This is a genomic window from Rathayibacter sp. AY1F4, assembly GCF_002931775.1.
Lineage (GTDB): Bacteria > Actinomycetota > Actinomycetes > Actinomycetales > Microbacteriaceae > Rathayibacter.
The window spans coordinates 1-56886 of sequence record NZ_PSVE01000007.1; the positions used below are offsets into that span (position 1 = coordinate 1).

Genomic DNA, 56886 nt, shown 5'->3' on the forward strand with positions numbered 1-56886 from the left:
TCGCCCCCGTGGTGGGCGCGGTCCGCGCGGCCGCGCTCGAGGGAGCATGGCTGGCTCCGACGACGGACGACATCGGCTTGACGGAGGACGGTCGGCCCCCGCTGCCGCCGCGCCCGCCGCCTCCCCGGAGCCCACCGACTCCAACCCCGGCTACGTCACCCCGCTCGTGCGCAAGCTCGCCGGCGAGAACGGCATCGACCTCTCCACCCTCACGGGAACCGGAGTCGGCGGCCGCATCCGCAAGCAGGACGTCCTCGACGCTGTCCAGGCCGCCAAGTCGGCTCCGGCCGCCCCGGTCTCGGCGCCCGCCGCCGCAGCCGCCAAGGCCACGCGCACCCCGCTCGAGACCTCGCCCCTCCGCGGCACCACGCAGCCGATGTCGCGCCTGCGCAAGGTCCTCGCGCAGCGCGCCGTCGAGTCGATGCAGACGAGCGCCCAGCTCACCTCGGTCATCGAGGTCGACGTCACGGCGGTCGCCCGCTTCCGCGACTCGGTCAAGAAGAGCTTCCAGGAGAAGACCGGCGCCAAGCTGTCCTTCCTCCCCTTCTTCGCCCTCGCGGCGGCCGAGGCGCTCAAGGCCTACCCGGTGATCAACTCGACCCTCGACGGCGAGTCGATCGTCTACCCGGACCACGAGAACATCAGCATCGCCGTCGACACCGAGCGCGGCCTGCTGACCCCGGTCCTCAAGAACGCGTCGGAGCTGAACCTCGCGCAGATCGCCTCCACCATCGGAGACCTGGCCGAGCGCACCCGCAACAACAAGCTGAAGCCCGACGAGCTCGCCGGCGGCACCTTCACGCTGACCAACACCGGTTCGCGCGGGGCCCTCTTCGACACTCCCGTCGTGTTCCTGCCGCAGACCGCGATCCTTGGCACCGGCATCGTCACCAAGAAGCCGGCCGTCGTGCAGGTGGACGGTGCTGACGCCATCGCGATCCGCTCGACCGTCTTCCTCGCGCTCTCGTACGACCACCGCACGGTCGACGGAGCCGACGCGGCGCGCTTCCTGGTCGCGATCAAGGAGCGCCTCGAGGAGGGCTCGTTCGAGAACGACCTCGGCATCTGAGACGCCCCCCCCTGAGCGCGCCTCTCACGAGGCCGCTCCGGCGTAGACGTCGCGGATGAGCCAGCCGGCCTCCGTCCTGATGATCAGGACGGAGGCCGCTGTCGTCCCCGGGGCTGTCCGGAGGTGCACGACCGCCGATGCCCCGTTCACGTCGACGAGGACGGCCGACACCTCCCCCGTCGCCGGGACAGCGGAGGCGGGGCCGTCAGCTGCGTCGCCGAGCGGCGAGTCCGCCGTGACGAGCCCGCGGGCGCACTCCCGGTCCCCGCACGCCCGCACCGCGTCGATCAGCACCTCCGCCGCCTGCTCGGCGTCGAGTGAGGCCGCCGCGACCGGAGCCGGCGGTGCCGCGGTCGCCGCCGCCAACGGAGTCGACCGAGCCGGAACGGGCGCGGCTGCGGTCGACGCCCCCGCACCCTGCACCTGCCGACCGGGCCCGCCCGCGAGCGAACCGGCGAGCACCGCTCCCAGCACGATCGCCGTCCCGACGGAGAGCGGTCCCCGACGCCGGACGACGAACGCCCGGAGGCGGTCCTGCCAGCCGTCGAGCGGATGGACCCGCCGGTGCCGGGCAGCCGGAGCAGGCACCGCCTCCCGACCCCGTGCATCCGCACCGGACGTCGGCAGCGCCCGCACCGCCTCGCCTATCCCTTGCGGATCAGCGAGTCCGTAGAGGTTGCCTTCCAGCGCCAGCAGGTCGCGGTGCCGCGCGAGAGCGGCGACCGGCAGCTCCGGGCAGAGCATCCCGAGGCGCTCCAGGACCCGCTGCAGCGCGTCGCGCGCCGCACGCGGGGTGTCGACGGCGGGCGTCGTCAGCAGCAGCAGGGGCCGACCGTCCTCCGTCAAGCCGATGTCGTCCGTCGTCGGAGCCAGCCATGCTCCCTCGAGCGCGGCCGCGCGGACCGCGCCCACCACGGGGGCGAGGAGGGTGACCGCGGCGCCGAGTCCGATCCCCCGCTCGACCCGCAGGAACCTCTCGAGCGTGGCGACGACGGGAGGGGCGGTCGACACAATGCACCTCCTCGGAGACGACTCCACCCGGACGATGCTCTCGCGGTGGCGGTGCTCGGCGAGCCGAGCCACCGGCGACGCCTGCAGCGCCTCGGCCTCCCGCGGCCGCATCGTCCGCTCGGCCGGCGGTGCGGCGTCCGGCGCAGGGGTCCGCCGCCTCCCCGTCCGCACTCCGCCGATCCTCCGACCCTGGACCGTCCCGCTGCTCGTCATGAGGCGAGCCTGACCGCAGGTCGAGGCGGAGGACGCCCGCCGATCCCGATCGGTGGACGGATCGGCGCACGTGCCCTCTGTGGAGGAGCCGGATCCGCGTCCGGGGTCCGCCGCCGCGCTCCCGCTCGGTATCCTTGACGTCATGGCACGCAGCACGGAACCGTCGACGAAGGCGGTCAAGGAACCCGGACGTCTCAAGCAGATGTGGCAGGTGTTCCAGATGACCCGCCGCTACGACAGCAGCGCCGTCTGGATCATCCTCCTCGCGCTCCTGCTCCCGATCCTGCTCGGCGTGCTCCTCGGCATCCTCCTCGGCAACGGCAACGGCTTCGTGATCGCGCTGTGGATCATCGTGGGCGTGATGGCCGGCCTGGTCGCCGGACTCGCCGTGCTCTCGCGTCGCGCCGAGCGCGCCGCCTACGGGCAGATCGCCGGGCAGCCCGGCGCGGTCGGCGCCGTCCTGCGCAGCGGACTTCGCGGCACCTGGACCGGCGGCGAGATGCCCGTCGCCGTCAACGGCAAGACCCAGGACGCCGTCTACCGCGCCGTCGGCCGCGGAGGCGTCGTGCTGATCGCGGAGGGCCCCGCCTCCCGGACCAAGCGCATGCTCGAGGACGAGCGGCGCAAGGTGTCGCGGATCCTGCCGAACGTCCCCGTCACCTTCGTGCACGTCGGCTCCGACGCCGATGCGACTCCGCTGCACAAGGTGCCGAGCCGCCTCTCGAAGACGAAGAAGGTCCTCACCAAGGCCGAGGTCCTCGCGGTGAAGAACCGGCTCTCCTCGCTCAACACGTCGCTGCCCATCCCGAAGGGCGTCGACCCCTTCAAGGTGCGCCCTCAGCGATCGCGCTGACGCACGACGCGACAGGCCGGTCGGGATCTCTCCCGGCCGGCCTGCTCCGTCTGCGGCGCGAGTCAGTAGCGGACGAGAACCGTCCCGGCCACCTTGTCGTGGAAGCCGCGCTGGTCCGAGTCCCAGACGAGGGCCGGCACCAGCACGGCCAGCAGCACAGAGCGCACGATCGGGCGCCACACGCCGACCCAGCCCCCGCCGAGACGGATGACGCGCATCCCGAGCAGGCGGTGCCCGATGCTGCCGCCGATGGTGGGGATGAAGACGACCTGCAGCAGGACGAACAGCAGCAGGCTCGCCCAGCGGTCGTAGTCGAAGAACGCGAGCGACAGCAGGGCGGCGACGGCGAAGTCGACGGCCAGGGCGGCGATGCGGCGGCCGGACCGTCCGACCGAGAGGCGGCCCTCTCGGGGGAGGCCGAGACGCTCCCCCGGGTACGAGCTCGGGGCGGCGTCGGCGAAGGTCCTGCGGTCGGCGGCTGGCATCCTCCGATCCTATCCGCGGCGTCTCGGAGCGGACCGAGGAGCGGGTGGTCCGGCAGACGACGTGGAGCCCGACCCCGGACGGGCCCCGTAACATGTCGGAAACAACAGGGACACGGTGGGGAAACCCCCCGTCACTACCCTGGAACGGCTGCGCTCTGCAGCACCCCGTTACGCCATTGGAGACCTTTGCATGTTTAAAGATTCTTCCGAGGTGCTCTCGTTCATCAAGGACACGGACGTCAAGTTCCTCGACATCCGGTTCACCGATCTCCCCGGTGTCCAGCAGCACTTCAACATCCCCGCCTCGACTGTCGATGAGGAGTTCTTCTCCGTCGGTCAGCTCTTCGACGGGTCCTCGATCCGCGGATTCGCGAACATCCACGAATCGGACATGCAGCTGATCCCTGACGTGACCACCGCCTACGTGGATCCGTTCCGCGTCGAGCGCACGCTGATCCTCGTCTTCGACATCTACAACCCGCGCAACGGCGAGATCTACTCCAAGGACCCGCGTCAGGTCGCGAAGAAGGCCGAGAAGTACCTCGCGTCGACCGGCATCGCCGACACCGCGTTCTTCGCCCCCGAGGCGGAGTTCTACATCTTCGACGACGTCCGCTACGAGATCACGCAGAACTCCGCGTTCCACTCCGTCGACTCGGTCGAGGGCGCCTGGAACTCGGGACGCGTCGAGGAGGGCGGCAACCTCGGCAACAAGACGCCCTACAAGGGCGGCTACTTCCCGGTGAGCCCCGTCGACAAGCAGGCCGACCTCCGCGACGACATCTGCCTCAAGCTGATCGACGCCGGCCTCATCCTCGAGCGCTCGCACCACGAGGTGGGCACCGGCGGCCAGGCCGAGATCAACTACCGCTTCGACACGATGGTCCACGCGGCGGACGACATCCTGAAGTTCAAGTACATCGTCAAGAACACGGCCGAGCAGTGGGGCAAGACCGCCACGTTCATGCCGAAGCCGCTCTTCGGCGACAACGGCTCGGGCATGCACACCCACCAGTCGCTGTGGAACGACGGCACGCCGCTCTTCTACGACGAGAACGGCTACGGCGGTCTCTCGGACCTGGCGCGCTGGTACATCGGCGGCCTGCTCAAGCACGCCCCCGCCGTCCTCGCGTTCACGAACCCGACGGTCAACTCGTACCACCGCCTGATCCCGGGCTTCGAGGCGCCGGTCAACCTGGTCTACTCGGCCGGCAACCGCTCCGCGTCCATCCGCATCCCGATCACGGGCACGAACCCGAAGGCCAAGCGCATCGAGTTCCGTGCGCCCGACGCCTCCGGCAACCCGTACCTCGCGTTCGCCGCGCAGCTGATGGCGGGCCTCGACGGCATCAAGAACCGCATCGAGCCGCACGAGCCGGTCGACAAGGACCTCTACGAGCTGCCCCCCGAGGAGGCGAAGCTCATCCCGCAGGTCCCCGCGACCCTGGGCGAGGCTCTCGACGCCCTCGAGGCCGACCACGACTTCCTCCTCCAGGGCGGCGTGTTCACTCAGGAGCTCATCGACACCTGGATCGAGTACAAGCGCGAGAAGGAGATCAAGCCCCTCGCGCAGCGTCCTCACCCGTTCGAGTTCGAGCTGTACTACGGGGTCTGATCCCGGGAGGTCTTCGGGACCGTACTTGCGGTTTCCGAGGCCAGTGATTTACTGAGCCCCAGGCGGCAGTTGCCGTCTGGGGCTCAGTTTATCTCTGGACGTTTACGGACGGCTACGGGTAGTAAACGGACGGGATTTCGGACGGAGCGCATAACCGCTTCTACGGTGCCGTCGGCGGTCCCGTGCGGCCGGGTCAGATGCGCGTCGCGGTGAGCACGGGGAGGTCGCCGTCCGCAGCGTAAGCCGCCGACTCCCGCTCGGCGAGTCGGCGGTCGCGCCGCTCGGCGAGGCGTGCCCGGATCAGGATGATGAGCGTGATCGGGCCGTTGACGAGGAACTTCAGTGCGTTCCAGATGAACAGCAGCACGAGCAGGTTCAGCCATCCCGGCCCGCCGTCGGCGATCCAGACGGTCAGGAGCCACGCGCCGAGCAGGTACGGCGCGGCGATCAGCATGGCGGGCACGGCCCACTTCAGGCCGCGTCGCGTGCGCAGTGTGTCGAGCAGGATGTTCGTCGGCATGTAGGTCCGCAGGAACAGCCGGACGCGGTTGCTGAGATTCCAGAGCAGTCGGAGCATGATGTCCGCCTCCTGAGAGGGTGCGTAGCTCCGCCGAGGAGGTAGATCATGTGGTGAGCGTCCCGAGGGGACCGTCGCAAGCGACCTAGAAATCGTGGCTACTACCTCGACACCCAGGGTACGCCTGACCTCGGACACGCGGAAGGGGGCTACAGGCGCGGCGCAGCGACACGGGCGGCAGGGGCAATCGGCTCCGGTTCTGCCGCGTGAGCCGCGAGCTGTTGCGCGCGAAGAATCGCGTCGCGTGCTCGCGTCGCGCCTGCGCGCTGCCGGGCGTCGTCGCCGACGGGTCCGAGCGTGCTGGCCTCAGTGATGCCGTAGGCATCGCGGTAGGCAGCGACGGTGCGCGCCTCGCGTCGCCACAGAGCCGCGAGCTGCGGATCTGCGGGCTCTGTGCCGAGTTCCACGACCCATGCCGCGGACGCGCCGACCGCTTCGGCGACGAGTGCGTCCGCGCGCTGCTCGATGAGTGCGGCGCGTTCGCGGAGCGCGGTGCGCATGTCCTCGTCCATTGTGCCGCGGGCCGGGGTGATGAGTCCGGCAATGGGCGTGGCGGGCTGGCGCACGCGCCCGGCACCGTTCGTTCGGGTCAGGGCTCGGATCACGCGTTCGTGGAGCACCGCGGCCACGTCGTCCGCATCGTCGAGCGGGCGTGAGGTGACGAGCGCGCGCAGCAGGCGATCCGCGTCGTACCCGTCCGCTTCGGCGCGACGCAGCTCGGCACCGAGCGCGCCGAACGCGGTCAATCCGATGGCCGCGTCCGCTTCGGCCTCGGTGAGTCGGGTGGCGCGCATGAGGGCTTCCCACCTCGGCTGTTGTGCGGCGGCGGCGATGGTCTCGTACTCGGCAGTGAAGTGCGCGACCGAGCCACAGGTGTCCTGCTCGGCCGCGATCATCTGGCGGGCGGAGAGTTCCGCGCCGACGTGCTGGAGCACCCCGGCGAGCACCTTGCGCGCCGCGACCGACGCGGTGTCCTGGATGGGCGGGTGAATGTGGTCGTCGTCGGGGCGGTTGATCGAGACGTAGGCGATGTTGCTGTACCTGCCGCGGGTCATGGCGACGTAGAAGTTCTCGCGCGTCGCGCCGGGCTCGACAAGGGTATGCCCGGTCTCGACCGTGATGCCTTGCGCGCGGTACGCGGTGACCGCATAGCCGAGTTCGACGTGCTCGGCGACGTACTCCGCTGGGAGCCGCAGGGTAGCGCCCCAGCGCCGTCCGGCGGGCCGCACTCTCAGCGACCCGTCGCCGCCGACAGCGGCGACCGTCCACCGGCTGCCGTTGCGAACCCATCCGCGCCCGGCGCGCAGCGCGCGGTCGTTGCGGCGGGTGATGATCGCATCCCCGATGGATGCCTCGGTGCCGTCGTGCAGCCGTACCTCGGCGCGGGCGTCGACCACCTCGGCGAGTATGAGGTCGGCGCGGGCGCGCTGGTTCAGCGTGGTGACCATAGTGCTCGACTCGGCGATGAGGATGCTCGCCAGCCCGGCTGCCCGGTCGCGCTGCCATGCGGCGTAGGCGGCGTCGGCCATGCGCTCGGCTTCGCCCGCGCGGATGCGGCCGTGCGCTTGGTAGGCGTCGATGGCCTCGACACGACCGTAGCGCAGGTCGAGCGTGGCGTCCTTCTCCCAGGCCGCGGCGATGCGACGCACGTCGGTCAGCTCGGGCACGTCCTCACGGTCGGCGACGAGCATCCCGAACGCTCCCCCGGCATCGACGGACTGGAGCTGGGCGGGGTCGCCCACGAGCAGCACCTTCGCCCCGGCCTCGGCCGCGACGCGCACGAGCCGGTCGAGGGCAAGCGTCCCGGCGAGCGATGCCTCGTCCACGATCACGAGCTGCCCGGCGGCGAATCCCATGCCGTGGTTGCGGTAGGTCTGCCACCACTTCGCGTGTTCTCCGTCGGGATGCCCAGGTCACCGGCCAGCACCTCCGCCGCGACCGCGGACGGTGCCAGGCCGACGACCGAGCCGTGCCCGTGCTCAGCCTCCCACGCGCGGCGCAACGCGCACAGCGCGGTGGTCTTGCCCGCCCCCGCGGGGCCGACGAGCAGGTCGAGCATCCGGCCCGACGACGCAATCGCGGTGAGCGCGACCCCTTGGTCGTCGCCGCGCGCGGCCCCGCTGGGGTTGCAGCGCGTGCGCGATGGTTGCATCCGCCAGGCGCGGCGCAACCTGCTCGCGGGAGCGTGCAAGCAGCCGGTCCTCGGCAGCGAGCACCGCGGCACCGCTGTAGCGGACGGCGTTGCGCGGGCGGAACACGCTCGTCCCGTCCGTGCGCTGGAACGCAACGGGACTGGAGGCCAGCTCGGGCGGGGTGAGCCGGATGGATGCCTGTTGCGCGGCGTCAACGATCATCCCCGTGATCGCCTCACGATCCTCCGTGGCGGCGAACCGCCAGCCCATCGCTTGCCGCGCGGCCTCGGCGTAGAGATTCCAGCGGCTCCACGTCGTGCGCTTCTCCGCGACCGCTGCGACCACCGCCAGGCCGAGCCGAGCGATCTGCTCCAGCGGCACACCCTCCGCGCGCAGCAGCTCGACTGGCTCGACCTGGACGGCTTCCCGCGCCCATGCGCTCGCGTCTCGGCCGAGCAGTCGGCTCGCACGGGTGCGCCACTCCTGGGCGAGGTCGGCCAGCGGGCGGACTTCCTTGTCGGGCCGGGTCGCCAGCGTCGCCTGCTGCCGAAGCCGAATGATCGTCTCCCGCGACGGCGCGTGCCCGTGCGCGGCCTCGTACTCGGCGATCAGGCGATCCTTCTCGATGTCGATGTGCCGCGACCGGGACGAGAACTCCGCAAACAGGCCCTCCGGCACCGTGGCGACCGCCCACACCGGATTGCGGTCGGCTCCCCGCTCGCGCCGCTCCCAGCCCACGCCGAGCGCGCGAGTCAGGTGGTCGGCGAAGACCGCGGTGTGCAGCTCGCTCAGCGGTACGGTCGCCGCGTGCAGCGGCCGGCTATCCAACGACCGCCACTTGCCGTCGGACAGCGTGCGCACCTTGTTGCTCACCACGACATGCGTGTGCAACTGCGGATCGCCCGCCCGCGAGTCGAAATGGTCGAACGCGGTGGCGATCAGCCCCGTCACCTGGACCTGTGCAACCGCGCCGTCGCGGGAGGTTGCGCCCGAGCGCGTGGCCGCGACCTCCCGCTCCATGAATGCAACGACCTCCGCAACGGCGGCGTGGTGCGCCTCGGCAATCCGCGCCTGGGTCGCCGCGTCCGCGACACCCCACAGCACCGACGCCGACTTCGGCAATGAGAACGTGAAGTCAAACCCCGCGACCGCCCGCCGCGACGTGCGCGCCGATTCCTCCGCCTCGATCAGGGCGACTGCCTCGGCACGCTCCGTCGCGCCCGGCGCGGGTTCGAGCCTGGCGAGCCGAGCGGCGATCCGATCCTCGACGCTTGGAAACACCGGGTACGCCTTCCCCAGTGGATCGCCCGTCACCGGGTCAAGGCCCAAGCTGGAGCTGCGCCTCCGACACCTGCGCGCCCTCGTGGATCTCGCCGTGCCCGAGCGCGGCGAGGCCGCTGCCCATCCACCGGCCGGGCGGGGTGCCCTGCTCGGCGTAGTAGCGGGTCAGAGGCGTCGACAGCGCCCGCTCCCCGTCGGCGGACGCCACCGTGCGCAGTAGGTACTTGTAGCCGTCCCCCGCACCCATGACTTGCATCGAAACCGACACCCGGCACCGCCTCTCTCGTCAAAGAGGTGAGCCGCTGAGCCCGCCGTCAGGCGAGGTCAGCCTCGATGTGCCAGACGTGTAAGAGTCTCGAAGTGAGGTCACGGGGATGCCGTAGACGTCGGCCAGATCGTCAGTCGAGACCTGAAAGAGGGTCACTGCGAATCGCGCTTTGAGCGCGGCAGGGTCAACGGTGTCGGACACCGCGGCTAGCGTTGATGGTTAGGGATCGAGCATCAGCAGATGAGCGTCTGCAATGGCGTAGAGGAGGTCATGAGCAGGTCATGAAGGGATACCATCGGCGCCGGCCGTCATCACGGATCAGCGCCGATGCACCGCAGAAGGTGCGCGCCTGATGACTACGCAGATCGAAGTTGAAGCAACCGAGCCGACCGAACTGATCGATCCGCGGGCGCAACTTGCTGAATGGGGGAACTCCAATGACGAGTGGGCACGCCTGCTTGTCGCCGAAGTAATCGCTACTGGACGACCGGTCGGAACCTCCGTGATCGAGAAGGCCTACCTGCTGTTCCGGCAGGAGAAGGCGCTCGACAAGCGGGATCTTCCGGCCGTTCCACTGCTCCTATCAAGGCTCGCCAGGACGAGTCGGCACCGCCCCTGTCGCTGACGCGGCTCTCCGAGGTGCGCGGTGTCAACGCACTGGTGGCAGGCGCAGTGATCGAGCCTCACGAGGGTCTGACGATCCTTTACGGGGAGAACGGCACCGGCAAGACGGGCTACTCGCGCATCTTCAAGGCTCTGGCCAACAGTCGCACGGCCGACACGATTCTGGGCAACATCGATGCCGACACTTCGGAGGCGCAGTCCGCCAAGCTCGAGTTCAAGCTGGGTGAAGACGCCCAGGCTCTGACCTGGACGGGCGAGCTGGGTGTGTCACCGTTCACGCGCGTGTCGATCTTCGATAGCCCTGCTGTGCGTACTCACGTCGATGAAGACCTCGATTACGTCTACACCCCGGCCTCGCTGGCGCTGTTCAATGACGTCACGACTGCAATTCAGGCAGTGACCGCGCAGATTGATGCGGCTATCGCCGAGCTTGGTTCGAGTGGACCGGGACTGCTCTCTAGGTTCCAACGCGGATCGACGATCTATCCACTGATCGAGACCCTCGGCGCGTCAACCGATCTCGCCGATCTCAAGGCCAAGGCTAAGAGCGGGGACGACGTTGACTAACAGCTTGATGCCCTGAACCAAGGCATTGCGGCCCTACGCGCCAACACGATGGGTGCCCAGATCGCTGGTCTCAAGAGCGAGCAACGAGTTCTGTCGGAGGCCGTGACCACGGCCGAGGCCCTGCTCCGCTTCGAGCAGGTCAAGTACAACGAGGCACTGGCAACGCGCGCGCATCTCACGACCGACTACCAGACGTTCCGTCGCGAGCTCTTCGCGACTGCGGATCTGCCCGCTGAACCCGACGACACTTGGAACGACTTCATCGAGGCGGGCGAGACGTATCGCCAGCATCTCGTCGAGATTGAGGCGCACGATGCAGACCGCTGTCTCTACTGCCGCCAGCCTCTGCTCGATCCGGCGCGTGATCTGCTCACCCGCTACTCGGCATACCTTGAGGACAAGATCTCGGCGGACATCCGCGCCACCGACACCACACTCGATGGCTAAAAGCGGCAGGCTGTCGCGCTCCAAGGCAACGAGATGGCGTCGTTCATCCCGCAGTACAAGGACGTCGATCCAAGCGAGCGCCCGACCTACTTCGCTCAGGTTGAAGGGATCGAAGCGGCACGAAACACCTCCGCCACGGCAGCCGCCACAGGCCAGCCGGTCAGCATCCAGATCACCGATCTCGTGGCCAAGCCCCGGGCTGAGGTCGGCACTGCGCTGACCACCGTAGGCAACAGCATCTCGGAGCTGGAAATCCTACGGGGGGCCGAACCGAGGCACTGGCTGAGAAGCAGGCAGAGCTGCTCGAACTCAAGGATGCCGTCGAGTTGGGCAAGTCCTGGTCGCTGATCGAGACGCAGGTCAAGAGCGCTAAGGAGGCCGATCGCCTCAAGACGCTCAAGCGTCCGCTGCCGGGCCTCGGCCGATCCGTGACCGCGCTCGCCAAGACCGCCAGCGACCAGTTGATCAATCAGAGCTTCGATGCGTTATTCCTCGAGGAATGCGAAGCGCTCCGCGCGCCATCGCTCAAAGTCCAGTTCGTCGGGCGAGAGGGTAAGGCGCAGCGCCGAAAGTTACTGAGCGGCAAGCACAAGCCCTCCAAGGTGCTCTCCGAGGGCGAGCAGAAGGTGTTGGCGCTCGCAGACTTCCTCGCCGAGGCACGCCTCGCGGGCATCACAGCGCCAGTCATCTTCGATGATCCGGTGTCAAGCCTCGATCACCGCCGCACCAAGGAAGTTGCCCAGCGCATCGCTCTACTGGCTGACGGCAACCAGGTCATCGTCTTCACTCACGACATCCTGTTCGCCACAACGCTTCTCGCACTGTTCCAGAAGTCCAAGCGGTGCGCCTATTTCCAGATCACTGACGAGAGCGGCAAGGGCAACGTGTCCCGTGCCACCGGACCACGCATCGACTCCTTGAACGCGATCAAGGGACGGATCAACAGCACCATCCAGGCCGCCAAGCAGTTGGACGGCGAAGCCCGGGGTGCGCTGGTCCACACCGGCTACAGCCACCTTCGTTCCTGGTGCGAGGTCTTCACGGAGGACGAGCTGCTCAAGGGCGTGACGCCGCGCTATCAGGCGAACGTTCAGATGACCACGCTCATCAACATCAACGTCGACAAGCTCGGCGAGATCATCCCCAAGGTCAGCGAAGTGTTCGAGCTGGCCTGCGGTACATCGACGGTCATTCACAGGCTCTCATCACTCAAGGCGTCAGCCCGACTCTTGCTGGGCTCGAACAGCACTGGGCCGAGCTCCAGGAGCTGAAGAAGCTGAACGAAGGCAAGTCGACATGATCCTGTTGGATCGCGTGACCGGGCGAACCCAACCCCCTCCACCAGGCTCGGAAACGGTCCCGATCACGCCTTCGAGCCCGAGGGCTTGTTGTCGGCGCGCGCGTCGATGACGACGATGGACTTCTCGCCGCGGAGATCCAGCTCCTTCAGGACGGCATAGCCCTTCGCCACGTCCGCCTCTGTGTAGCAGACGATCATCTTGACCGAGGTGCGCGTGCCGTTCGCCTTCTCGTAGACCTCGACCTGATTCTGGAGGTTCCGCTTCAGTTGGCTGTTGCGGGCGAGCTTGATCTCGATCAGCGACTTGTCGACGGCCCCTTTGCTCAGTTTGAAGTCCACGGGACCGCGCCCATTGTTAACCTCGCGGTTCACGTCGAACTCGCTGCCGAAGAAGATGAGGCCGAAGAAGAGCTGGACCTTCTTCTCCGTAGCGAGCGGGCGCTCCTGGCCGGCCTTGTTGAGGAGCCGGTAACCGTCCTGGTTCTCGACGTACTGCTTGAAGCCGTTGGCGCGGGTCAGCGCCTCGTCGTAGCTGGTGACCGGCGTCAGGTGCAGCGACGTGTTGGCGCGGATGTCTTCGACGACCCGCTGCACCATCTGCACGAAGACCTCGAAGACCTCCTGCCGCCGTCTTGCGCTGAGGCCTACTGCCTGCTCGCCCGTGTCCTCCTTCTGGCGGATGTAGTAGTCGATGACCTTAAGAAACTGGAGGATCGCCGCAGCCGCCAGGTCCGAGTACTCCTTCTTCGTGGGATTGTTGCTCAGCTTCTTGAAGAGGTAGTTGTTGACCTGCGCGCGAAGCTGCTCATCTTCGATGGCGTAGGGGATGCTACTGAACTCGCGTACTAGGTCGGAGCGACTGATCCAGGTGTCGTCCTTGGTGAGTATGTCGGCCGGGGTGAGCAGAACGTAGTCTCCCCGGAGCGCGGGCAGTTCGTACTGGCTCGATTTCCAGGTCTCGGTCTCGTAGATGAAGACCGCGCGGGCGACCGAGAATGTGCCGCGCCGGTCGGCCGACAGATGCGCCAGCGCAAACGCCTGGGTGTACTCCAGCAGATATCCCTTGATGAGGTTCGTGGTTAAGTCGCTGATGTAATCGCGCCCGACGCCCTCTTTGATGAGCGCGAGCTTCTCCAAGTGGGCACCCTTGGTGATCGACTCCGACCCGAACCCTCTCAGGATCGAGCCGAGGGAGCTGTGGAGCGCGCGGGCGAAGTCCTTGCCGAGTCCGCTCCCCGAGTTGCCGAGGACGGTGAACCCGAGCCAGTTCTGCTTCCCCTCCTGGAACATGTACCAGGACTTGATCAGCCCCGGATCGAGATCGGGGGCGGCCCGGTCACGGAGGAATGTGAGGTAGCGGATCATTCCGTCGTGTAGATCGCGGTACTCCTGCTTCTTGCTGTTGAAGAGCAGAAAGGGGTCGACGAAGAGAGGCAAATCGGAGGCGAGGCTCACATCGAACGCGCCGTAGTCCTCCAGCACCTTCGGCGATACCCCGAAGTGCTGAGAGAAATACAGCTCGATGACCATCCGGCCTACGCTCCCACAAGCTGCAGAAGGTCGTCGTAACTGCGGACGACGTCGTACTTGATGCCGGGGGTGCCCGCGACCTCGTTGAGCTTCTTGAAGAGCTTCTTGGCGCAATCGATCTTCGCCTTCTCTGCGGGGCGGAGCTCGAGCGAGGAGAGCGAGCCCTTCGTCTCGGCGACAAGATAGACGTGCTTGACCGCGCCTTGTTTGAATGCGATCGCCCAGTCGGGGTTGTAGTCATCGAGCGGAGTCGGGATCTTGAAGCCGCGCGGGAGCTTCGTATAGACGACGACCTCCTCGCTTACGTCGAGGGCCGCACCGAATGCGCGCTCGACCTCGGAGTCATCGATGACGTACTCGTAGACGTTCCGGTTCGGCGTGTGCACGGCCTTCGCAAGATCTTGCCCTGTCTGCGCCTTCGTGAAGAGGGACAGGTCGTAGCGGTCGTCGAGGATGTCGTACTCGATGTCGGCCACGACCGTGGCGATCTTCTGTTCATTGATCAGGCGAGATGCCTCCGTGATGAACTGCTCCGGGTTCTGGCGGAACATCTCGAAGGTCGACGGCTTGATGCCAGACAGGATCGCGGCGCAGCTTCGCCGTGTGAGGTGCGTCTTCTCAGAGATCTCGCCGAGCAGGTCATACGGGACGGTCGAGTTCGCGCTCAGCGACGACTCCTCGGTCTTCGTCCGTGAGACCTTGAAGCTCTCCCCGGTCGCCAAATGCTCGACCTCGATCGCGTCGCGCTGGATGCCCTGGACGACGACGTACTGCAGGCGCGCGACATGCAGTGAGGTATCCAGGACACGGACACAGTTGTCGATCAGCTGCTGCGAGTCGAAGTTGACCTGGTAGACGGCGCGCCGGTTGATCCGGTCCCATAGGTCGAGGAACTCGCGCTTGGAGAAGTTCGTCTCGTTCCTCGGGATCGTCTTCGTCTTTCGACCGTCGTCGACCTTAAACGCCTGCACGTTGAGTGAGTCGATCAGCTCGGCGACCTGGTAGAAGTACGGCTGGAGCGCCTCGGGTAGGGGCGGGATCTCCGGGAGGCTTGCCCTCCCGATCCACTTCTCCGCGAGCTGGTCGTCGAGGTCGACGAAGTCATGCTTCTGCAGCCACCGCTGGAGCTGCTTCGACTCCTCCTCGGAGATCTTGTGCTCAGTTCCAGCTGCGCCATCGCGGAGCACCGCGCCGACGAAGAATTCCGGCTCCGCCTTTCGCGGCCTCGCACTGAGCAGACCGAGGGTCTCCTTCTGGAATCCTGCGACGAAATCGACGTATGACTCCTCGGTGACGACAGTCAGGACGTTAATCTCATGGACCGTCATGGGATTGTCGGCGCGGTCGCCGTGCCGGTCGACGGCGAGGCGGAGCCCTCGTCCAACTTCCTGCCTACGGGAGTCGCTGGCCGTCGCTTTCTTGAGGAAACCGAGGGTGAATACGTTCGGGTTGTCCCAGCCCTCGCGGAGCGCGGAGTGGCTGAAGATGAACCGTAGTGGGAAGTCCGGATCAAGCAGCTTCTCCTTGTCGCGAAGGATCGCGTCGTACGCTTCCGCATCCTTCGAGACGCCCTGCCGCTCGTCTGACGAATCCGAGCTGTCGCTGTCTATCCAGCGCCCGCTCTTGTCCTTGGAGAAATAGCCGTTGTGGATGTCCCCGACGGTGTCGCGCTCGAGGAACGCGTGGTAGAGGGCGGACGATTCGTCCAGGTCGAGTTCGCCGAGTTTCTCCGCCTTGAGTGCCTCGTACTCTTCCTCGAACACGCGGGCGTAGTCGCCCATTCGGTCCGGTCGCTCGTAGTCGCGGTACTTCGCGACCTCGTCGATGAAAAAGAGGGAGAGCGCCTTGATCCCGAGCCCGAAGAGCTGGCGTTCCTTGTCGAAGTGGGCGCGGATGACTTCCCGGATCTGCAGTCGGCGCTTCTGCTCATCGGTCACGTCGTTGGTGACCTGGCCTGCCTGGAGTACCTGCCCGTCGATCAGGGTCACGGTGTTCGCGATCGCGTCGACGTCGTCGACCACGAGACCGTTGTATGCCTCGATACCGCCGGAAATGTCGTGCAGCCGGTCGCCCTTCTTGAGCTTGACCGTCTTGCGCGTGATGCCGCCACCGCGGGCCTGGACTTCCAGTTCGACGCGCGCCTTCGGGAAGTCGGCGCCTTTACCGAGCTCCATACCATCGACGTAGAGGTACGCGCTGCTGCCGGCGAGACCTTTGACGCTGATGCCGCGCGCGGCGATCTTCTTGACGAGCTTCTTGTTGTAGGCGTCGAGAGCATCGAGACGATGCACCTTGTTGTGCTCGATGGCATGGGTCGCTGAATAGCGAAGCGCGAAGAGTGCGTCGAAACGCCCGAGAGCCTTCAGCGTCTCGCTCGGCCGGTTCGGGTTGCTGCCGAGGCGCTGCGGCTCGTCGATGATGAGGATCGGCCGGTTCGCTGCGATGACGTCGATCGGACGGCGAGACTTGAAGCCGTCGAGGACCTTGAACATCCTGAGGCCCGACGCCTTGCCCTTCTGGTCGGTGTCGTCGGTGGCCTTCTTCGCATCCCGGTTGAAGTTCTGCGCGTTGATGATCATGACCTGGATGCCCGCGTCGGAGGCGAAGGTCTCGACGTCTTCCAGGTGGTCGGAGTCATAGACGAAGGCGCGGGCCCGCGTCCGATACTCGGCGAGGAAGTGGTCAGCGGTGATCTCGAAAGACTTCTTGACGCCTTCGCGGATGGCGACGCTCGGGACGACGACGACGAACTTCGACCAGCCGAACTGCCGGTGCAACTCCATGATCGTCTTGGTGTAGACGTAGGTCTTGCCGGTGCCGGTCTCCATCTCGACGTCGAGGTTGAGACCCGCTGCAGGGCTCGTCATGACGCTAGGTGAGAGGGGCAGCCCCCGCGTGCGACGCTGCACTGCATGGATGTTCTCAAGTACCTCCGCCTGGCTCAGTACGACTTCGGTGTTGCGAAGACCGGGTCCGAGTTCCTTCGGCGACTCGGGCGGCGCGGGCGTGAGTCCGGCGAGCATCGACGCCGCGTTCGGGTCCGGCGCTGGCGTAACGCCGACCTTGCCAGGGTCGATCTTGTACTTCACGCCATCGGCATACGGCTGGCGGTGCACCGCACGGAAGCAGTCGATCACGGCATCGACCGCGGCCGTCTGATACTCCTGGACCTTGAACTGGAGCTTCATCGGCTCACAGCACCTTGAAGTCGGTGTCGCGCGAAAACTCCTGGAAGATCTGCTTCGCGTTGATGCGCGCAGAGTCCGATGCGAACGCGGAGTCCTTGAAGACCGCCTTCAAGGGCTGCCGCTTCGCGACCTCCCGCACGAGTGCATCATCGACTGCGTCATCCAGGCACGCGATGAGTGCATTGACCTCCGGGTCCACGACGAGGGCCTCATGACCGTTGACCTGTTCGACGGTGACCGGCGCTGACAGTTCGAGCCCGTGGCTGATGAGCACCTCAAAGAGGATGTCCTCGCTCGTGCGATCGGCCCTGAAGGTCTCGACGAGCCCCGCGAGCTGAGTCTGGTCGGTCCCGTCCGGAGTCGCTGACACCGGCGCGTAGTTGCTCGTGTCGATCGTGAAGGCTCGGAAACCGACGTCGCCGTTCCAGCTGGAGGGCTTCCGGTCGCTGAGGATCGCCGTGCCAGCATTGGCGATTCGGATCTTGGTCAGCTCGGCGATCGTCAGCGGTTTGCAGACCTTCTCCAGTAGCCGGATCGCGTTCTGGATCGTGGTCTTCGCTGCCCCGGTCGCAGTCTTCAGATTGTCTTCGAGCGACTCCGGGAGCTGCACAAGCACGACCGGACAGTTCAGACCCGTTCGAGCGCAAAGTTCGAAGACGGCCTCGGCGGTCGTGCCGGAACCGGCGAAGAAGTCGAGGACGATCCCGTCGTGACCATTGAGCACGTACTCGAACAGCCGTGACAGCGTCTCATGATCCTTGGGGTTGTTGAAGACCTTCGCGCCCATGAGTGCCCGAAGGTGCTTCACCGACACCTGCGACTGCTTGTAGAAGTACGTTCCTCTGACCTGTGTCGCGAGTTCCGCCTCATCTTCGGTCTCTTCGGCCTTGTCGGCCTCGACATCAACCGTCTCACCCTCGACGGGACGCAGATGTGCCTTTCGGAACGGCGATGCGGTCGGGTCGTCCTCGCGAAATGCGACCAGCCCTAGCTTGATTTGACGCTTCATTTCGTCAGGACTGCTGTAGCGCCAGCCAGCCTCGGGTACTTTCACCGCCTGACCTGTGGCCGGGTTAACGACGTCGTAGATCGGCCCGTTCCCACCCGGCCAAGAGATGTCTCGGTCACGCCACGGGCCGTTCGCATCGACCCGCTTGTAGCGCGCCCACTTCTTCGACGGGTCGGTGCGCGGCAACGCCGTGAACCAGGCCGAGAGATCCTTTTCGATGGCGGAATCGTCCGCACCGTGCATCTGGCGGAGACGGAGGTACTCGTCCCAGATCTCCCGCGCGCCCGGCTTCTCCTCTCGCCACTTCGTCTTCTGCTCGCGCAGGTACGACTGCGACTTTGCGTAGACCATGACGTACTCGTGCCCGGTGGAGAAGAATTTCGCGTCGTTCTTGCGTCCCTTCTCCCATACGAGCTGTGCGATGAAGTTCTGCTCGCCGAAGACCTCGTCCATGAGCCGGCGCAACGACGCCTGCTCGGCGTCGTCGATGCTGACGAGGATGACGCCGTCCTGCGCAAGGAACCGCTTTGCGAGCCGGAGGCGCGGGTAGACCATGCTGAGCCAGTCGGAGTGGAAGCGACCGTTCGCGCTCGTGTTCGCGACGAGCTTTTCGCCCGTGTCGTTCACCTGCCCGGACTTCCAGAGGTACTCCTGCTTCGAGGACGCGAAGTCATCGTGGTAAACGAGGTCGTTCCCGGTGTTGTAGGGCGGGTCGATGTAGATCAGCCGGACCTTGCCGAGATACGACTCCTGGAGGAGCTTCAGCGCCTCGAGGTTGTCCCCTTCGATGAAGAGGTTCCTCGTGGTGTCGAAGTCGACCGAGTCCGAACGATTCGGCCGGAGCGTCTTCGCCGTTGGGGTGTTCGAGAGGAACTCCGCCTCGAGCTTGCCCGGCCAGTCGATCTGATAGACCTCCTTGCCCTCCACGACGCAGTCGTCCAGCTCCTGGCGGAGCGCCTCGAAGTCGACGCGGTGGATCAGTTCACCGTCCTCGTCGCGCGCCTCCTTCACGACGTTCGGGAAGAGGGCCTCAATCGCCTCGACATTCTTCCTTGTGACGTCGACCGACTGTAGTTCCAGCTTCTCCGGCATTTCCATCTGGTTCCTCTTGGTGCGCTCATACCAGTGCCGCGAGTGCGGCCTGGCGGTCCTTCAGTGCTCGCCGCAGCTCTACCTTGCGGTTGAGCTGCGGCTCGGTGCGGAGCTTGCGCTCCAGTGCAGCGATCTCGCGTTCGAGCTTCTTCGCCCGCTCCATTCTCTCGGTGGCAGCCGACACGGACTCGCCGCGGCGTGACGCGACGGGGAGCAGCGGGGCCAGCAGCGCCTCGTAGAGGGCAGACAGGTCGATGGCGGTCGGCAGCGGAGTGCGGGCGGTATCGAGCGGAAGCCACGCGGCCGTGAAGTACGCACCGACTTTCGGAGTCGTGCCACCGAGGGTCTTGTGGGCCGCGACCATGCGCACCTCATCACCCCTCGACACCTCGAAGAGGATCGGGAAGTGGACCGCCTTGTCGATGGCGGTCAACACGTCGTCGCCGACATCGCCGCCCTTCGTCTCGACGGTGAAGACCTGGATCTCCGGCACCGCCGCGGTTCCTTTCAGCCGGATCGTCGATTCGGCGAGCTTGTAGGCCCAAGTGATGCGCTGAATGTCGCCGACGAACTTCTCGCGCAGCACGGTGCGCACGCTGCCGTGTTCGTAGAACTTCGTCTTCGGCACCACCCGGCCGAACTTCGCGGCCGGGGGCCAGCGGTAGAGGGCTGGGGCCTGGGGCGCATCAGTCACCGGCAGGCTCCTCGACGATGGCGAGGAACGCGATCAGCTCGAAGTCGTCAAGCCCGGCGATGGTCTGCACGAGCGCGGTGGTGTGGCCGGGGCTGAAGAGGCTGTCGACATCGCGTTCCTCCGTCACGTCGATCATGGAGCGGATCGCCTCGGTGAGCAGACCGCTGTACTTGCCCATCTCCGCGCCGTCGCGGGTGGCTGCGTTGAAGACCCGGCACACCTCCCAGGCGGGCTCGTCGCGGTTGCGGCACCCGGCGCGGATCAGGTCGAGCAGGTACTTCACCTCAGTGTGGTCGGCGATGAGGTTGCCCTCGTCGTCTAGGTAGACGAGGTAATGCGGGTGCAGGCGGTTGCCCCGGTGGAGCATCTCGTCGGCGTTGATGTTCCGCAGCGCGAACAGTGCACCCGGCTTGAGCCCCTTCTCGCGATTGGCCGGCACGACGGCGTGCAGGCCCTTGGGCGTGCCTGCCAGGTCGCCATACTCCTTGATGTACCCGAGCAGGTCCATGCGGAAATCGTTGAGCCCAAGGTCGGTGATGGAGATGCCGGTACGCACGTCCTCCAGCTCGATGACCTCGTCCTGGAGCTTGCGGAGCTGCTCCTTGCGGAATGCGGCATCGCTCGACTCCTGCGTAAGCACGTTGTCATCGGCGGTCGCGGCGAGATCGGCGATGACCATGCGGTTCTCGACGCGCTCTTTGAGGTTGATGTACTCATCGAGGGAGATGTCGGGCCAGAAGTTCACGAGCTGGATGCGCTCGTTCGTCGATCCGATCCGGTCGATGCGGCCGAAGCGCTGAATGATCCTGACCGGGTTCCAGTGGATGTCGTAGTTGACGAGGTAGTCGCAGTCCTGGAGGTTCTGGCCCTCCGAAATACAGTCCGTGCCGATGAGCACGTCGACTTCGTTCGACTCCTTGGGCATCACGAGATGGCGCTGCTTCGAGCGCGGGGAGAACAGGGTGAGGGTCTGCTGGAAGCCGTAGCCTTTGCCGAGCGACGTGCTCGGGTTGCCCTGGCCGGTGACCAGCGCCGACTCGTAGCCGCGACGTTTCAGCGCAGGACTGAGCTCCCGGTAGAGGTAGGAGGCGGTGTCAGCGAAGGCCGAGAAGATCAGCACCTTGCGGTTGCCAGGGTTGATCGGCTCGGCGAACTTCGCCTCGATCAGCTCCTTGAGGATGCGCAGCTTCAGGTCATGCTCGGGGGTGATCGCTTCGACTGAGGCGAGGAGTCGTGAGATGACGAGCCCGTCGTGGGAGAGATCCCGGTTCCACGACTCGACATCCATATCGCCAAGGTCGATCTGCACCTTCTTGCCGACGGTGCCGCTCGTGGGGAACTCGAAATCGTCGTCGTCGGCATCCAGGTCGGCCAGGCTCGACGCGACGTCCGTGACCGCGCTGGCGTGGTTGTCGATCGCCTCAAGCGCCTCCGCGACGGTCATCTCCAGACGGTTGAGCGTGAGGCGGAACGCCTGCACGCTGCTCTCCAACCGCTTCAGGAGGTTGACGGTCATCAGCTTCTGGATGCCTTTTTCGCGGTTCGCCGCACCGAGGTTCGCGACCGACCCACCCGCGATGTTGCGGCCACCGCCGACGTTGCCATAGAGCCGCTCGTACTTCTCCATCCGGCTTGGGAAGACGTAGGCGAGCGGCGCGTAGACCGCGAGCGTGAGCGACTGGAGCTGGTCGAAGATCTCATTGAACGTCGGAGCGTCCGGCAGATCGGTCAGCGGCGCGTGGACCGACTTCGGCGGCTGTCGCTCCGGGAACGCACCGATGTCGGAGGTGTCGTAGAACGCCTGGATGTGCTTGCGCGAGCGCGCGATCGTCACCGAGTCGAGCAGTTCGAAGAAGTCGAAGTCCAGGCGGGACAGGATCGCCTCCGATGTGCGATCCTCGGGCGGCAAGTCCGACCACTCGTTGAAGGCGCGCTGCGCCTGACGGAAGACCTCCTCCACCGTCGTGGAGATATTGAGCTTCGCGGCAAGCTGTGCGGAGTCTCCCTCGTAGGCCAGCGCGAGCTGGTTACGCAGGTCGTTGAAGCGATTGTTCACGGGTGTCGCCGACAGCATCAGCACCTTCGTCTTCACGCCCTCGCGGATCACCTTGCGCATGAGGCGCTGGTACCGAGTCTCGTTCTCGGTCGTGAAGTCCGCGTTGCGGAAGTTGTGGGACTCGTCGATGACCACGAGGTCGTAGTTGCCCCAGTTCACCCGGTCGAGCGGGATGCCCAGTGATTCCCCCGACTCGCGCGAAAGGTCAGTGTGGGCCAGCACGTCGTAATTGAAGCGATCCTTCGAGAAGACGTTCGTCGTCAGGTTCGCGTTGTAGTTCGTCCAGTTCTCGGCGAGCTTCTTCGGCGCGAGCACGAGCACGGACTTGTTGCGCAGCTCGTAGTACTTGATGACGGCGAGCGCGGTGAACGTCTTCCCAAGACCGACCGAGTCGGCGAGGATGCAGCCGTTGTAGGTCTCCAGCTTGTTGATGACGCCCGTCGCCGCGTCCTTCTGGAAGTTGTAGAGCGCGTTCCAGATCTCGGTGTCCTGGTAGCCGGTCAGGTCGTTCGGCAGCACGTCCTCGTTGATGTCGTCGAGGAACTCGGAGAAGAGGTTGTAGAGAATCAGGAAGTACACCCGCTGCGGCGAGTTCTCCGCGTAGACGCTCGCGATGTGGTCATGGACCGTCTGCGTCACGTCATCGAGCTGCTCCGAGTTGTGCCAGATCTGGTCGAAGAGCTGCACGAACTGGCGAGTCTCGCTCGTGCCCTCGAACTTGGTGACGTAGTTCGACGTCGCCGGCCCGCGCTCGTAGCCGAGATCGGCGGTCGTGAAGCCCTGGATTGGGAAGTAACCCACCGCATCATCCACAGCAGCGAGCGGCTGCATCGGGGCACCCGTTCGGTTCGAGCGGAAGGTGACCTTTTGGCGCACCCACTCGGCGCACTCGCGCGCGATGGCGCGCTGCGTGAGCTTGTTCCGTAGGCGGATCTCGAACTCGGAGCCATACAGTGTCGACTCCGAGCCGCGACCATGCCGCACCTCGAACTGACGACGCTCCGGCGAGGGCTTGTCCGTCGCCTTCACGGTGTTGAACGACGGAGCGGTGAAGATGAATTCCAGCTCCTTGATCTGCGACAGCTCACGCTTGAGCGCTTCGAACGCGAAGATCGAGAACGTCGAGGCGGCGATGCGCAGCTTGGAGCCTGGCCTGATCTCTGCCTTCATGTCGTCACCCAGCAGCTCGTTGACATTGTCGATGATGCGCACTCAGTCCCGCCCTTGTGTCGAGCCCGGGGTGTCAGAGTCCGACGCACCCTTGCGCCGCACCCACTCATCGACCTCGGAGACCTGGAACTTCCAGAGCCGCCCGATCTTGTGGGCGGGCATCCCCTTGTCGGCGATCCAGGCGTACACGGTGTCCTTCGTGATGCCGAGATGGTTCGCGATGTCGTCGGCAGACAGCCAAGGTTCCGCCATCGGCTCCTCCCTCCGCTCGTGCCTCGCCCCCCTCACCTTACCGATGACGGAGGCCGCTTAAGCCGGGTTTGACCGAGTATCCCCGGTGAAGCTTGCCCAGAGCGGTGTCCGACGCCCAAATCACCCCGAATGAGCCGGAGGCGCGACGTGTGCCGTGAGCCATGTCGTCACCGCGCTCTGCCATCGGTCGGGGTCGGAGTTCCACGAGAGCGTGTGTCCTGCTTCGAAGACCTCTAGCGAAACAAGGCCAGGCCGAGAATCTCGGAGTGCTTATGAGAGCCGTATCGGTACGGAGTCGTCCTGATTGCCGTGGAGGATGAGTGTGGGGGTAGTGAGTTCCTCGGCACGAGCCGTCCAGTCGAAGGATCGGAGCGGGATGCGGTCGGGCAGGCAGACCATTCGAGCCAGGGGGCGGATCGCCAGCCACGGGATCGCGCGGCTGCCCGCGGCTGCGGGGAGCCCGCTGCGGGTGCAGTTCGCTTTGACGACTTCGCCCCAGTCGAGAACGGGTGAGTCGAGCACCAGACCTGCGATGCTGCGGCGATGTGGCGAGTGATGAGCGAGCTGGAGCGCGATGGCGGCACCCATCGACCATCCGAAGAGCACGACCTGTCGGGCTCCGTGCCGGACCGCGTACTCGATGGCGGCCTCGGCGTCGTCGGTCTCGGTGAAGCCGAGGGTTGACCGGCCGTTGCCGCCTCTCGGGCCTTCGCCGTCGGCTCGGTAGGTGATGACGAGCGAGGTGTAGCCGCGGTCGGTTGCGGCGAGCACACCGCGAAGTGTCCCGGCTCGGACGCTGCCGAGGCCATGTATGTGGATCGCCCACGTCGATCGGGCGCTGTCGCCGTCGATGCGCCAGGCGGGGGAAGGTCCCGCGGGGGTGTCGATGGTGATGTCGTGTGCGTGGAGGCCGGCGTGGTGGGGGGTCGCGTAGTAGATTCCGCTCCACGAGACGCGATCGCCAGCCCTGAGAGTGAGTTCCGGTGCAGTGCTCGTCACCTGTCGCGCGATCAGGGTCGGTCCACGGTCGAGCACGTCTGCAGAGAGTTGCGCCCACCCTCCGTTCTCGAACCACAGGTTGTAAATGCCTTTGGCGGTGGTCTGCTGGGTTCGGTCGAGCACGATGAAACAGGCGTCGCCGTCGTATTCCACCTCGCGGACGATCAGGTCGTATCTTCGCGTGCTGGGGGCTGTCAGCCGCCGCGCGATCACCCAGCCGGCACCCAACGCGACTGCCGCAACAAGTCCGGCACCTAGCGTGACCCGACGGATCACGAGCTGCCCCCGTCGTCGACTCGGGTCACTGGTGACGCCGTGATCCGTGTCGCCCTCGTGTCGAGTCCGAGGAGGTGGCTCTCGGCGCTCTGCAGTAGTGCGCGCTCGGCTGCGCTGATGTCGAAGGCGACGCGCGGGTCGATCATCGCGTCACGGATCTCAACGATCTCCCGGTGTAGACGGCTCTCCGGGTCATCCGCGCCCGCAGCGAGCGGGTCTGCTTGGCTCAGCCCAGGCCGCACGAGGGACGCCTGATTCCACAGAGGCTCCAACTGTGTCGCGAGGCCGGCGGTGCGCTTCCGGCGCATTTCGTGCTGGGCGCGACGGACGGCTGGCTGCACGGCGAAGCCCGCGCATAGGAATAGGAACGCAAGCAGAGAGAGCGGTTCGTAGGCTGGTTGGACGGCACGCATGAGATCGAGTTGGCCGGTGACGTGTGCGACGTCCATCGTCAGCACGGCCAGGCACAGTGCGCCGCCGAGCGCCGATCCCAGCCTCATCAGCCCTGCGGGGAGTCGCTGGATGCCGGAGCTACGCAGGTACTGCCGCGCGGCGAGGATCATCATCGTCGTGATGACGAGGAAGAAGTAGCTGAAGTTGATGATCGAGTAGGTCGCTGCCGCAGGTTGCGCGCCGAAGTCGATCATGATCTGAGTCGTGGTTGCGCCCCGGTCGATGAACATGAATGTCGTAGTGATCGCGAGAAGCGAGATGACGAGCACCGGGATGCCCACGGCGGCGCGCACGAACCTGGGTCGGTACTCGTCGGCCCTCATGACGCCTCGACCGAGGAAGAAGATCCCGGTCATCAGCAGCCCATCCGCAACGAGGATGGTGACATTCGTTCCACCAAGAAGCGGATCGGTGGCGAGGTAGATGGCGTCGACGTTCAGGGTCATCGCCACGGCGATCGTGACGGAGGCGTAGGTGATGCTTCGATCCGCCCGTTTGCGGCGGAAGATGAGCAGGCTCGCCACGAGCGCCCACATGAGCGTAGCGACGAGCGTCTGGATCAACCGAAAATCTCCGAATAGCGCGACTCGGCAAACACCGATCCTCGGATGCCCGCAGCCAGCCGATCAGCGAGGGACTCGGCAGCGATCTCCGTCTCACTGTCAATATCCTGCCGCTTGAGCAGGCGTCCGCGCGTGCGGGGAGGGATGTTGGGCAGCAAGACATCCCCGGCCGTGCAGTCATCGCCCTCCGTGTGACCAAGGATCATGTGGGCGAACTCGTGAAGGACGAACTGCTGGCGGTGCAGCGTGGAGTCGCTGCGTGCGTGGAGCACGAAGTCTTCGGTGTCGGTGACCAACCAGAGCGCACAGATGCCGTCGCGGGTGTCGAGGTCGGCGAGTTCTACGACACGGAGTCTGCGATGGCGCCTCTCTTGAACAAGAGACCGTTTTGGCGGCCGTCGCCGAACTTCGGCTCGGCAGCAGGTTCACGCTTGAGCACCTTCTCCAGGCCAGGCCATCGCCTCCGGCAACCCGCTCCTGCTGGAGCACTCCGTCATCCTCAACTAGGTGAACCGGCTGCGCCGCTTGCAGCGCGCGCATGAGCGCAACGAGGACATGCTCGTCCACACTGGCAACCGCGCCCGGTCATCCGCCGAACGCGCCGCCGCAGACATTCGTGGGCTGGAAGCCGCCGCACCGCGGATGACCGACACGAGCGGCGACAAGTTCTGCATCACGCTCGGCACGCGCGACCACGACTCCCGCTCCGAAGCCGCCCACGCCCTCGCCGCATGGATGGGCGACTCCGAGCTGAAGTGGCTGCCCCGGTACGGGCACAAGGACTTCGGGATCATCGGCCGCATCTCCGGCTTCGGCATCCACGTCGAGGCCCGCTCCGGACTCGCCGCGCTCGACGTGACTGTCTCCCTACCCGAGGTGCCCCGCTCCGGGTTCACGATGCCGAAGGAGTCGTTCCTGGACGCCGGGCTCGGGCTCGTGCAGCGCATCGAGAACCGCGTCAGCGGCATCCCCGCACTCCTCGATCAGGCCCGCGAAGACCTGGAGGAAGCCGAGCAGACCGTCGCCGACACCCAGCAGCGCCTCGGCCAGCCGTTCCGCCAAGCGCAGGCACTCGCCGATCCCGAAGAAGACCTCGCTCGAGTCGAGTCCCAGCTCGCCGCGATGCAGGACGAGCCCGCACCCGAGCCCGCCGGGCCAGAGTCGGAGCGCGTCGCGCTGACCATCGAGGCCGTGCGTGCCTACGAGCCGAACCTCGGGTCGCGGGATGCTGCGGGTCGTGAGCCCGCGGCCCCGTTCGTCCCCGCGACGCCTCCGGCCGCACCGCCGAGCAACGCGCCGAGGCTGTAGCTCAACGGTGTGCCTGGTTGTTCACTCCCAGGTCTTGGCGGCAGGGTTCCATCGCCCTGTCGCCGACGCGGCGAGCACGGGGTCTGCGAAATCGGCGACCGCGGCGAGCACGTAGGCGAATGCCTTGGGGAGTTCTTCTTCGCGGTGGGATCGGGTGCGCCAGGCGCGGTACTTCTGCTGCGCCTGCTCGCCCATCGGTGCGAGCGCGGGCAGCAGGGTCGTCAGCGTGACCTTGCGGTACTGCGCGACGGTCTCCATCGACGTGCGGAACTCGCCCGCGTCGACCGGGTGGAGCCGGGTCAGCGCATACACGTCTGCGAAGTCGCGCCAGCGAGTGTTGGCGGTGCCGCGGTCGATGGCGGTGACGACCTTCTCGGCGAGCACCATCGTCAGCGGGTAGCCGAGCAGCGTCACGGGCGGGAGGCCGAGGGGAACGACGCGGGGCAGGTCGATGAGGCGCGGTGCGGGCCAGATCGGGTCGCCGAAGTTCACGTCCATTCCGACCGTCAGCCGTGCGGTGCCGAGCGTCGCGGTGAGCTTGACCCGTACCCCGGCGTATTCATCCTCGTCGCGGATCGTCGTCGCGGCGACGCTGGCGGGATCGAATACGAGGCCGTCGGCGACATCCAGCGCCGCGATGTCGTGGACACGCTCGGCGACCTCCTCGGGGTCGCCGGTGAGCTGGGTGGCTTGCAGGTCGACGTCCTTCGTGGGGCGGCGTGCTGCGAACGCGGCGAGCAGCACGCCGCCCTTCAGCACGAAGTCGTCCCGGTACTCGGATAGCGCGATTCGCGCCAGCAGCCCTTCGAGCGCGTAAAAGGTCATCAGTTCCTGCACGTCCGCGCCGGTCTGCCGGGCGAGAGTGCGAATGGCGATGGTCGCGTCGCCTGCCGGGGTGCCGTGCTGCGGGTTCGGGCTCACAGCAGCACCTCCAGTGCCTGCTGGATCGCGGGGCGCGCCTTCGGGAAGCTCTCCGCAATCGTCAGCAGCGCGGCGGGGCTGTTGCCGCGCTCGCGCAGCCAAAGCTTGAGCGCGCCGAGGGCGAGGTCGCTACCCCAGGCGTGCCGCAGTCGGAACAGGTCGATCAGGGTGCGCTCGGCGGAGTACAGGCCGATGGACAACCCGCCCGGCAGAGCGTGCTCGCCGCGTCCGATGCCGAACGTGTCGGTGTCGAAGCGGTGCCAGGTGATGGGCGCGTGATGCACGGTGACCGGCTGCGTGCCGCGCGGGATGGCGATGTCACTTCGGGCGGGGATCTCGTCGGTCAGCTCGTGCAGCGACAGCGCCGTGAGCAGGCACAGCGTCGCATCGGGCTTCTTCGCGGCGACCGCTATCCACGCGGCCGTCGTGTCGTCCGCGAGCCCCGCCCGCAGGAACAGACCCGGGCCGATGCGCTCGAACTCCCCCGACTCGATCAGCCGGTCAAGGCCATGCCGGGTAAGCCCGAGCGCGGCCAGGCCGTCGTAGTCCAGCAGATCGGGCAGAGTCGTGGCGTCCATCATCACCTCCAATCCGACAGAATCCGTTACAGATAGAGCATACCTGTAATGGTTTCCGATGACTAGCATGCTCATGCCTTCCGCTCCTCTTGTCTCAGGACGGCTCCGCGAAGGCGTCGATGCCCGCGAACACCTCGTCGAGCGCGTCAGCCGCGACTTCGACGATGAGTTCGGGGCGCTTCGCGTAGTGACCTTCGGTGATCGCCGAGTCACTGTGCCCGAGCAGGTCGCGTGCGACCTCGACGCCAGCCGTGTCCGATACCGCCGCAGCGACCGCCATACGGAGACTCCGGAAGGTGAGGTGCTCGGCATCGACCCCGATAGCCAGCAGTTCCGGCTCGAACTCGCGGCGGAACATCCGCAACAGTTCGCCCAGCGCGCTGGGATCGCGCGGACGACCACGCTCGGTCGTGAACAGCACGTCGTCAGGATTCCGCTCAGGGTCGGGAACGTGGTTCGCAACGAGTTCGCTCAGAACCTTCGCCGCGAACTTCGGAACGCGAACCCATCGCTTCTGCCGCTCCGCTTTGGGCGAGTCCTGGCGGAACAGGCCGCGGGATCTCGTGCGGACCATCGTCCCGCCGACCCAGACGAGCGCGTCCATTGTCAGGCTTCCATCCGGCTGTTCCACCGCCTCGAACCGCACGTCCTGGAACCGAATCGCAATCGGTTCCGCGGTCCGCTCGGATGTGCCGAGCGTGATCAAGATGTAGTCGGTGAGCAGTTTGTAGTTGGGCCGTCGGCCCACCGGATACCGCGCCCGGTGCCGCTCGGGCCACACGTCGCGGATGAGGTGGAGTATGTACTTGACCTGCACCGCGTCGAGTTCGAAGTACATCGTGTCCGGCTCATCCGAGCGCCTGGTCGCACGGATCGGGTTCGCCACGACGACTGCTCCGTACCGCGTCTTCTGTATCGACCCGGCAGCCGACAAATGCCCCTGCTGCATCGCCCAGTCGAACATCAGCGACATCACATTCCGAACCTTGTTCGAGGTCGTCACCGACTTCTCCCGTGCGATATCCATGAACAGTCCGTCAGCGCGGTCGGCGGTGATGTCGGCGATGGGGATGGCGCCGGCGCGCGGGATGACATGCGCGCGGATCACCGATGCGTAGCCGTCGACGGTCTGCTCGCGGCGCTGGCTCAGCACCCGTGGATCGTCGTCGTGATACGCCGTCTTCAGCCACGCCGTCGCGAGCTCAGCGACGGTCATGAGCTGCGTTTGTCGCGCCCGCACTCGACCGACAACGACATCAGCCGCCGCCCGCAAAGCGGCGAACGCCTCTTCCTCCGTCGCTCCGCTGCCGCTCGGACGACGCTCGCGCCCACCGCCGTCATAGACCCGCCCGCGCGCGACGATGAGGCCGTTCGGCTCGACTGTGTAGGTCACCGCGCCGAGTTCGCCGATCGCACGCTTTGGCCGCCCGATCAGTCGCCCGCCCTATCCATCGGGGCCACGATCCGCCCCGAGATGAACGCCTCGACGTCCTCATCGCGATAGCGGACGTTATGCGACGACAGCGCAACGAACGGCAACCCGAGACCTCGGCTGCGCGCACGCTCTGTCCGCCAATCAGCGAGAGTCCTGATCGGGATGCCGGCGTAGTCGGCAAGCTCCCGCGGGGTCCAGAGGCGGGGACGGTCGTCGGTCATACCACTGAGGTAGGCGGCACCACCCGCAGACCCCCAGCGACCCCCGTAGAACAGCCAAGAATCAATTAAACGGACGGGTTCTCGGACAGCCGCGGTAACGACCATGCTTATGCTTGAGATCGGACTTCCCTGTATTTCTCGGGAAGTACGGCCCCAAGGAGCACCCTCTGGTTCTCAGATCCTCAAGCCGAGCTGTACTACGGGGTGTGATCCCGCAGCACCGCTGAAGGGCCGTTCCTCCTCGGAGGGACGGCCCTTCGCCGTTCCCGGCGCGCGGAGCCCGGCGCCCGGCGTCCGGCACGACGACGCGGGTCGTGTCAGCGGGAGGCGGCCGTGTCTCCCGCGGCCGGCCCGTAGAACAGGCGCTCGAAGACCGCGCGGGAGCGGCGGGTCACGCCGAGGTAGTCGTCCTCGAGCTCCGTCGCGGACCCGGCCGGGTACTCCAGCAGGCGCGCGACGCCCTCGAGCTGCCGGCGGTCGGTCGGGAGGACGTCGCTGGTGCGGTTGCCCCAGAGCGTGGTGCCCGAGCGGACACGGGACGCGAGGATCCACGCGGCGCGCAGCCGCTCCGCGTCCTGCGGGCCGACCATGCCCTCCTCCTCCGCGACCGCGAGGGCGGTGAGGGTCGAGGTGGTCCGCAGCGCCGGGGTCTGCCGCGCGTGCTGCAGCTGGAGGAGCTGCACCAGCCACTCGACGTCGCTCAGCGATCCGCGGCCGAGCTTGAGGTGACGGCGCGGGTCGGCTCCCTGCGGCAGACGCTCGCTCTCGACCCGAGCTTTGATCCGCTTCACCTCGCGGATATCGCGGTCGGAGACCGCTCCCGGGTAGCGGACCCCGTCGGCCAGCTCCTCGAAGTCCTCGATGAGCGCCTGGTCCCCCGCCACTCCCCGCGCCCGGAGCAGCGCCTGCGCCTCCCAGGTCAGCGACCAGCGGGCGTAGTAGGCGCGGTAGGAGTCGAGGGAGCGCACGAGGGGCCCGTTCTTGCCCTCGGGCCGCAGGTCGGCGTCGAGGTCGAGCGGCAGGCGGGAGTCCTCCGTGAGCCGGACCAGCTCGGCGACGACGAACTGCGAGTAGAGCTGGGCCTGGTGCGGCTCGGCGGTGCCGGGTCGCTGGACGTACATCACGTCGGCGTCGGAGCCGAAGCCCAGCTCCGCCCCTCCGTACCGGCCCATGCCGATGATCGCGAACTCCGCGTCGGCGCCGGGCCGGGTCGCACTGCCGCGCCGGATGGCGGCGAGCACGCCGCCCAGCAGTGCGCTGATGATGTCGGTGAGGCTGGTCGCGATCTCCTCGATCGAGCTGAGGCCGAGCACGCCACCCATGGCGGTCCGCAGCACCTCGCGCCGGCGCATCGAGCGGAGGACCGAGGCGACCGCGTCGGGCGTCTCGTGCCGGGCGAGCACGGCGCGCACCTCCTCGGCGAGCTGGGCGGCGCTGCGGGGGCGGAGGGCGTCGTCGTCCTCGAGCCAGGCCGCCGACTCCGGGATGCGGTCGAGCAGCTCGCCGACGAAGCGCGATCCGGAGAGCACCGTGGTGAGCCGCTTGGCGGCTCCGGACGAGTCGCGAAGCATCCGGAGGAACCAGGGCGTCCCGCCCAGTGCGTCGCTGAGGCGCCGGAACGCGAGCAGGCCGTAGTCGGGGTCCGGTCCGTCGGCGAACCACTGCAGCATCACCGGCACGAGGTGGCGCTGGATGCTCGCGCGGCGCGAGACGCCCGAGGTCATCGCGGCGATGTGGCCGAGCGCCCCGCGGGCGTCCGCGAAGCCGATGGCGGCGAGGCGCGCCTCCGCCTGGCCGGTGGACAGCTCGGCGCCGCCGTCGGAGAGCGCGGCGACCGCGGAGAGCAGCGGACGGTAGAACAGGCGCTCGTGCAGGCCCCGGACGCGGTGCTTGATCCCGTTCCAGACGCTCAGCAGCTCCTCCGCCGTGCGGGCGAGCCCGCTGGAGCGGGCGAGGGTCCGCAGCTCGTGCTCGTCCCGCGGCATCAGGTGCGTGCGTCGCAGGCGCCGCAGCTGGAGGCGGTGCTCGAGCAGCCGGAGTGCTCGGTAGTCCTGCGCGAACTCCTCCGCGGCGGAGCGGCCGATGTACCCGCGGTCGGCGAGGGCGCCCAGGGCGAGCAGAGTCCCGGGCATGCGGATCTCGTCGTCGGTCTGCCCGTGGACGAGCTGGAGCAGCTGCACCGTGAACTCGATGTCGCGCAGGCCGCCAGGGCCGAGCTTGATCTGGTAATGGACGTCGTTCTGCGGGATGTTCTCGGTGACCCGCTCCCGCATCCGCTGCACCGACTCGACGAAGTTCTCGCGGGAGGCGCTCGACCAGACCTTGGGCGCGACCGCGTCGACGTACGCCCGCCCCAGCTCCTGGTCGCCGGCGAGCGGACGCGCCTTGAGCAGCGCCTGGAACTCCCAGCTCTTCGCCCACCGGTCGTAGTAGGTGATGTGCGACTCGAGGGTGCGCACGAGCGCGCCCTGCTTGCCCTCCGGGCGCAGGTTCGGGTCGACCTCCCAGAGCTCCGGCTCCATCGCCAGCGCAGAGGTCCCGCGCATGAGCAGCACGGCGAGCCGGGTGGCGACGTCGATCGCACGGGCGTTCGTCAGCTCCTTCTCCGGGTCGCCCTCGGCGACGAAGATCACGTCGACGTCGCTGACGTAGTTGAGCTCGGACGCTCCCGCCTTGCCCATGCCGATGACGGCGAAGCGGGTGGCGGCGACCTCGTCCCGGCCGAAGCGGCCCGGGCCCGTGCCCTCGACCAGCTCGGTCCGCGCCACGGCGAGGGATGCCTCCAGCGCGGCTCCGGCGAGGTCGGCCAACGCCCTCGTCACCCGGTCGATCGCCGCGACGGGGTCGGCCTGGCTCAGGTCGTGGACGACGACCCTGGTGAGGAGGCGGCGGTACCGCACGCGCAGCGCCGTCCAGCCCGCCTCCTCCCGGAGCGACGAGAAGCCGTCGACGGCGCCGACCGACTCGAGCAGCTCGGCCTTCATCTCGGCGCGCCCGGGAAGCGTGCGCACCGGCTCGAGCACGCTGGCCAGCTCGTCGGGCCGGCGCTGGAGGAAGTCGGCGAGGCCGGAGGAGGCCCCCACCACCAGAAGCAGCCGGGTCAGGGCCTCGTCGTCGGCGAGGACCGCGTCCATGCTGTCGCGGTGCCGTCGCAGCAGGTCGATCAGAGCGAGCAGCGCCTCGTCCGGATCCGCCACCCGGGCGAAGGAGGGCAGCACCGACTCGAGCTGCCGCCCGGCCAGCTCCTCCGCCTCGGCCAGCCGCGCCCCGGTCTCGCCGAGCGCGGCGAAGCCGAGGCGTGCGACATCGCGGAGGGAGCGTTCGCGGGGCATGGCCGAGGCGTCAGAGCATCTCGAGGTTGCTGCGCAGCTCGTACGGCGTGACCTGGGCGCGGTACTCGGCCCAGTCCTTCCGCTTGTTGAGCAGCACGAAGTTGAACACCTGCTCGCCCAGCGTCTCGGCCACGAGCTCGGACTCCTCCATCAGCGAGATGGCGCGGTCGAGGCTGGCGGGCAGGGCGCCGTAGCCGAGCGCCCGGCGCTCCGCGTCCGACAGGGCCCACACGTTGTCCTCGGCCTCGGCCGGAAGCTCGTAGCCCTCTTCGATGCCCTTGAGCCCGGCTGCCAGGAGCAGCGAGTACGCCAGGTAGGGGTTCGCCGCGGAGTCCAGCGCCCGGTACTCGATGCGCGAGGACTGCCCCTTGTTCGGCTTGTAGAGCGGGACGCGCACGAGGGCGGACCGGTTGTTGTGGCCCCACGAGACGTAGCTGGGCGCCTCGTCGCCGCCCCAGAGCCGCTTGTAGGAGTTGACGAACTGGTTCGTCACGGCGGTGATCTCGGGGGCGTGCTTCAGCAGCCCCGCGATGAACTGGCGGCCGAGCTTCGAGAGCTGGTACTGGGCGCCCTGCTCGTAGAACACGTTCACGTCGCCCTCGAAGAGCGAGAGGTGCGTGTGCATGCCCGAGCCGGGGTGCCCGGAGAGCGGCTTCGGCATGAACGTCGCGTAGACGCCCTGCTCGATCGCCACCTCCTTGATCACGGTGCGGAAGGTCATGATGTTGTCGGCCGTGGTGAGCGCGTCCGCATAGCGGAGGTCGATCTCGTTCTGGCCGGGGCCCGCCTCGTGGTGGCTGAACTCGACCGAGATGCCCAGATCCTCCAGCATGCGCACGGAGCGGCGGCGGAAGTCGTGCGCCGTGCCTCCGGGGACGTTGTCGAAGTACCCGGCGGAGTCGACCGGCTCAGGACCCTCGGCGCCGAAGGACGACGACTTGAGGAGGTAGAACTCGATCTCGGGGTGCGTGTAGAAGGTGAACCCGCGCTCGGCCGCCTTCGCCAGCGTGCGCTTGAGCACGTTGCGCGGGTCGGCGACGGCGGGCTGGCCGTCCGGCGTGGTGATGTCGCAGAACATCCGCGCCGTCGGGTCGATCTCTCCGCGCCACGGGAGGATCTGGAAGGTCGACGGATCCGGATGCGCGAGGACGTCGGCCTCGAAGGAGCGGGTGAGGCCCTCGATGGCGGAGCCGTCGAAGCCGAGCCCCTCCGCGAACGCGCCCTCCACCTCGGCCGGCGCGATCGCGACCGACTTCAGCGTGCCGACGACATCGGTGAACCAGAGGCGAACGAATTTGATCCCTCGCTCTTCAATGGTGCGAAGAACGAAGTCCCGTTGCTTGTCCATCCAGACCCCTCCTGTTTCGACCCTCAGGCTACTGCCTCCGACCGGGGCCCGCGGGGCGCCCGAGGCGCGCCGTAGACTGGCGCCCATGTCAGCGCAGCCCGTGAAACGCGTTCGAACCCGCCACTTCCAGAACGCGAAGGACTCCGGTGTCCGCATCACCGGGCTGACCAGCTACGACCAGCTGACGGCGAAGATCTTCGACGACGCCGGGATCGACTTCCTCCTCGTGGGCGACTCCGCCGGCAACACGGTGCTCGGCTACGACACCACTCTGCCCGTCACCGTCGACGAGCTCATCCCGCTGGCGCGTGCCGTCGCCGGAGCCGTCGAGCGCGCCTTCGTCGTCGCCGACATGCCCTTCGGCTCCTACGAGTCGGGTGCCGACGACGCGCTGCACACGGCGTTCCGCTTCATGAAGGAGACGCACGCGCACGCGGTGAAGCTCGAGGGCGGGGTCCGCTCCGCCGAGCAGATCCGGCGCATCGTCGAGGCGGGCATCCCCGTGATGGCGCACATCGGCTTCACGCCGCAGAGCGAGCACGGACTCGGCGGCCACATGGTCCAGGGGCGCGGCGAGGGCATCGAGCAGCTGCTCGCCGACGCGCGAGCCGTCCAGGAGGCCGGGGCGTTCGCCGTCGTCCTCGAGATGGTGCCCGCGGACGCGGCACGTCAGGTGACGGAGGAGCTGCGCATCCCGACGATCGGAGTCGGAGCGGGACCGGACGTCGACGGACAGCTGCTCGTGTGGACGGATTTCGCCGGGTTCACCACCGGCCGCATCCCCCGCTTCGTGAAGCAGTACGCGGATCTGCGCGGCGTGCTCACCGGAGCGGTCACCGCGTACCGGGACGACGTGGAGTCCGGCGCCTACCCCGGCGCCGAGCACAGCTACGAGTAGCCGCGGTCAGCGGTCCTCGGCGGCGTCCTCCTCGGCCCACTTGCGGCTGTTCTCGTGCAGCCGCTCGAGGGCGTGCTCCGCCTCCTCGCGAGAGGAGAAGGGTCCCACCCGGTCGACGGAGGGGGACACGAATCCCTGCTCCACCGTGCCGGCCTTGAGGTTGTACCACCAGGAGTTCGCGTCGCCGTCAGCCATGCCGCGATCCTACGCCGCAGCCCGCGTCGGTCCGCACCCCCGCCCTTCGCTAGCATGGCCGCTATGACTGCTGCGGCGACCGCCATCGGAATCGACATCGGGGGAACGGGCATCAAGGGGGCCTCGGTGGACCTGGCCGCGGGCACTCTGCTCAGCGACCGGATGAAGCTCGCCACTCCCCCGGGCGGCACGCCGAAGGACATCGTCGCCACCGTCCAGCAGATCCTCGAGAAGATCCCGGACCTGCCCTCGGACACCCCGGTCGGCATCTGCTTCCCCGCCGTCGTCGTCCACGGACGGACGATGTCTGCGGCGAACGTGTCGGACGAGTGGATCGGCCTCGAGGCCGAGAAGCTGTTCGAGGACGCGATCGGCCGGAACATCTTCTTCGTCAACGACGCCGACGCGGCGGGCTACGCCGAGTCGCGCTTCGGAGCGGCGAAGGACAAGGAGGGCCTGGTCATCATGACCACCCTCGGCACCGGCATCGGGACGGCGCAGATCCACGACGGGATCCTCATCCCCAACGCCGAGCTCGGCCACCTCGAGATCCACGGCGGCGACTACGAGAAGAAGGCCTCGTTCGCCGCCAAGGAGCGCGACGACCTCGACTACAAGCACTGGGCGAAGCGCCTGCAGCGCTACTACTCCCACCTCGAGGCGCTGCTCTGGCCCGATCTCTTCATCGTCGGCGGCGGCATCTCCAAGCACCACGACGAGTTCCTCCCGCTGCTCGACCTGCGCACCCCGATCATCCCGGCGGCGCTCCGCAACAACGCCGGCATCCTCGGCGCGGCCGCGCTCGCAGGGCGGGGCTGAGTCTTTTTCCTCGGCGGTCCCCGCCCGCCGAGGCGCGGTCGGCCTCGGGAGGTGACGCGTTCCGGGGAGCGGGGTGCGGACGGCTACGGCGAAACGCTGGCACGCGTTTCGCCGGTTCGCCTGGTGCGTGGCGCCATGGCGGACGGACGTGATCAGACTTTCAGGGTCCAGCGGTCGCGGTGAGCCAGGACGGGGGCGGGGGCACCTGGTCCTCGGCGGCGATCCGCAGCGGCGTCTCAGGACCGTCCTCCGGGATCGGCGCCTGCCGGACGTCGTGCTGCACCGCTTCGTCCGCAGGAGGCAGCGCGAGAGATGGACCGCGCCAGTCCTGTCGAGTGGCGGCGCAAGGATGTATCGAGACCCGGGAACCGCCACGGCAGGCCGTCGCGCTGCCTGCGGGCGGGAGCGCGAGCTCGGCGACCGGCGGAGACGCGAGATGCCCCGCCGGGGCGGGGCATCTCGTGGCGAAGGGGTCGGCTGATACGCCGGGTTCTGTTCACGCCGCGCCTCTCGGCGGGCGCTGGACGGCCATCTCTCTCGGAGCCACGTCGCCGTGACCCTCCAGCGGTCTACCCGAGGACCCGACGAGCAGCCGCATCGTCCTCTGTCTGACCTTGCTCCGGGCGAGGTTTACCGAGCGGACCGGATCACTCCGGCCCCTGGTGGTCTCTTACACCACCGTTTCACCCTTACCGCCGGCCGGAGCCGACGGCGGTCTGTTCTCTGTGGCACTGTCTCGCGGGTCGCCCCGGGTGGGTGTTGCCCACCGCCCTGCTCTGTGGAGCCCGGACGTTCCTCGGCACCACGGCTCTCGCCGGGGTGACGCGACCGTCTTGCCGGCCCGTTCGCCCGTCCAGTGTACGGCTCAGGCGAGGGTGGACTCCTCGCCGCGCACCAGGATGCAGCCGCTGTCGGGGCAGAGGACGACCTCGTCGGGAGCGGAGGCGCGGATCCAGGAGAGGTCCGACTCGGTGAGGGCCACGCCGCTCCCCTCCGACACCTTCCCGCGGAGGAGGGCCGCGCCGACTCCGTAGCGGGCGCGCTGCTTCTCGTACAGCTCGACCAGGTCCTCCGGAAGGGTCGTCACCAGGTCCGCCCGGTCCCGGGCGAGCGCCTCCTGCTTGTCGCGGAGCTTCTCGGCCTGCGCGTCGCGCTCCTCGGCGAGGGTCCCGAGCGAGGCGACGACCTCGTCGCGCTCGGCCTGAGCCGCGGCGACCTCGGACTCGATGCCCTCGATCCGCTCCATCAGGGTCAGCTCGATGTCCTCGAGGTCTCCCCGCCGCTTCACGAGGGAGGTGATCTCGCTCTCGAGCGCGGCGATGTCCTTGGCCGCGGATGCGGTCTGCAGGCGGTCGCGATCGCGGGTGAGGCGCTTCTCGACCACGCCGACGTCGGACTCGATGCGTCCGAGCTCGGTGCGCACGTCCTCGAGGCGCCCGGTCCGCTCGGCGAGGGAGCGGCGGGTCTCGTTGTCGCGGGCCTGCATCGCCTGGATCCGCGCGATCTGCGGGAGCGTCGCGAGAGCGTGGCGCAGCTGCGCGCCCCTCGTGTCCAGACTCGCCAGAGTCAGGAGTTCGCGCTGGTGTGCGGGGCTGGCTTTCACGTGGCGGTCCTCGTTCCCGGCGCGCAGTACGGGCGCGCCGCGTCCATTCTCCCGTGCCCGCGGCGGGTCAGTGCACGATCGCGAAATCCCACGGGTCGGTGCGGGTCTCGCTCACCTCGACGGTGACCGTGGGCAGGGCCTCCCGCAGCGCGGTCGCGGCGACGTCGAGCCACAGCCACTCGCTCGCCCAGTGCGAGACGTCGATGAGGGCGGGGCCGGTGCCGTGCAGGGCCTTCTCGCGCGCCTCGGACGCCGGGTGATGCCGGAGGTCGGCGGTGATGAAGACGTCGCTCGTGCGGACGGCGGGGGCGTCCAGGAGGGAGTCCCCCGCTCCCCCGCAGAGCGACACGCGGCGCACGGGCGTCTCGTAGGCGCCCGCGGCCCGGACTCCCCCTGCGGTGGCCGGCAGGAGCTCGGCCACGGCTCCGGCAAGGCGTCCGAGCGTCACCTCCTCGGGCAGGTCGCCCACTCGGCCGAGCCCGACCGACGGGTCGGCGCCCGGGACGAGCGGAGTCGCGCCGGTCAGGCCGAGGCGGGTGGCGATCACGTCCGAGACCCCGTCCGCGACGATGTCGGCGTTCGTGTGGGCCGAGATCAGTGCGCAGCCGCCCCGGATGAGATCCGCGAGCAGGCGGCCCTTGTAGCCGTCCTCGGCGATCGAGGTGACGCCGCGCAGCAGCAGCGGGTGGTGCGCGACCAGGAGCTGGTATCCGCCGTCGACGGCCTCCGCGACGGTGTCGGAGACCACGTCGACCGTGAGCAGGATCCGCTCCACCGCGGCGTCGGGGTCGCCGGTGACCAGGCCGGGCGCGTCCCAGCTCTCGGCGGCCGCCTCGGGCCAGAGACGGTCGATGACGGCGTGGACGTCGCGCAGTGAGGGCATGCGTCCAGGGTAGGGCCGCTCAGCGCGGGTGGTCGGTCCCCACGGCGCGGATCTCGGCGTCGGCCGCCGCGTCGAGGTCGGCTCGCAGGTGGTCGTCCGACTCCGGCAGGCGGACGGTGATGCCGCTGTACTGCTCGATCTCGATCAGGCCCGCGACTCCGGAGGCGGCGAGCACGTGGCCGCCGATCCCGCCGGTGGTGTCGACGACGTGCGTGTGCAGGCCGGCGATGCTGATCCCCTGGAACGGCTGCGGGCCGACGAAGCCCAGCAGCGTGCCCTCGACGCCGGTCCGCCGGACCTCGTGCTGGTCGCGCATCGCGTCCGCCAGGCGGCGGTAGGGCTTCGCCCGCGCGATCGGCCGGCGCAGGATCGGGGTCTCCGCCCGCGCGCGCAGGCGGACGCCGACGAAGACGTCCGGACCGGGCACGAGCGAGCGTACTGCGGCCCGTCTGCCGAGCGGCGCGATCGGGAGCCGTCGCGGCGCACGGTCGGTGGTCCGTGCTTGCCTGGGGACCATGAACGAGTACGTGCCCTGGGCCGTCGCGGCCGCCCTGCTCCTGGCCCTCCTCATCACGGTCCTCGTCGGCCGCCGACGGCGCACTGCGGCGGGAGCGGCGGCGGAGCAGGCCGCGAAGGAGGCCTCGGAGGAGCACCAGCGAACGATCACCGAGCGCGACCGGAGCCACGAGGCGGCGCTGAAGGCACTGACGCGCGCGCGCGACGCCGAGCGCGACCTCAGTCGGACCGAGCTCGAGACGGCGCAGGAGGAGGCCGAGCAGACCCGTGACGCCCTCGCCAGGACCTGGAGCAGCGAGGCCGTCTCGCACACCCTGGTCCGGGAGGCGTGCGTCTCGGCGGGGCTGTCCGGCGTCCTCGCTACGAACGTCGTCTTCGTACCGGTCGACGCGCGCACGACGCGCCGCTTCCTCGCGCAGATCGACCACCTGCTGCTCACCCGGCACGGCGCGCTCATCATCGAGGCCAAGTACTGGCAGGGGTCGTCTTCGACGGCGTGCGACCCGGTACCGTCCACCCGTCCTACGGCGTTCTCCTCGACGAGGACGCCCTGCCCGAGGCCTTCGCGGTTCAGATCGCACCGGGGACGGCGTCGCGGTGGACGGTGCGCACCCACGTCGAGCAGCACGTCCCCGCCCGGCAGGTCCGGATCCAGGCCGCGAGGCTCAAGGAGCACCTGGCCCTGCACGGACTGCCGACGCCGTGGTTCGAGACGGCCGTGCTCTACAGCCACCCCGACGTGAGGACGTACGCGCCGGGATGGCAGGGCTCGGGATCGGCACGCACGAGGATCGTGACGGGAGTCGACGAGCTGACGGACGCTCTGGCCGATCTCGCACGGCGCCCGGGCACCACGATCGGGGAGGACGCCTGGGGCGAGCTCTCCGGATTCCTCGCCGGATGCGGCGGCCATGTGGAGCCGGTCGGGCCGACGCGTGCGTGACCAGCAGGGGGACCCGGCGGCCGGACGGGCACGGTCATGACTGTCCGGACCGGCCTGAGCCGGACAGAACGGCGACGGACAGGACGGCGCCGGACCCTGTATCGCCGTGAACGACGAAGGTCCGCACTCCCGGAGGAGTGCGGACCTGTTCGGTGGATCCGAGGGGATTCGAACCCCTGACCCCCTGCATGCCATGCAGGTGCGCTACCAGCTGCGCCACGGACCCATGTTTTGTTCTCTTGTGCTTTGTACTGCCTTTCGCTGTCTCCGCCCGGCGGAAGCAACTCGAATAAACTACAACACGATCCGCGTGAAGTGAAATCGAGCGCTGTCGCCGGGCGTGTTCGTCAGTTCGAGGACGTCGACGAGTCGACGGCGACGGGCTGCTCGAGGGTGAACGGCACCGTCGGGCAGTCCTTCCAGAGGCGCTCGAGCGAGTAGTACATGCGGTCCTCCTCGTGGAAGACGTGCACGACGAGGTCGCCGAAGTCGAGGAGGATCCAGCGGCCCTCCGCACGGCCCTCGCGGCGCAGCAGCTTGGCGCCGGAGTCGTTCAGGCGGTCCTCCACCTCGTTCGCGATCGCGACAACGTTGCGCTCGGAGCGGCCGGTGGCGAGGAGGAAGATGTCGACCAGCGGCAGCGGCCCCGAGACGTCGAGGGCGACGAGGTCCTCACCGCCCTTGGAGTCGGCGGCGGTGGCCGCGAGCTGGAGCAGGGCGCGGGCGGAATCGGTCGCAGTCATGAAGCCTTCAGTGTCGGTGGTGGAGATCAGAAGATGTTGAGCACGAAGCCGCCGATGAACAGCGCGATCGCGCCGACCAGCAGGACGGCCGCGGTGATCGCGAGGACGACCGGGACGCTCACGCCGGCGCGCTTCTGCGGCGCGATCATCGAAGTGCCGGCGGCGTGGGTGGAGACGGCGCTGGACGCCCGGACCGGCTCGGACTCGCCGGCGGGCTGCTCGCGGTCGATGCGGTCGACGTAGCGGTCCACATCGGGCGAGTCGTAGAGGTTCGGGTGCTGGCCCGTGGAGCCGAGGCTGCGCGGGAGGTCGAACGAGCCGGTGACGAGGATCTCCCCCGTGTCCGTGCCGACGGTCGCGCCGGGACCCGTGGTCGGCAGGATCAGCGCGTTGGTGGTGGTGACGGCACCGGTGGCGGCGACTCCGCTCGCGATGAGGGAGTCGAACGAGGCGTCCACCTCCTCCTTCGACTTGCTGTCGAGCTCCTCGGTGATGGCGAGGTGCTCGATCGGCGGCTCGAAGCTCCCGGTGATCTCGGTGGCCTTCTCGTCGGCGATGTCGAGGGATCCGCCCACCGACGCGAAGAGCGCGGTATTCAGGTGCGGCTGCTCGGGTTGCTCGCCGGCCGTCGGCTGCTCGTCGTCCGCGTCCCGCTCGTCGGAGGCGTCCGCGGACGGCGTCTCGTCGTCGGAGGAGGAGCTCTCGATCTCGGCCTCGTGCACCTCGGCCGCGTCGGCCTCGTCGGCGTCCGCGGTCGCATCGGTGGCGGACTCGTCCGCCTCCTCCTCGGACGCCTCGGGGGCGTCCTCGGTGACGACGACCTCGTCGCCCTCCGGCTCCTGCTCCGCTGCACCCTCGGGCACCGGCTCCGCATCATTGGACTCGTCGGCCGCCTCGATCACGGGGACCGCCCCGGTCGGCGGGAGCGCCGAGGCGCGCTCGAGGGCGCCCTCGACGTCGTCGGAGCGCTCGTCGTCGGACCGCTCCTCGTCGGCGGGCGGCTCCGCCTCCGGTGCGGCGGCGACCTTCTCCGCCTGCTGCTGCGCCAGCAGTGCGCGCAGCTCCCGACGGGTCAGCTGGCGGCCCGTGGCGTTCTCGGTGGCGACGATCTCCATCGAGGAGGTGCGCAGGTCGGGCTCGCTCGCGGGGCTCGGCTCGACGGGGGTGATCCGCAGGGCCTGGGTGGGGGTCAGCACCGGCATGTCGCCGGCGGTGGTGGCGGTCGCGGTGGCAGCTCGGCGGGACGTCGTCGGAACGGCGGCGGTCGTGGCCGCACCGGCCTCGCGCCTCTCGCGCTCGCGGATCTCGCGCCGGGTGAGCGGCTTCTCCTCGGGCTGAACTGTCATGACGTGCTCCGATACAGGTGGTGCTTCGAGATGTACTGGACGACACCGTCGGGAACCAGGTACCAGACCGGATGACCCCGGTTGACGCGGCTCCGACAGTCGGTCGAGGAGATCGCCAGTGCCGGAATCTCCAACAAGGATACGTCCTGGGCCGGCAATCCCGAAACGTTGAGGACGTGCCCCGGCCGGCTGACGGCGACGAAGTGGGCCAGCTCCCACAGCTCGTCGTAGTCCTTCCAGCTCAGGATCTGAGCGACCGCGTCCGCGCCGGTGATGAAGAACAGCTCGGCGTCGGGGTGCGCGGCGTGGATGTCGCGCAGGGTGTCGATCGTGTAGGTCGTGCCGATCCGGTCCACGTCGACGCGACTGACGGTGAAGCGCGGGTTCGATGCCGTCGCGATCACCGTCATCAGGTACCGGTGCTCGGCGGAGGTCACCGTCTTCTTGTGCCACGGCTGGCCGGTGGGCACGAAGACGACCTCGTCCAGGTCGAACGACTGGGCCACCTCGGAGGCGGCGACCAGGTGACCGTGGTGGATCGGGTCGAAGGTGCCGCCCATCACGCCGATGCGCGGACGCCGCGGGCCTCCGCTCGCGGCGGACGTCACGATCGCTGGGCTCCCCGCCTAGTGTCCGTGACCGTGCTGGTCGTGGGAGCCGGCGCCGGTCTTGTGCGAGTGACGGTTCGCCACGTCCCGGTAGCTCCAGGTGACGAAGCCGAGGGCCGTGAAGGCGACGGCGGCGATCAGGCCGAAGACGATCGGGGGGAACGGCAGCTCCGTGTGGGCCGCTGCTTCGGCGAGGACGGTCGTCGCGAGGGACATGCAGTGCTCCTTGGAGGTCGTGGTCGCCCCGGCGGGGCTCCGACGAGTCTACCCGGACGCCGCTCGACGCCGGATCGCCGGTCCGGGCGCTAGGCGCGGACCTGTCCTGCGCCGCGCAGCAGCCACTTCGTGCTGGTCAGCTCGGGAAGACCCATGGGGCCCCGAGCGTGCAGCTTCTGCGTCGAGATGCCGACCTCGGCGCCGAACCCGAACTCTCCGCCGTCGGTGAAGCGGGTGGAGGCGTTGACCATCACGACCGCGGAGTCGACCTCGGCGAGGAAGCGCTCGGCGCTCCGGAGGTCGTTCGTCACGATCGACTCGGTGTGGTGGGTGGAGTACCGGTCGATGTGGGCCATCGCGGCGTCGAGGTCGTCGACGATAGCGACGGCGACGTCGAGCGAGTAGTACTCCGCGGACCAGTCCTCATCGGTGGCGGGCACCGCGTCGGGCCAGAGCGCCGCGACGCGCTCGTCGCCGTGCACGGTCACTCCCGCTTCCGCGAGCCGGCCGAGGACGGGTGGGAGGAGGCGCTCGGCGGCGTCGCGGTGGACGAGGAGGGTCTCGAGGGCGTTGCAGGTGCTCGGACGCTGCACCTTGGCGTTGTGGACGATGTCCACGGCCCACTGCTCGTCGGCACTGGCGTCGAGGAAGACGTGGACGACTCCGGCGCCCGTCTCGATCACAGGGACGGTCGACTCGGTCACGACCGACTCGATGAGGCCCGCGCTCCCCCGCGGCACCAGGACGTCGACGTAGCCGCGCGCTCGCATGAGGGCCTTCGCGCCCTCGCGGCCGTGGTCGTCGACCGTCTGCACCAGCTCGGCGGGCAGGCCGACGGAGGCGACGGCCTCCTGCAGCAGCTCCACCAGGACGCGGTTCGTGTTCTCCGCGGCTGTGCCTCCGCGCAGGATCACGGCGTTCCCGCTCTTGAGGGCGAGCGCTGCGATGTCGATGGTGACGTTCGGGCGCGCCTCGTAGATCGCTCCGACCACGCCGAACGGGACCCGCACCTGGGTGAGGGAGGCGCCGTTGGGCAGGTTCGATCCCCGCACCGTCTGCCCGACCGGATCGGTGAGCCCGACGACCGCGACGACGGCGTCGGCGAGGGACCCCAGGCGCGCCGCATCGAGGCGGAGGCGGTCCTGCAGGCCCGCGCTCATCCCGCTCTCGCGACCCCGCTGAAGGTCGAGCTCGTTCGCCGGGACGACGCGCTCGGCGCTCGAGCGCACCGCGTCGGCGATAGCGAGCAGAGCCCGGTTCTTGAGGTCGGTGGTCGCACTGCGGAGGGAGCGCGACGCGGCACGGGAGGCGGCGAACCGCTCGGTCAGCGCACTGCTGTCGGGGGTCGTCTGCGGCATCCGGCCAGTGTAGAGGCAGACGACCCCGGCGGCGGGAGTCAGCTCTCCTCGCCGGCCTCCGTGCCGTCGCCCTCGTCGGCGACGCGCCAGACGCCGCCCTGGCGCTCGCGCTCGAGCTCCGCGCGGGCCTCGGCCTTGGCGTCCATCCGCTCGAAGTAGTCCTCGCGACGCTCGTTGCGGGTCTTGCGCCGGTTGTCCTCGAGGCGGAGGTCCGTTCCGCGGGGCGCGGTGATGAGCTCGGCCGTCGAGGTGAGGGTCGGCTCCCAGTCGAAGACGACGCCGTCGCCGGGGCCGATGACGACGGTGGAGCCGGCGACCGCTCCAGCCGAGAACAGGCCGTTCTCGACTCCGAGCTTGGCGAGGCGGTCAGCGAGGAAGCCGACGGCCTCGTCGTTCGTGAAGTCGGTCTGCGCGACCCAGCGCACGGGCTTGGTGCCCAGGACCCGGTACACGTTGCCGTACGAGCCGCCCTCGACCCGGATCTCGAAGTCCTTCTCGTCCACGGCGCGGGGGCGGATGGTGATGCGCTCCACCCGCGGCACGGCGGCGAGCTCGAGGCGGTGCTTCTCGACGATCTCGGCGAGGGCGAACGTCAGCTGGCGGAGTCCCGAGTGGCTGACCGTCGAGATCTCGAACACGCGGTAGCCGCGGCCCTCGAGGTCGGCCCGGACGAAGTCGGCCAGTTCCTGGGCCTCGGGCACGTCGACCTTGTTGAGCGCGATCAGCTGCGGCCGCTCGATCAGCGGCACCTGTCCGTCGCCGACGGGGTACGCCGCCAGCTCCCCGAGGATGATGTCGAGATCGGTCAGCGGGTCGCGGCCGGGCTCGAGCGTGGCGCAGTCGAGCACGTGGACGAGCGCGGTGCAGCGCTCGACGTGGCGGAGGAACTCCAGGCCCAGGCCCTTGCCCTCGCTCGCGCCCTCGATGAGACCGGGCACGTCGGCGACGGTGAACCGCGACTCCCCCGCCTGCACGACGCCGAGGTTGGGCGCGAGGGTCGTGAACGGGTAGTCCGCGATCTTCGGCTTGGCCGCTGAGATCGCCGCGACGAGGCTCGACTTGCCCGCCGAGGGGAACCCGACGAGCGCGACGTCCGCGACGGTCTTCAGCTCGAGGACGACGTCGCCCTCCCAGCCCGGCGTGCCGAGCAGCGCGAAGCCGGGCGCCTTGCGCTTCGTGGTGGCGAGCGAGGCGTTGCCGAGGCCGCCCTGCCCGCCCGGAGCGATGACGAACCGGAGGCCGGGCTCGTCCATGTCGATCAGCTGGTCGCCGTCCGGCGACTTGACGACCGTGCCGACCGGGACGGGGAGCTCCATGAGCTCGCCGTTCCCGCCCGCGCGGTGGTCGCCCATGCCGGGACCGCCGTTCTCGGAGCTGCGATGCGGGTGGCGGTGGTAGGCGAGCAGCGTCGTCGTCTGCGGGTCGGCGACGAGGACGATGTCGCCCCCGTGCCCGCCGTTGCCGCCGTCGGGGCCGGCGAGCGGCTTGAACTTCTCGCGACGGACGGAGACGCAGCCGTTGCCGCCGTGGCCGGCACGCAGATGCAGCGTGACGTTGTCGACGAAGGTGACCATGGTGTGAATCCGTCCGTGAGTGCGTGCGGCGCCGGGATGCCGGCGCCGGGGGGCTGTGCCCCGGTAAACGCGCAAGGGGCGAGCCGAAGCCCGCCCCTTGCGTCCTGTGCCTGTGCGGCCGAGGAGGTCGACCCTACTGGGCGGCCGCCACGATGTTGACGACCTTGCGGCCGCCCTTGCTGCCGAACTCGACAGCGCCCGCCGAGAGGGCGAACAGAGTGTCGTCGCCACCGCGTCCGACGTTCGCGCCGGGGTGGAAGTGCGTGCCGCGCTGGCGGACGATGATCTCGCCCGCGTTCACGACCTGGCCGCCGAAGCGCTTGACGCCGAGACGCTGCGCGTTCGAGTCGCGACCGTTGCGAGTGGAGCTCGCGCCCTTCTTGTGTGCCATTTCTCATCTCCTCGAGACCGGGGGGCCGCAGCCCCGTGCTGTTGCCCTGCAGGGCGATGGCTCGCTCCGCAGGTCAGCTCAATTCCTTTGCAGGACTACTTGATGCCAGTGACCTTGACGCGCGTGAGGTCCTGACGGTGCCCCTGGCGCTTCTTGTAACCGGTCTTGTTCTTGAACTTCTGGATGATGATCTTCGGACCGCGGAGGTCCTCGAGCACCTCGGCGGTGACGGTGACGCCCGCGAGGGTCGCCGCGTCCGAGGTGATCGACTCACCGTCGACGAGCAGCACGGCAGGAAGCTGCACGGTGCCGTTCTCGTCGGCCTTGACGCGGTCCATCGTCACGATGGTGCCGACCTCGACCTTCTCCTGCCGACCGCCGGCGCGCACAACTGCGTAAACCACTTCTCGTACCTGTTTCTCGTCTGGACGGAGCGGAGGCCTCGTCCGGGGCTTGTAGGGACGGGGCTGAGCCCCGGTCTTCCGGTTCGTACCCGTCTCCTCACGACACGAGGGAACCGGCACCGCGGCCCGCGCCCCGTGAGGGGCGGAGCGACAACGGAAAGCTGCGTGAGCACATGGATCGCGCCACACCAACGGTCAAGAGTACGGGATCCGCGCTCCACGGTCAAACGCACACGACTGCGAAGCCGTGTCCGCCCGACCGGCGACCCCGTCACGATAGTCGAGGCGGAGGCGGGTGGACGGACGGCGCGCCGCCTACGATCGGGGAATGGCCATCCTCGTCGACGCCGCGCGCTGGCCGGCGCACGGCCGGCTGTGGGCGCACCTCGTGAGCGACGTCTCGCTCGAGGAGCTCCACGACTTCGCGCGCCGTCTCGGCGTGCCTGAGCGCGGCTTCGACCTGGACCACTACGACGTGCCCGAGGAGCGGATCGACGAGCTCGTCGCCGCGGGCGCGGTCCCCGTCGGCGCGCGGGAGCTGGTCGAGCGGCTGAGGCGGAGCGGGCTTCGCGTCCGCGGTCGCGACCGGGACGCCGAGAGGGCCCGGCGCCGGCTCTCGCCGGGCACCGGGCCCTCCTGACACCGGGTCGCGCTACTGGTCGGCGCGGCGCGGGGTCTGCTCGGGGATGACCGCGACTCCGGTGAGCGCGGCCGTCGTGACGCGGCGGCTCTTCGCACGGCCCTGGCCGGGCTGCTTGGGGGCCGGCAGAGCATCGAGCACGGAGTCGAGCAGGTGCTCGGCGACCTCGCTGCGGACGCGGCGCGGAGGCGTGACCGGCGCGATCGGGATGTCGAGGATCGGCGCGGCAGCTGCCGGCTCGATCTCCTTCTCGACCGGGGTCTCGACGGGAGCCGACTCGACGGTCGCCGTCTCGGCGGCCTCCTGGCGCGGCTCGCGGTCGCGGCTGCGACGACGGCGCTCGCCCCGGGCGGGACGCTCGCCGCGACGGCTCGGCTCGGACGGCTGCTCCTCGGGTGCCGCCGCGGACTCCTCCGGCGCCTGGGCCTCGACGGTCTCGGCGGCGTCCTCGACCAGCGCGGCCGCCTCCTCCGCCGCCTGGCGCACGGCCTGGGGGTGGATGGTGCTGGCAGCGATCTGCGCAAGCGCGTTCTTCGCGTCGTCCGTGATGGCGTGGGTGCTGACCGGCTTGGTCGCCGGCGCGCCCTGCCCGTTCTGCCCGCCGTTCGAGCGCCCGGAGGTGGCGGGCTGCTGCTCGCCGCCCTTGCCCCGGCGGCGCTGCTCCTGCTGCGGAGCGGCGGTCGACCGGTGCTTGAGCACGGGGTCGTGGTGGACGATGACGCCGCGCCCGGCGCAGATCTCGCAGTTCTCGCTGAAGGTCTCGAGCAGGCCCAGGCCCAGCTTCTTGCGGGTCATCTGCACGAGGCCGAGCGAGGTGACCTCGGCGACCTGGTGCTTCGTCCGGTCGCGGCTCAGGCACTCGACCAGGCGGCGGAGCACGAGGTCGCGGTTGGACTCGAGCACCATGTCGATGAAGTCGACGACGATGATGCCGCCGATGTCGCGCAGGCGCAGCTGGCGGACGATCTCCTCGGCCGCCTCCAGGTTGTTCTTCGTGACCGTCTCCTCGAGGTTCCCCCCCGAGCCGACGAACTTGCCGGTGTTGACGTCGACCACGGTCATCGCCTCGGTGCGGTCGATCACGAGCGAGCCGCCGCTGGGCAGCCACACCTTGCGCTCCAGCGCCTTCTCGATCTGCTCCGTGATGCGGAACTCGTCGAACGCGTCGTTCTCACCCGTGTAGACCTCGACGCGCTCGAGCAGATCGGGGGCGACCTGGCTGAGGTAGAGCTCGATGGTCTCGCGGGCGTCGTCGCCGGCGATGACCATCTTCTCGAAGTCCTCGTTGAAGACGTCGCGGACGATCTTGATCAGCAGGTCCGGCTCGCTGTGCAGGAGAGCGGGAGCCTGCCCGGTCGCGGCCTTCGCGCTGAGAGCCGTCCACTGCGCGGTCAGGCGCTCAACGTCGACGGTCAGCTGCTCCTCCGTGGCGCCCTCGGCCGCGGTCCGGACGATGACGCCCACGTTCTCGGGCAGCACCTCCTTGAGGATCTTCTTCAGGCGGGCGCGCTCGGTGTCCGGGAGCTTGCGCGAGATGCCGTTCATCGAGCCGTTGGGCACGTAGACGAGGTAGCGGCCGGGGAGCGAGATCTGGCTCGTGAGACGGGCGCCCTTGTGGCCGACGGGGTCCTTCGTGACCTGGACGAGGACCCGGTCGCCGGGCTTGAGCGCGAGCTCGATCCGGCGGGGGCCGCCGGCGTTGTTCGCGGCGTCCCAGTCGACCTCGCCCGAGTAGAGCACGGCGTTGCGCCCGCGTCCGATGTCGACGAAGGCGGCCTCCATGCTCGGGAGGACGTTCTGCACGCGGCCGAGGTAGACGTTGCCGATGAGCGACGCCTCCTGCGAGCGGGCGACGTAGTGCTCGGCGAGGACGCCGTCCTCGAGCACGCCGATGCGGATGCTGTCCTCCTTCGAGCGGACGACCATGACGCGGTCGACGGCCTCCCGGCGGGCGAGGAACTCGGACTCGGTGACGACCGTGCGGCGCCGGCCGGCGTCGCGGCCGTCGCGGCGGCGCTGCTTCTTGGCCTCGAGGCGGGTCGAGCCCTTGATGCGCTGCGGCTCGGTGATGAGCTCGGGCTCGCGGGCCTCGCGCTGCTCGCGCGGCTGGCGGACCCGGACGACGGTGTTCTCGGGGTCGTCGGAGCCGGACCTCTCGCTCTCGCCGCTGCGGCGGCGCGAGCGGCGGCGGACGGAGCCCTGCTCCTCGGCCGGGCTCTCGCGCTCCTCCTGGACGCCCAGCGGCGCACCGCGGGGAGGCAGCGGAGCCAGCTCGACGTAGTCGGGCAGGACCGGCGCCTGGAACAGCAGCGACGGGCTCGGCAGTGCGGGCCGTCGCGGCTCCTCCTGCTCGGCGCCCGGGGTCTGCGGGAGGGCGTTGAAGAACACCGCGCCCGTCGACGTCGACGGCTCGGCCGCCTCCGCGGCGCTCCCGGTCTCGGGCAGCTCGGTGCCCTCGGCTCCGGTCTGGTCGGTCTCGTTGCTGTCGATGATCGTCTCCCCTGTCGCTGGCGCGCTCGACTCGGTCCGCCGGGTCGCCCGACGGCCACCGAAGAGGCGGCTGATCTTCCTGGCCCCGCTGCGGGGCCCGTCGCGGTCCGGATCGGATCCGCTCGTACTGTTGTCTTCCACCATTCCTGGTGCACTCCTCGGCCGGGTCGTCCGCCGCGTCGTCTTCCCGGATGCTTCTCTCGTGCGAGGGGCCTCGGCCCGCCGCGAATCCTTCCGCTCCCCCGGTCCCGTCGCGCTCGTGGCGCGGGACTCCGGTTGCAGCTGCACTCTCGGAACTGACTATCCGACACGCGCTCCTCCGCGGCGCGACCTGCGGTCGACTCCCGGCGGAGCGGAGACCCGGCGCGTCCATTCGCGGAACGCTGTCGATCTCCTGTGGCCCGGTGCTCGCCCGGTAAACCTTCTTCGCGTCGATGCGGGGTCCCCCGGACCGACGGCTCCGATTATCGCACGCATTCCCAGAGGCGCCGATCCGGCGCGTGCCATAATCCCCCGGTGTCCAGCGATCCCGGGGTGCGCGACGCCCCCACCCAGCAGCGCCCCGTCCTCTTCGCCGTCCTGCTGATCGTCCTCGGCGTGATCGGCTGGACCGCCGCCTTCGCTCTCACGAACGACAAGTTCGCCGCTCTCGAGAACCCCGATGCGGGCCTCGGCTGCGATTTCAGCCTGCTCGTGCAGTGCAGTGCGAACCTGAACTCGGCACAGGGCGCGGTCTTCGGCTTCCCGAACCCCCTCATCGGCCTGGCGGCCTGGATCGCGCCGATCGTGGTGGGGCTGGGCCTGCTCGCGGGCGCCCGGTTCGACCGGTGGTTCTGGGCGGCCTTCAACGTCGGCTTCCTGCTGGCCCTGGTGTTCGTGGGCTGGCTCATCGCGACGAGCGTCTTCGCGCTCGGAACGCTCTGCCCCTGGTGCATGCTCACCTGGGCCGTCGTCATCCCGGGCTTCTGGCTGGTGACGCTCCGCAACCTCCGTGAGGGCGTGTTCCCCGTCCCCGCCGGGGTGCGCCGCTTCGCCGGTGCCGCCTACGGCTGGGTCCCGTTCATCACGCTGCTCTGCTACCTGCTCATCGCGGTGATCGCGCAGGTGAGGCTGAACGTGCTCGCCTACCTCTGACGGACGGCGTCAGAGGCAGGCGGCCGAGCGGCTCAGGCGAACCAGAGGCCGAGCTCGCGCGCGGCCGACTCCTCGGAGTCGGACCCGTGCACGAGGTTCTGCTGGACCTTGAGGCCCCAGTCGCGGCCGAGGTCGCCGCGGATGGTGCCGGGAGCGGCCGTGGTCGGGTCGGTGGTGCCGGCGAGGGCGCGGAAGCCCTCGATCACGCGGTCGCCCGCGATGCGCAGGGCGACGATCGGGCCGCTCTCCATGAACTCGACGAGCGGCTCGTAGAAGGGCTTGCCCTCGTGCTCGGCGTAGTGGGCGGCGAGCAGCTCGCGGTCGGCCTCGACGAGCTTCACGTCGACGAGGGAGTAGCCCTTCGCCTCGATGCGGCGGAGGATCTCGCCGGTGAGGTTGCGGGCGACGCCGTCGGGCTTGACGAGGACAAGGGTCTCCTGGGTGGCCATGGTTCAGCGGTCTCCTTCGGTGGGGTCGGTGGGCTCCGCCGCCCGGCGCGTCTGAGCGTCGAGGCGGGTGCCGGTCACCATGCAGTACGTCCACAGCGCCACGAAGGCGGCGCCGATCACGTACATGATCGGGACCAGCAGGCCCGAGGCCACGATAACGAACTGGAGCACCCAGCCGATGCGGAAGCCGACCGGCCGGTTCAGCAGGCCCAGAGTGGCGACGAGCGCGAGGCAGACCACCGCTCCCCCGACCAGCACGACCACGGGGTCGGCCGCCTTCAGCCCGAAGGCCACCAGGGTGGCGAGGAAGACGATGACCGCCTCGAAGCCGAGCACGATCGAGCCGAGGCTCTCCCGGACGGTCCGCGAGCGCCGCGGGCGTCCGGCCCTCACGCGCCCAGCCAGTTCTCGTCGCGGGCCGCGGTGATCGTGCGGCCGACGAGGGTGATCGAGCCCGTGACCAGCAGAGCGCCCTTGTCGGTGCGCGCCGCGAGGACGCGTCCGGCCGTCAGAGCACCGAGCGGGTCGTCGGCGACGCGGACCGCCTCCTCCGGGAACACGGTGCGGGCGAGCGCGGCGAGCTCCTCGGCGGGCATCGCCCGATCGCTCGGCGCCGTGGTCACGATCAGCTCGTCCACCACGGGCCGGAGCTCCCGGAGGATCCCCTCGGCGTCCTTCTCGGCCAGCACGCCGAGGACGGCCGTCACGCGGTCGAAGTCGAAGTAGCGCCCGAGAGCGGCGGCGAGGGACGCGGCACCGTGCGGGTTGTGCGCCGCGTCGACGACGGTGCGCGGAGCGAGTCCGACGAGCTGCAGGCGGCCCGGGGAGGTCGCGGCGGCGAAGCCCTCGTCGAGGACGTCGCCGGTGAGCTCCTGCGTCCCGCCTCCCAGGAAGGTCTCGACCGCGGCGACGGCCACGGCGGCGTTCTCGGCCTGGTGGTCGCCGAAGAACGGCAGCAGCAGCTGCTCGTACGTGGTGACGAGTCCCCGGACGGTGACGACCTGGCCGCCGACGGCGACGGTCGTCGACTCGACGTCGAACTCCGCCCCCTCGACGACGATCGTCGACTCGGTGGCCTCGGCCGCGTGCCGCAGCACCGCCTCCGCCTCCGGGACCTGCCTCGCGGAGACCACCGAGGCGAGCGGCTTGACGATGCCCGACTTGGTGCGCGCGATCTCCTCGATCGTCGAGCCGAGGCGGTCGGTGTGGTCGAGGGCGATCGGCGTGAAGACGGCGACCTGCGCGTCGGCGACGTTCGTCGAGTCCCACTCGCCGCCCATCCCCACCTCGACGACGGCCACATCGACCGGTGCGTCGGCGAAGGCCGCGTAGGCCAGGACGGTGATCGCCTCGAAGAAGGACAGCGGCGCCTCGCCCTGCTCGGCCAGCTCGGCGTCGGTCATCCGCAGGTACGGCTCGACGTCCTGCCAGTTGTCGGCGAGGCTCCGGTCCGAGATCGGCTCTCCGTCGATGACGATGCGCTCGTTGAAGCGCTCGAGGTGCGGACTGGTGAACAGGCCCACCCGCAGCCCGTGAGCGCGCAGCAGGCTCTCGATCATCCGGCTGGTCGAGGTCTTGCCGTTGGTTCCGGCGATCTGGATCACCGGGTAGGCGCGCTGCGGGTCGCCGAGGATCTCGACGGCGCGCCGGGTCGGAGCGAGGCGCGGGCGGACGCTCGCCTCGCCCAGGCGATCCAGCAGCGCGGCGTAGACGGCGTCGGCGGCCGCGCGGTCGGCGTCGTCCGTCTCGAACGGATCAGACATCGGCGGCCTCGACCTTCTCGACGCGGATGATGGCGGTGCCCGCGGGGCCGACGGCGATCGCGCCCTCGCCGCCCTCGAGAGCCGTGGTGAGCGGAGTGAACGCGCAGCCGGTCGCGAGGGTCTCCTCCGCGATCCAGAGCGCGTGCGGCTCGAGCGCCCGCAGGCTCGGCTCGTCGAGCACGACCTCCAGGACGATCCGGTCGCTGACCTCGAACCCGGCCGCCTTGCGGGCGTCCTGCACCGCGCGGATGAGGTCGCGGGCGAGCCCCTCCGCTTCGAGCTCGGGGGTGGTCGCCGTGTCGAGGAGCACGAAGCCCCCGCGCGGGAGCAGGGCGATGGCGCGGTCGTCGCCGGCCGAGCCGCCGACCTCGAGCGTGAGCTCGTACTCGCCCTCGACCAGCTCGACGCCGCCGGCGGTGACGACGCCGTCCGTCTCGCTCCAGTCGCCGGCCTTGGCGGCCCTGATCACGGTCTGCACGCCCTTGCCGAGCCGGGGCCCGGCGGCGCGCGCGTTGACCGCGAGACGGGAGGTGACGCCGTAGTCGGCGGCGCTGGAGTCGATCAGCGGCACCAGCGACACCTCCTTCACGTTCAGCTCGTCGCGGAGGATCGCCTCGAACGGCGCGAGCTCGGCGGCGTCCGCGACCACCACGGTCAGGCGCGCGAGCGGCAGGCGGACGCGGAGCCCGGCCTGCTTGCGGAGGGAGAGCGCGGTGGACGAGATGCCGCGGACCGCGTCCATCGCGTGCACGAGCGCCGGGTCGGCGGGGAACTCGTCCGCCTCCGGCCAGTCGGTGAGGTGGACGCTGCGGCCGCCGGTCAGGCCCTGCCAGATCTGCTCCGTGACGAGCGGCAGGAGCGGGGCGGCGACGCGGCACACGGTCTCGAGGACCGTGTAGAGCGTGTCGAACGCCTCCGATCCGCGGCCGTCCTCGTCGACGCCCTGCCAGAAGCGGTCGCGGGAGCGGCGCACGTACCAGTTCGTGAGCACGTCGCTGAAGTCGCGGAGCGCGGCGGCCGCGAGCGTGGAGTCCAGCGCCTCGAGCCGACCGGTCACGGTCTCGACCAGATCGCGGGTCTTGGCCAGCAGGTAGCGGTCGAGGACGTCCTCGGAGCCGGTGCGCCTGGTCGCCTCGTAGCCGCCGCCCGCCGAGGCGTTGGCGTAGAGGGAGAAGAAGTACCAGGTGCTCCACAGCGGCAGCAGCACCTGGCGGACGCCCTCGCGGATGCCCTCCTCCGTCACGACGAGGTTGCCGCCCCGGAGGACCGGGCTCGACATCAGGAACCAGCGCATGGCGTCGGAGCCGTCGCGGTCGAAGACCTCGGCCACGTCCGGGTAGTTGCGCAGCGACTTGGACATCTTCTGCCCGTCGTTGCCCAGCACGATGCCGTGGCTGACCACGTTGCGGAACGCCGGGCGGTCGAAGAGCGCGGTGGAGAGCACGTGCAGCGTGTAGAACCAGCCGCGCGTCTGCCCGATGTACTCGACGATGAAGTCCGCCGGGTTGTGGGTGTCGAACCAGTCGGCGTTCTCGAACGGGTAGTGCACCTGGGCGAAGGGCATCGATCCGGAGTCGAACCAGACGTCGAGGACGTCGCTGATCCGGCGCATCGTCGAGCGCCCGGTCGGGTCGTCGGGGTTCGGGCGGGTCAGCTCGTCGATGAACGGCCGGTGCAGGTCGTCCGGGCGCACGCCGAAGTCGCGCTCCAGCTCGTCCAGCGAGCCGTAGACGTCGATCCGCGGGTACTCCGGGTCGTCGCTCTTCCACACCGGGATCGGCGAGCCGAAGTAGCGGTTGCGGCTGATGGACCAGTCGCGCGCGCCCGAGAGCCACTTGCCGAACTGGCCGTCCTTGACGTTCTCGGGGACCCAGGTGATCTCCTGGTTGAGCTCCTCCATGCGGTCGCGGATCGCGGTGACGCGGACGAACCAGCTCGAGACCGCCTTGTAGATCAGCGGGTTGCGGCAGCGCCAGCAGTGCGGGTACGAGTGCTCGTAGCTCGCCTGGCGGAGCAGCCGGTGGCCCGCGCGCAGGAGCTGCGTGAGGGGCTTGTTCGCGTCGAAGACCTGGAGGCCGGCGACCTCGCTGATCTGCGGCAGGAAGCGGCCGCCGTCGTCGACCGAGATGATGACGGGGATGCCCGCCGCCTCGCAGACCTTCTGGTCGTCCTCGCCGTAGGCGGGCGCCTGGTGCACGATGCCGGTGCCCTCGCTGGTGGTCACGTAGTCGGCGACGAGGATGCGCCACGCGTTCTGCGTGCCCCAGGCCTCGGTGTCCGCGTAGTGGTCCCAGAGGCGGTCGTAGCTGATCCCCTCGAGCTCGGAGCCGCGGTGGGTGCGCGAGACGGCTGCCAGGGCGGACTCCGCGTCCGGATAGCCGAGGTCCTTCGCGTAGGCGCCGACCTGGTCGATGGCGAGCAGGTACTCGGCCGAGAGCTCGCGCTCCTCGGGCTCGCCCCTGCCGTCGGCCGCGCCGTTCGGGCCGGCGGGGACGACGGCGTACTCGATGTCGGGCCCGACGGCGAGCGCGAGGTTCGTCGGCAGCGTCCACGGCGTCGTCGTCCACGCGAGAGCGCGGACCGCCGTCAGCTGGAGCGCCTCCGCCGTCTCGCCGACCAGCGGGAAGGTGACGGTGACCGTCTGGTCCTGGCGCATCTTGTAGACGTCGTCGTCCATCCGCAGCTCGTGGTTCGAGAGCGGCGTCTGGTCGCGCCAGCAGTACGGCAGCACGCGGTGGCCCTCGTAGGCGAGGCCTTTGTCGTAGAGCTGCTTGAACGCCCAGATCACCGACTCCATGAAGGTGGGGTCGAGCGTCTTGTAGTCGTCGTCGAAGTCGACCCAGCGCGCCTGGCGGGTGACGTAGTCCTGCCACTCCCCGGTGTAGCGCAGCACCGACTCCTTCGCGGCGGCGTTGAAGGCCGCGACGCCCATCTCCTCGATCTGGGACTTGTCGGTGATGCCGAGCTGCCGCTCCGCCTCGAGCTCGGCGGGCAGGCCGTGGGTGTCCCAGCCGAAGCGGCGGTGCACCTGCCGTCCGCGCATCGT

The 56886-nt window shown here is 68.8% G+C and carries 51 protein-coding genes, 1 tRNA gene, 1 other RNA gene and 2 pseudogenes (1 of these 55 only partly in view); 15 read left to right on the forward strand and 40 right to left on the reverse strand.

Annotated elements, in window-relative coordinates; translation table 11 throughout:
- The coding region (gene sucB / locus C5C59_RS05670) for a 2-oxoglutarate dehydrogenase, E2 component, dihydrolipoamide succinyltransferase (protein WP_104251247.1) at positions 1 to 1069 on the forward strand (1069 nt) is incomplete at its 5' end.
- A gap of 24 nt (positions 1070 to 1093) precedes the next feature.
- Here sucB and C5C59_RS05675 read toward each other — a convergent pair.
- Positions 1094 to 2080, reverse strand: coding sequence for a hypothetical protein (locus C5C59_RS05675; protein WP_104238851.1), 987 nt, complete (start codon positions 2078 to 2080; stop codon positions 1094 to 1096).
- A 355-nt stretch (positions 2081 to 2435) separates the two neighbouring features.
- Between C5C59_RS05675 and C5C59_RS05685 the strand changes: the two genes are divergently transcribed.
- On the forward strand, positions 2436 to 3146 hold the full coding sequence (locus C5C59_RS05685; RefSeq protein ID WP_104223728.1) for a DUF4191 domain-containing protein: 711 nt from the start codon (positions 2436 to 2438) through the stop codon (positions 3144 to 3146).
- Positions 3147 to 3208: 62 nt separating this feature from the next.
- On the opposite strand, the gene C5C59_RS05690 is transcribed toward C5C59_RS05685, so the two are convergent.
- Positions 3209 to 3631, reverse strand: coding sequence for an RDD family protein (locus C5C59_RS05690; protein ID WP_104223667.1), 423 nt, complete (start codon positions 3629 to 3631; stop codon positions 3209 to 3211).
- A gap of 190 nt (positions 3632 to 3821) precedes the next feature.
- On the opposite strand from C5C59_RS05690, the gene glnA reads away from it, so the two are divergent.
- The gene (gene glnA / locus C5C59_RS05695; protein ID WP_104223668.1) at positions 3822 to 5246 is read left to right on the forward strand and encodes a type I glutamate--ammonia ligase; all 1425 of its coding nucleotides are present in this window, start codon (positions 3822 to 3824) and stop codon (positions 5244 to 5246) included.
- Positions 5247 to 5439: 193 nt separating this feature from the next.
- Here the strand turns inward: glnA and C5C59_RS05700 are convergent, their stop codons facing one another.
- The 4 genes and pseudogenes from C5C59_RS05700 to C5C59_RS17745 form a co-directional block, all read right to left on the reverse strand.
- A complete protein-coding gene (locus tag C5C59_RS05700; protein ID WP_104238853.1) occupies positions 5440 to 5823 on the reverse strand; it encodes a sulfate permease in 384 nt (127 codons plus the stop codon).
- A 149-nt stretch (positions 5824 to 5972) separates the two neighbouring features.
- Positions 5973 to 7882: pseudogene (locus tag C5C59_RS17735) on the reverse strand (ATP-dependent RecD-like DNA helicase).
- The gene (gene mobF, locus C5C59_RS17740; protein ID WP_374953886.1) at positions 7803 to 9236 is read right to left on the reverse strand and encodes a MobF family relaxase; all 1434 of its coding nucleotides are present in this window, start codon (positions 9234 to 9236) and stop codon (positions 7803 to 7805) included. Before mobF ends, C5C59_RS17735 begins: the two are co-directional and overlap by 80 nt.
- Positions 9237 to 9273: 37 nt before the next feature.
- A complete protein-coding gene (locus tag C5C59_RS17745) occupies positions 9274 to 9483 on the reverse strand; it encodes a relaxase domain-containing protein (protein WP_374953887.1) in 210 nt (69 codons plus the stop codon).
- Positions 9484 to 9856: 373 nt separating this feature from the next.
- Between C5C59_RS17745 and C5C59_RS17455 the strand changes: the two genes are divergently transcribed.
- Genes C5C59_RS17455 through C5C59_RS17475 form a run of 5 tightly spaced genes read left to right on the forward strand, consistent with a single transcriptional unit; the run spans position 9857 to position 12413 of the window.
- Positions 9857 to 10129 carry a hypothetical protein gene (locus C5C59_RS17455; protein ID WP_219812465.1) on the forward strand — a complete coding sequence of 91 codons (273 nt, stop codon included), beginning with the start codon at positions 9857 to 9859 and terminating at the stop codon, positions 10127 to 10129.
- Positions 10130 to 10143: 14 nt separating this feature from the next.
- Positions 10144 to 10695 (forward strand): hypothetical protein, encoded by a 552-nt coding sequence (locus tag C5C59_RS17460; protein ID WP_219812466.1) that lies wholly within the window; start codon positions 10144 to 10146, stop codon positions 10693 to 10695.
- Between the two features lie 48 nt (positions 10696 to 10743).
- Positions 10744 to 11142: a hypothetical protein gene (locus C5C59_RS17465; RefSeq protein WP_219812467.1), complete on the forward strand. Its 399-nt coding sequence runs from the start codon at positions 10744 to 10746 to the stop codon at positions 11140 to 11142.
- Between the two features lie 33 nt (positions 11143 to 11175).
- On the forward strand, positions 11176 to 11490 hold the full coding sequence (locus tag C5C59_RS17470) for a hypothetical protein (RefSeq protein ID WP_219812468.1): 315 nt from the start codon (positions 11176 to 11178) through the stop codon (positions 11488 to 11490).
- Complete coding sequence (locus tag C5C59_RS17475) at positions 11469 to 12413, forward strand: AAA family ATPase (protein ID WP_219812469.1); 945 nt, start codon at positions 11469 to 11471, stop codon at positions 12411 to 12413. Before C5C59_RS17470 ends, C5C59_RS17475 begins: the two co-directional genes overlap by 22 nt.
- Before the next feature lie 92 nt (positions 12414 to 12505).
- On the opposite strand, the gene C5C59_RS05715 is transcribed toward C5C59_RS17475, so the two are convergent.
- From C5C59_RS05715 to C5C59_RS05755, 9 genes are all read right to left on the reverse strand, one after another.
- The gene (locus C5C59_RS05715) at positions 12506 to 13972 is read right to left on the reverse strand and encodes a hypothetical protein (protein WP_219812470.1); all 1467 of its coding nucleotides are present in this window, start codon (positions 13970 to 13972) and stop codon (positions 12506 to 12508) included.
- A 5-nt stretch (positions 13973 to 13977) separates the two neighbouring features.
- Positions 13978 to 17160, reverse strand: coding sequence for a DEAD/DEAH box helicase family protein (locus C5C59_RS05720; RefSeq protein WP_104238854.1), 3183 nt, complete (start codon positions 17158 to 17160; stop codon positions 13978 to 13980).
- Positions 17161 to 17164: 4 nt separating this feature from the next.
- Complete coding sequence (locus C5C59_RS05725) at positions 17165 to 19261, reverse strand: site-specific DNA-methyltransferase (protein WP_104238864.1); 2097 nt, start codon at positions 19259 to 19261, stop codon at positions 17165 to 17167.
- A gap of 25 nt (positions 19262 to 19286) precedes the next feature.
- On the reverse strand, positions 19287 to 19955 hold the full coding sequence (locus tag C5C59_RS05730; RefSeq protein ID WP_104238855.1) for a DUF4391 domain-containing protein: 669 nt from the start codon (positions 19953 to 19955) through the stop codon (positions 19287 to 19289).
- On the reverse strand, positions 19948 to 23223 hold the full coding sequence (locus C5C59_RS05735; RefSeq protein ID WP_104238856.1) for a helicase-related protein: 3276 nt from the start codon (positions 23221 to 23223) through the stop codon (positions 19948 to 19950). The genes C5C59_RS05730 and C5C59_RS05735 overlap by 8 nt, the downstream gene beginning before the upstream one ends.
- Positions 23224 to 23433, reverse strand: coding sequence for a helix-turn-helix domain-containing protein (locus tag C5C59_RS05740; protein ID WP_104238857.1), 210 nt, complete (start codon positions 23431 to 23433; stop codon positions 23224 to 23226).
- A gap of 270 nt (positions 23434 to 23703) precedes the next feature.
- Positions 23704 to 24708 carry an alpha/beta hydrolase gene (locus tag C5C59_RS05745; RefSeq protein WP_258062612.1) on the reverse strand — a complete coding sequence of 335 codons (1005 nt, stop codon included), beginning with the start codon at positions 24706 to 24708 and terminating at the stop codon, positions 23704 to 23706.
- A complete protein-coding gene (locus C5C59_RS05750) occupies positions 24705 to 25724 on the reverse strand; it encodes a DUF6545 domain-containing protein (RefSeq protein ID WP_104238858.1) in 1020 nt (339 codons plus the stop codon). Before C5C59_RS05750 ends, C5C59_RS05745 begins: the two co-directional genes overlap by 4 nt.
- A complete protein-coding gene (locus C5C59_RS05755) occupies positions 25721 to 26020 on the reverse strand; it encodes a hypothetical protein (protein WP_258062613.1) in 300 nt (99 codons plus the stop codon). Before C5C59_RS05755 ends, C5C59_RS05750 begins: the two co-directional genes overlap by 4 nt.
- 211 nt (positions 26021 to 26231) lie before the next feature.
- Between C5C59_RS05755 and C5C59_RS05760 the strand changes: the two genes are divergently transcribed.
- Positions 26232 to 27032, forward strand: coding sequence for a hypothetical protein (locus tag C5C59_RS05760; protein ID WP_146082845.1), 801 nt, complete (start codon positions 26232 to 26234; stop codon positions 27030 to 27032).
- Between the two features lie 21 nt (positions 27033 to 27053).
- Here C5C59_RS05760 and C5C59_RS05765 read toward each other — a convergent pair whose 3' ends face one another.
- From C5C59_RS05765 to C5C59_RS05790, 6 genes are all read right to left on the reverse strand, one after another.
- Complete coding sequence (locus tag C5C59_RS05765; protein ID WP_181134836.1) at positions 27054 to 27953, reverse strand: nucleotidyl transferase AbiEii/AbiGii toxin family protein; 900 nt, start codon at positions 27951 to 27953, stop codon at positions 27054 to 27056.
- The gene (locus tag C5C59_RS05770; protein ID WP_181134837.1) at positions 27950 to 28534 is read right to left on the reverse strand and encodes a hypothetical protein; all 585 of its coding nucleotides are present in this window, start codon (positions 28532 to 28534) and stop codon (positions 27950 to 27952) included. Before C5C59_RS05770 ends, C5C59_RS05765 begins: the two co-directional genes overlap by 4 nt.
- 91 nt (positions 28535 to 28625) lie before the next feature.
- Positions 28626 to 29924 (reverse strand): tyrosine-type recombinase/integrase, encoded by a 1299-nt coding sequence (locus tag C5C59_RS05775; RefSeq protein WP_104238860.1) that lies wholly within the window; start codon positions 29922 to 29924, stop codon positions 28626 to 28628.
- 38 nt (positions 29925 to 29962) lie between these two features.
- The gene (locus tag C5C59_RS05780) at positions 29963 to 30187 is read right to left on the reverse strand and encodes an AlpA family transcriptional regulator (protein ID WP_104238861.1); all 225 of its coding nucleotides are present in this window, start codon (positions 30185 to 30187) and stop codon (positions 29963 to 29965) included.
- 317 nt (positions 30188 to 30504) lie between these two features.
- Positions 30505 to 33519, reverse strand: a complete 3015-nt coding sequence (locus C5C59_RS05785) for a bifunctional [glutamine synthetase] adenylyltransferase/[glutamine synthetase]-adenylyl-L-tyrosine phosphorylase (RefSeq protein WP_104251241.1) — start codon at positions 33517 to 33519, stop codon at positions 30505 to 30507.
- A gap of 10 nt (positions 33520 to 33529) precedes the next feature.
- Positions 33530 to 34867: a glutamine synthetase family protein gene (locus C5C59_RS05790; protein ID WP_068253236.1), complete on the reverse strand. Its 1338-nt coding sequence runs from the start codon at positions 34865 to 34867 to the stop codon at positions 33530 to 33532.
- 85 nt (positions 34868 to 34952) lie between these two features.
- On the opposite strand from C5C59_RS05790, the gene panB reads away from it, so the two are divergent.
- Entirely contained in the window at positions 34953 to 35765 is an 813-nt protein-coding gene (gene panB / locus C5C59_RS05795) for a 3-methyl-2-oxobutanoate hydroxymethyltransferase (RefSeq protein ID WP_104239179.1), read from the forward strand.
- A 6-nt stretch (positions 35766 to 35771) separates the two neighbouring features.
- Here panB and C5C59_RS05800 read toward each other — a convergent pair whose 3' ends face one another.
- Positions 35772 to 35960: an SPOR domain-containing protein gene (locus tag C5C59_RS05800; RefSeq protein WP_104223671.1), complete on the reverse strand. Its 189-nt coding sequence runs from the start codon at positions 35958 to 35960 to the stop codon at positions 35772 to 35774.
- 63 nt (positions 35961 to 36023) lie between these two features.
- Between C5C59_RS05800 and ppgK the strand changes: the two genes are divergently transcribed.
- Entirely contained in the window at positions 36024 to 36779 is a 756-nt protein-coding gene (gene ppgK, locus C5C59_RS05805) for a polyphosphate--glucose phosphotransferase (protein ID WP_104239180.1), read from the forward strand.
- Between the two features lie 465 nt (positions 36780 to 37244).
- Here the strand turns inward: ppgK and rnpB are convergent.
- From rnpB to C5C59_RS17750, 4 genes are all read right to left on the reverse strand, one after another.
- An RNA gene (gene rnpB / locus C5C59_RS05810) (RNase P RNA component class A) lies at positions 37245 to 37623 on the reverse strand.
- A 21-nt stretch (positions 37624 to 37644) separates the two neighbouring features.
- A complete protein-coding gene (locus C5C59_RS05815) occupies positions 37645 to 38382 on the reverse strand; it encodes a zinc ribbon domain-containing protein (RefSeq protein ID WP_104239181.1) in 738 nt (245 codons plus the stop codon).
- Positions 38383 to 38449: 67 nt separating this feature from the next.
- A complete protein-coding gene (locus C5C59_RS05820; RefSeq protein WP_104223674.1) occupies positions 38450 to 39265 on the reverse strand; it encodes a Nif3-like dinuclear metal center hexameric protein in 816 nt (271 codons plus the stop codon).
- Between the two features lie 19 nt (positions 39266 to 39284).
- Entirely contained in the window at positions 39285 to 39836 is a 552-nt protein-coding gene (locus C5C59_RS17750) for an acetolactate decarboxylase (protein WP_104239182.1), read from the reverse strand.
- On the opposite strand from C5C59_RS17750, the pseudogene C5C59_RS17755 reads away from it, so the two are divergent.
- Positions 39781 to 40254: pseudogene (locus tag C5C59_RS17755) on the forward strand (nuclease-related domain-containing protein); the annotation flags it as partial. The gene C5C59_RS17750 and the pseudogene C5C59_RS17755 overlap by 56 nt on opposite strands.
- 23 nt (positions 40255 to 40277) lie before the next feature.
- Positions 40278 to 40724, forward strand: a complete 447-nt coding sequence (locus tag C5C59_RS17555) for a hypothetical protein (protein WP_258062615.1) — start codon at positions 40278 to 40280, stop codon at positions 40722 to 40724.
- A gap of 153 nt (positions 40725 to 40877) precedes the next feature.
- On the opposite strand, the gene C5C59_RS05840 is transcribed toward C5C59_RS17555, so the two are convergent.
- The 9 genes from C5C59_RS05840 to rplU all read right to left on the reverse strand — a co-directional run bounded on the left by C5C59_RS05840 (position 40878) and on the right by rplU (position 47364).
- Positions 40878 to 40950 (reverse strand) — tRNA-Ala (locus tag C5C59_RS05840).
- Positions 40951 to 41071: 121 nt separating this feature from the next.
- Positions 41072 to 41467, reverse strand: a complete 396-nt coding sequence (gene rsfS / locus C5C59_RS05845; protein WP_104223676.1) for a ribosome silencing factor — start codon at positions 41465 to 41467, stop codon at positions 41072 to 41074.
- A gap of 26 nt (positions 41468 to 41493) precedes the next feature.
- Complete coding sequence (locus C5C59_RS05850) at positions 41494 to 42813, reverse strand: hypothetical protein (RefSeq protein WP_104239185.1); 1320 nt, start codon at positions 42811 to 42813, stop codon at positions 41494 to 41496.
- Positions 42810 to 43421, reverse strand: coding sequence for a nicotinate-nucleotide adenylyltransferase (gene nadD / locus C5C59_RS05855; RefSeq protein ID WP_104223678.1), 612 nt, complete (start codon positions 43419 to 43421; stop codon positions 42810 to 42812). The genes C5C59_RS05850 and nadD overlap by 4 nt, the downstream gene beginning before the upstream one ends.
- A gap of 18 nt (positions 43422 to 43439) precedes the next feature.
- Complete coding sequence (locus tag C5C59_RS05860; RefSeq protein ID WP_104223679.1) at positions 43440 to 43637, reverse strand: hypothetical protein; 198 nt, start codon at positions 43635 to 43637, stop codon at positions 43440 to 43442.
- A gap of 89 nt (positions 43638 to 43726) precedes the next feature.
- On the reverse strand, positions 43727 to 44995 hold the full coding sequence (locus tag C5C59_RS05865) for a glutamate-5-semialdehyde dehydrogenase (protein ID WP_104239186.1): 1269 nt from the start codon (positions 44993 to 44995) through the stop codon (positions 43727 to 43729).
- A gap of 38 nt (positions 44996 to 45033) precedes the next feature.
- Positions 45034 to 46569 carry a GTPase ObgE gene (obgE, locus tag C5C59_RS05870; RefSeq protein ID WP_104223681.1) on the reverse strand — a complete coding sequence of 512 codons (1536 nt, stop codon included), beginning with the start codon at positions 46567 to 46569 and terminating at the stop codon, positions 45034 to 45036.
- A gap of 133 nt (positions 46570 to 46702) precedes the next feature.
- Positions 46703 to 46960: a 50S ribosomal protein L27 gene (gene rpmA, locus C5C59_RS05875; protein ID WP_068209107.1), complete on the reverse strand. Its 258-nt coding sequence runs from the start codon at positions 46958 to 46960 to the stop codon at positions 46703 to 46705.
- Between the two features lie 95 nt (positions 46961 to 47055).
- Positions 47056 to 47364 carry a 50S ribosomal protein L21 gene (rplU, locus tag C5C59_RS05880; protein ID WP_104223682.1) on the reverse strand — a complete coding sequence of 103 codons (309 nt, stop codon included), beginning with the start codon at positions 47362 to 47364 and terminating at the stop codon, positions 47056 to 47058.
- Positions 47365 to 47692: 328 nt separating this feature from the next.
- On the opposite strand from rplU, the gene C5C59_RS05885 reads away from it, so the two are divergent.
- Entirely contained in the window at positions 47693 to 48004 is a 312-nt protein-coding gene (locus C5C59_RS05885) for a DUF4031 domain-containing protein (protein WP_104226718.1), read from the forward strand.
- Between the two features lie 12 nt (positions 48005 to 48016).
- Here C5C59_RS05885 and C5C59_RS05890 read toward each other — a convergent pair whose 3' ends face one another.
- Entirely contained in the window at positions 48017 to 50638 is a 2622-nt protein-coding gene (locus C5C59_RS05890; RefSeq protein WP_104239187.1) for an Rne/Rng family ribonuclease, read from the reverse strand.
- A 372-nt stretch (positions 50639 to 51010) separates the two neighbouring features.
- On the opposite strand from C5C59_RS05890, the gene C5C59_RS05895 reads away from it, so the two are divergent.
- Positions 51011 to 51628 carry a vitamin K epoxide reductase family protein gene (locus tag C5C59_RS05895; protein WP_244230638.1) on the forward strand — a complete coding sequence of 206 codons (618 nt, stop codon included), beginning with the start codon at positions 51011 to 51013 and terminating at the stop codon, positions 51626 to 51628.
- A 32-nt stretch (positions 51629 to 51660) separates the two neighbouring features.
- On the opposite strand, the gene ndk is transcribed toward C5C59_RS05895, so the two are convergent.
- The 4 genes in view from ndk to ileS are tightly spaced (at most 3 nt apart) and all read right to left on the reverse strand, a layout consistent with a single transcriptional unit that may run on beyond the window.
- Positions 51661 to 52077 (reverse strand): nucleoside-diphosphate kinase, encoded by a 417-nt coding sequence (gene ndk / locus C5C59_RS05900; RefSeq protein WP_104223686.1) that lies wholly within the window; start codon positions 52075 to 52077, stop codon positions 51661 to 51663.
- A gap of 3 nt (positions 52078 to 52080) precedes the next feature.
- Positions 52081 to 52470 carry a DUF4233 domain-containing protein gene (locus tag C5C59_RS05905; RefSeq protein ID WP_104262805.1) on the reverse strand — a complete coding sequence of 130 codons (390 nt, stop codon included), beginning with the start codon at positions 52468 to 52470 and terminating at the stop codon, positions 52081 to 52083.
- The gene (locus C5C59_RS05910) at positions 52467 to 53840 is read right to left on the reverse strand and encodes a folylpolyglutamate synthase/dihydrofolate synthase family protein (RefSeq protein ID WP_104239188.1); all 1374 of its coding nucleotides are present in this window, start codon (positions 53838 to 53840) and stop codon (positions 52467 to 52469) included. The genes C5C59_RS05905 and C5C59_RS05910 overlap by 4 nt, the downstream gene beginning before the upstream one ends.
- On the reverse strand, positions 53833 to 56886 hold the 3' portion of the coding sequence (gene ileS / locus C5C59_RS05915) for an isoleucine--tRNA ligase (protein WP_374953889.1). Its footprint extends 276 nt past the window's final position; the window shows 3054 of its 3330 coding nt (coding positions 277-3330); the start codon falls outside the window, past its right edge; it ends in the stop codon at positions 53833 to 53835. Before ileS ends, C5C59_RS05910 begins: the two co-directional genes overlap by 8 nt.

Bases quoted from the DNA above. Each gene is read 5' to 3' on its own strand.
- obgE (WP_104223681.1), bottom strand. From the start codon at position 46,569: ATGGTCACCTTCGTCGACAACGTCACGCTGCATCTGCGTGCCGGCCAC.
- ppgK (WP_104239180.1), top strand. From the start codon at position 36,024: ATGACTGCTGCGGCGACCGCCATCGGAATCGACATCGGGGGAACGGGC.
- C5C59_RS05790 (WP_068253236.1), bottom strand. From the start codon at position 34,867: ATGGACAAGCAACGGGACTTCGTTCTTCGCACCATTGAAGAGCGAGGG.
- C5C59_RS05780 (WP_104238861.1), bottom strand. From the start codon at position 30,187: ATGACCGACGACCGTCCCCGCCTCTGGACCCCGCGGGAGCTTGCCGAC.
- C5C59_RS05860 (WP_104223679.1), bottom strand. From the start codon at position 43,637: ATGTCCCTCGCGACGACCGTCCTCGCCGAAGCAGCGGCCCACACGGAG.
- C5C59_RS05865 (WP_104239186.1), bottom strand. From the start codon at position 44,995: ATGCCGCAGACGACCCCCGACAGCAGTGCGCTGACCGAGCGGTTCGCC.
- panB (WP_104239179.1), top strand. From the start codon at position 34,953: ATGTCAGCGCAGCCCGTGAAACGCGTTCGAACCCGCCACTTCCAGAAC.
- C5C59_RS05715 (WP_219812470.1), bottom strand. From the start codon at position 13,972: ATGGTCATCGAGCTGTATTTCTCTCAGCACTTCGGGGTATCGCCGAAG.
- C5C59_RS17745 (WP_374953887.1), bottom strand. From the start codon at position 9,483: ATGGGTGCGGGGGACGGCTACAAGTACCTACTGCGCACGGTGGCGTCC.
- C5C59_RS17465 (WP_219812467.1), top strand. From the start codon at position 10,744: ATGGGTGCCCAGATCGCTGGTCTCAAGAGCGAGCAACGAGTTCTGTCG.
- C5C59_RS05820 (WP_104223674.1), bottom strand. From the start codon at position 39,265: ATGCCCTCACTGCGCGACGTCCACGCCGTCATCGACCGTCTCTGGCCC.
- C5C59_RS05740 (WP_104238857.1), bottom strand. From the start codon at position 23,433: ATGGCGGAACCTTGGCTGTCTGCCGACGACATCGCGAACCATCTCGGC.
- C5C59_RS05685 (WP_104223728.1), top strand. From the start codon at position 2,436: ATGGCACGCAGCACGGAACCGTCGACGAAGGCGGTCAAGGAACCCGGA.
- C5C59_RS17455 (WP_219812465.1), top strand. From the start codon at position 9,857: ATGACTACGCAGATCGAAGTTGAAGCAACCGAGCCGACCGAACTGATC.
- rpmA (WP_068209107.1), bottom strand. From the start codon at position 46,960: ATGGCACACAAGAAGGGCGCGAGCTCCACTCGCAACGGTCGCGACTCG.
- C5C59_RS05890 (WP_104239187.1), bottom strand. From the start codon at position 50,638: ATGGTGGAAGACAACAGTACGAGCGGATCCGATCCGGACCGCGACGGG.
- C5C59_RS05910 (WP_104239188.1), bottom strand. From the start codon at position 53,840: ATGTCTGATCCGTTCGAGACGGACGACGCCGACCGCGCGGCCGCCGAC.
- C5C59_RS05770 (WP_181134837.1), bottom strand. From the start codon at position 28,534: ATGATGGACGCCACGACTCTGCCCGATCTGCTGGACTACGACGGCCTG.
- C5C59_RS05725 (WP_104238864.1), bottom strand. From the start codon at position 19,261: ATGCCGGAGAAGCTGGAACTACAGTCGGTCGACGTCACAAGGAAGAAT.
- C5C59_RS05850 (WP_104239185.1), bottom strand. From the start codon at position 42,813: ATGACAGTTCAGCCCGAGGAGAAGCCGCTCACCCGGCGCGAGATCCGC.
- C5C59_RS05720 (WP_104238854.1), bottom strand. From the start codon at position 17,160: ATGAAGCTCCAGTTCAAGGTCCAGGAGTATCAGACGGCCGCGGTCGAT.
- glnA (WP_104223668.1), top strand. From the start codon at position 3,822: ATGTTTAAAGATTCTTCCGAGGTGCTCTCGTTCATCAAGGACACGGAC.
- rsfS (WP_104223676.1), bottom strand. From the start codon at position 41,467: ATGACTGCGACCGATTCCGCCCGCGCCCTGCTCCAGCTCGCGGCCACC.
- ndk (WP_104223686.1), bottom strand. From the start codon at position 52,077: ATGGCCACCCAGGAGACCCTTGTCCTCGTCAAGCCCGACGGCGTCGCC.
- C5C59_RS05700 (WP_104238853.1), bottom strand. From the start codon at position 5,823: ATGCTCCGACTGCTCTGGAATCTCAGCAACCGCGTCCGGCTGTTCCTG.
- C5C59_RS05690 (WP_104223667.1), bottom strand. From the start codon at position 3,631: ATGCCAGCCGCCGACCGCAGGACCTTCGCCGACGCCGCCCCGAGCTCG.
- C5C59_RS17750 (WP_104239182.1), bottom strand. From the start codon at position 39,836: ATGAGGAGGGCCAGGAGCAGGGCGGCCGCGACGGCCCAGGGCACGTAC.
- C5C59_RS05800 (WP_104223671.1), bottom strand. From the start codon at position 35,960: ATGGCTGACGGCGACGCGAACTCCTGGTGGTACAACCTCAAGGCCGGC.
- C5C59_RS17470 (WP_219812468.1), top strand. From the start codon at position 11,176: ATGGCGTCGTTCATCCCGCAGTACAAGGACGTCGATCCAAGCGAGCGC.
- C5C59_RS05885 (WP_104226718.1), top strand. From the start codon at position 47,693: ATGGCCATCCTCGTCGACGCCGCGCGCTGGCCGGCGCACGGCCGGCTG.
- C5C59_RS05785 (WP_104251241.1), bottom strand. From the start codon at position 33,519: ATGCCCCGCGAACGCTCCCTCCGCGATGTCGCACGCCTCGGCTTCGCC.